We start from the raw sequence: 55,293 nt of genomic DNA, 5'->3' as shown, positions 1-55,293 counted from the left end.
AGGGTCTGACGTGGATTGCTGAAGATCGCTTGATCCCCTTGAAAGCATTGGCTTGGCTCAATTTAACCCGAAGTCAGGAGGCCGGAGCACCTATTCGTCCTGGCGATATTCGCAAACACCTAGACGATGTGGTTAATTTATCCAATCTATTGAGCCCTCAATTGAGGATTAGTTTGGGATATAGAATTTCGGCTGATTTACAGGAGTTCATCGCCAAGGTTAATGTAGATGCGTATCCTGATTTTGCTCAAGTTAAAGGGCGTTTGGTCTTGGCTTATGGTCTTGAGTAGGTTATGTATTATTTTGGTTGCTTGAAATCAATATCAGATCAAGAAACATCTGAACGTTAAAATTTATCTTGAGCCGATATTGATATTTTTACCCTCTATTGCGCAGACTATTGGCTGGAATCTTACTCTTCCCGATCAAGCTCATCTTCTTCAGTCATTAATAAATCAATCTGAGCTTTTAAACGACTTTTATCTGCCTCATGAAATGGTATTGGAATATATAACCATGCCCGCCTTCCACCAGACAATCGTACCGGAATCTTGTCAACATTGATTGGCTCTGAGGACGGCTGAACTGGCTGCTCGGATAAATGGTCGGCAGCTTTTATTTTTACCACCTGCTTTTCAATTGATTCGGCTTGAGGGCCTGATGTTTCAACATCGCTATCAATCGATACATTTTCTAGGATTGGATTGCTCACGCTATCAAAGTACCCAGCAAATTCAACTGATTTACGAAAGACCGTTAACGCTGTTTCTGCTGTGTTGGGAGTAAATCCACGTTGAATGAGTTCAAATTTTAAATTGGCATCCGAAGGTAACCCTGAGCTATAACGCTCTAATAACTCAGCGTATAACTGGGGTCGACGTAAAAACCCAATCAGCAAAGAGTGCTTCATGGCTTCATCTGGCGCAAATTTATATGCCTCAACCTCTTTAGTTACCACTAAGAATCCATCCTTTGGGCGACTGAGTAAACCAAGGTAGCGGAGTGAGGCGAGGAGGGTGAGTGCAGCACCATTATTTGCATTCTTATATCCCAGCGCTTGCGCCACTACATCGGTTGGAGCTGGGTGCAATCTTTCTGCCTCATAAATTTGGAACGCGCGATCTAACGCTTCATTTAGCGCTACTCCTGGTGCACGAGGACTTCTTTTTTTAATATTTGCTTCCATATAGCTAACCTTCAAATGAGCGTTATTTGCACTGATCTATGTACAAGGTATTTAGTATGAATTAACTTATACTAAAAATATATACTATTTAACATTCTACATACAAAAAACTAATTTTACAGCCTAAATATTAGGCTTTATTGAAAATATGGCATCAAGTATTCTGTATTCTTGAATTTAGAACGATTGTCTTTTTTGACTATATTGGGTAGAATTCTAAATTCAAGAATACAGAATACTTAGCTGGAGGTACGAATATGCGCTCTAAACAGCCCTTGCTTAAACCCCAAGATTTGGTAGTTGCATTAAAAATTGCTGCAAACCGAGAGCGTGATTTTACCTTTAATCAATTGGCTTTGGAGTTAACGATGCCAATTTCTGAAATCCACGCTGCTTTTCTTAGGGCCGAAAAGTCTCGTCTTGTTTCAAGATCAAACGGAAAAATGGAGTTTATTGGTTCAGCTTTGCGTGAATTTATAGAGCATGGCGTTAAATATGCGTTTCCAGCGGTCATTGGCGCTGCTGAACGCGGTGTCCCTACTGGAGTCAATGCAGCGCCACTGAGTCAATATTTTGTGGGGAGCAATGAAGCCCCCTTGGTTTGGCCTGCCCATGAAGGATCTGTAAGGGGGCAATCTTTGTTACCCCTGCATCCCTCAGTGACTCAAGCGGTTAAAGTAGATTCTGGGCTATACGAATTACTGGCTCTTGTGGACGCCATTCGTGCTGGCGCAGCTAGGGAGCGTGAAATGGCTATCTCTGAAATTGGAAAACGGTTGTGAACCTAAAAAATGATCCCAATATTGCCAACATTGAGCATATTGCCCAAGCATTAGGCGAACTTCGCAATAGCGTTGTGCTCGTTGGCGGAGCGGTGGTGGGTATTCTCATTACCGATACCAATCGACCGGCGGCACGGCCGACTTTGGATGTTGATTTGGTGACAAAGGTATCTGGCCGGGCAGAGTACTACCGAGTGTGCGAGGTTCTGCGCAAAGCAGGCTTTAAGGAGAATGATCAAGTAATCTGCCGCTGGACAAAAGATGGTGTGTTAGTTGACCTTATGCCGACTGATCCCACCATTCTAGGGTTTAGCAACCGCTGGCACGAGCTTGCCATGCAAACATCCATTCCCATGACGCTTCCTAGCGGTCTGGTTCTGCGACATATTTCGGCGCCACTATTTATTGCAAGCAAGCTTGAATCGTTTCATGATCGTGGCAAGGGCGATTATGCTCATCACGATATTGAAGACATCATTAATTTAGTAGATGGCAAGTCAGATTTGAATAGTGAGTTAGCCCAAGCCTCAGCAGAGGTTCAGTTATTCATCCGCGAAGAAATTGAAGATCTTCTACTAGACCCAGACTTTATGGCGCAAATACCATGGCATTTAAATCCAACAGCAACAGAGCAAGACCGCTCCGCCATTATTATTGAGCGACTAAGAACACTGGCGGGCTTGTAAGGCGGGTAAATCATTGGGCGTAAATATCAATTGAGCGCCCATTACTGCGAGGGCTATTCTCCGCATATTTTGCGGAGAAAGGATCATTAATCACCGCATGAACTAGTCCAGAGTTTAATGTCAGGCCAGTGACATTGGTGCGAGCTCGCATTGTTTAAATTTTTAAAGTGCCGTGTCCACACTCTTTTCGATTGAGTTCACAAAGCTTCTCCAAAAGTAAAGAGAGCGTGTCCACGCCCTCTTTAAAAATTGACATGATCTCCATTCGCCTCTGAATTCAGAAAATACATTCAAAACTTTTCGATTTTTTAAATCGAAAAAATGATTTTTGAGGCCCACCTTTTGTTCTGAAATCGCAAAATTGAGCCAAATCATTTCTCGATCCCGGGCGTTCCAAAGCAAATTCTCAGAAATATCACTGTGTCATGGGTCTATATGGTATATGGCTTAGAGGGCGATAAGCCTGCTAACACCATGTATCGAACTGGAAAAGAGTATTTTTGGAAGCTGATCCTAAAATTGTATTGCTCAATTTAAAAATATACGATACAATTTGTATATACAATTTCATTGGGCTACAAATGAAAAATTTAATAACAAGTCAGTCAGTTTTAGATCATATTTGGGAAAAACATCAACTTAGACGGGTTGATGTTGAGGAGTGCTTTTTCAATCATTTTGAGCCAAAATACATCGAAGATGACAGAACGCAAAATAAAACAAACCCGCCAACCTATTGGTTCATATCTGAAAATCACCAGTCTGTTAGGTTGAAGGTGGTTTGTGTTTTTAAAGATGGGCAGGTGTACTTGAAAACCGCTTATCCACCAAATGAAGTAGAATTGAGTATATACAATAACTCTAAATAATCGCTATATAGTATATTTAATTTATAAAAGAGGAAGCAAATGAACTCCAAACGGCTTGCAAAGGAAATGACAAATACTCCCGATGCATGGGAGAGCGGCGAATTTGGGCAAAGTCTAGAGCATGTAAGAGTAGCCCCAAGCAAATTAGCATCTGAGATTGATGATGCGCTTGGTTTACAGATGATCTCCATTCGCTTGGATAAAGAGTTGATTGATATGTTCAAACTTTTAGGCGGAAAATACCAAATGGGCTATCAGCCTTTAATGCGGGAAGCATTGAAGCGGTTTGTCGATGGCGAACTGAAGATGGTGGCGCTTGAGGCTTTGGAAAAACAAAGCTTAGCGAGATCAAAATCAAAGGATGAGAAAAATCATCCGAAGAAAGAAAAGGTAGCCAAGGCTGCATAAAACAAAAGCCCCATCAGGGGCTTTTTTATTAAGTGGAGGAGTGGTTGTTCTCTCAAGAATTTTGAGAAAGTATAGAAAAAATGTCATCAACTAAATCATTCAAAGAAACTGTCCATTTGAGAATCGAGCGTGATCCTACTTTTAGATTGGCTTTATGCCAAGAGCTGCTTTTAGCCTTTTGGGAGGGAGATATCACTCTTGGAAAAACCTTACTTCGAGACCTACTAAATCACAATTAGCATTAAGATTTAGGCCCGCTATGGGGTATTAGCATTTACATTGCTTTGCGAAATATCCTCTAATTTCAGTGAGAGGGAAATGGGGCTAATTAATCGGATGCATCCATCCCGGCGTTCTAAAGCTCACAATTCTCTTATAGAGCCATACGTAACTGAATATATAAAGGGCAAAAAATCCAATCAAAATAGGGGTTGATTGCCACCAAAGAATTGCCGGAATAATGGCTAGACTGGTTAGCATCCAAAGGTAAGGAGATGTTCTGGCATTTGCTGTAAACCAATCATCTTGTTTTATGCCGCTTTTACCTGAACTAAGAACGCGCCTGAAAATTAATGAATGAAAATGAATGCCATCAGGCTGACCAGGGCTCTTACCTTGGTGAATTTTCCTGCGATAGATTGTAAATAGAGTTTCAAGGATTGGATAGCCATTCACTAGCAAGGCAAACCATGGGGATACGTTGCTATGTCTCGATACCAGCATGATGCTAATCATGGCAATCCAAAAACCGATTAAATAAGCGCCACCATCACCCAGAAAGATAAGGCCTCTGGGGTAATTCCAAACAAAGAAGCCAAGTATGGCGGCCACCATAATAAAGCTTAAAGAAATCATCATTGGATCAGCAAGTGCGTAACTCATGTAACCAAGTGCCATAAGAGTGATCATTCCTACCATGCTGGAAAGACCATTGAAGCCATCAATGATGTTGTAGGCATTTGATAGTCCAGTTACAGCAAATGCAGTAAATACAATTGCAATTGGCGAAAATCCCAAGAGGTAATCGACTCCAGGTATATCAAGCTTGGTGATCTGAATATTTAAAAGATTGATTGCTAGAAGTGCGCCAATAGTCACGAACAAAAGCCTCATGCGTACACTAATTTTTTTGGTGAGATCTTCTGTTAGTCCGATGGCAAAGACTGGAATAGCGCAAATGAGAATTGTTGATTCAATGACAGAAGTGGGTTGTGCTTGAAGCTTCAGAAGTATAGCAATCAAGACACCTATGGCAATGCCAAGTCCGCCAATTCTTGGCACAGCTTTTTTATGAAACTTTTGGGGGCCTGATAAATCAGAATCTGCAGAGATGTGGCTATGTAGATGCTCAAAACGAATAATGAGCAAAGTTGTAATAAAGGATGCAAAAAAAGCGGATAGTAAACCAATCATTGGTTAATTATAAGTTCCAAAATCATTTGTTGAAAATGAAACTCAGTAGCCATCCTGGCCTCCTGCTAGGCCTAAATAAACGGTGGGAAAGCATTTCGATTCATTAGGTGGGTTAGCTATTCTCGAGTTGTCTTGTACCAATCATCCAATTCCGTCAAATCAATGCGTAATTACCTGATAACGAGATCTGTAGCTTGGTTTACCCTAATTCTTTAGGTCATTACTAAAGGGGGTTGGCATGCTGTCTATTAAATATGTGAATAAAAGAGTGCGCCTATTTAGGCTGGAGTTGAGCCCACTGATTTTGGCTGTCATTGGGGTTTTGGTTGTTATTTGGCATCTTTTAAGCTTTTTGCGGATTCTTAAATAGTAGAGCAAGTGCTTATTAGCTCAAGGTAGGGGGGTATTACCCTACTAGCGGTACATTTAGCGGCGCCGGCAATATAAGCTGCATGATTAACCTCATGTCGCCTGAGCAACATGTAAACGCTGGCCAATACGTAGCATTAATTGATCAGAATCTCTGTAATGACACCAGCACCAGCACCACTTCAGGAAGTTCAGTTGGCTCAGATCCATCATGGGTGAATGCTGTGCTGAATGTAACCCAAAATACTGACTCTTCGATTGATGTTATTGGCAGCCTTTTTGTTCAAAAAGATGGCGATGGTCGTAAAAAGATTATTCAGATTCATGGCACTGTGTGGGGCGGCGCAGCGGTCTACGCTCCTTATGGCAAGTGGACAATGAAGTATTGCAGTACTCTAGCCTCTTCAGCGGTCGGTAGCTGCGATGACGGTTCTGGGTATGTTGCGGTAGATACAACGGGTATCACCACTTATCAGGTAAATGCTAGCAATCATCAGGCGGGTACTGTGGTTTATACGTCGCCAACTACTGGCTACGGCATCATTGACGATACGAGCAATAGTCCAAAAGTGAGTGGCAGATTTCGCTTTGGTAATGGTATCTACCTTTGGAACGATACACAGTCAGGTGCACAGTCTTGTTATGACCCAAGCTTAAGTAACCCCAATGTGCAGTACTCAACATGGCAAAATTATTTATACGATCAAAATACTGGTGCTAAGCTTGCTTACACAAACCCAGGATTTTTTATTAGTGAGCATGGCTCAACCAACCAAATTGGTGAAGCAAACTATGATGGTCTGAATTTCTGGTCTCAAGATACGCCTGCTCAGGTCAACGCTACAACTGTAGATGGCCCAGATGGAACTGCGTATACCGTTCATAAGATGCCGGGCACCTTAAGAAAAGTCACAACCAATGTGGGCAATTTTGATCAATTGGATGGCTTGGGTATTAATTTCGGATTCTGGGGTGACCAGGTTAATGGTGTTTATGGAAATATTGCGATCGTTAAGCAGATTTGTAATTTAAGTGCATGCCAGTCTTTAAGTTCTAGTAACAATATTGGCCTTATCGGTACTTGGTCGAAAAGCACGAGTAAATTTACCTTTACAGGATTTGCTGACTGGAATAACAACGGTTCAATTACCAATTTTCCTGCTACCGCGGTTTCTTATTCTGATTTGACTGGCAATACCTACAAAATTCGGGGTGGTGGCGGTTGGATCAATGGCGCAAACACTAATTACAATTTCCAAATGTCGCAATGGAATTGCAGTGGCGGCTCTTGTGGTTATATCGTCTATACACCAGCAACTGCGCCAGTGACAAAGCAGTCTCAGCTTAATATCAAACCATCTCAATTGCCTGCACAAACACTTGCTTGCGTTGGTGGTATGTGCCCTAAATGGACAACAACCTTAAGCGATGTTAGTGACTTTGTTGGTAGCCCAAGTACAAGCAAGCAAGATATTGGATGGGATCCGTCAACTGGCACGCCAACAATTAGCGGTCATGCGATTGATTGGTCTTCAAGTACCTTGAATCCAAATCAGCAATCTCATTACTACAATTTGTATACCGCTGATAATTTATCAGCCATGGCTTGTACAGCAAATGGTGGATCAGCAGGGGCAGCTTATTGTTCTAACCTGATTACTAGCCCGGCGAGTGGGTCGACTACTTATTACACATGGCAGTCTGGTGGTCAATGGGATAGCTATGCATATTTAACTAGTCCTAGTGGTAACTCGCCAACCTTTGATCCACCAATTAATTTGAGCTATACAGTGCCTGCTTTGCCTGGCAATACAGCTTCTTATGTTGGCAGTACTATTAGTTTTCAATCCCCTCAGCCTGGCAATTTATGGGTTCCAGGACATTGCATTGATAGCTCTGGCGCGCAAGCAGCTTGTAATTCCAGCAATCAATGGGTGAGTGATGTAAACATTCCATTTGCGCAAGATGCCACTGGAACAGTGAATAAAACAAACTCTGATGGCTCAGCTACATCAACTAGCTACTACGTTAAGTGGCTGCAACGCGGCGTATATTTCACCACGCTGCCAATTGCACAGTGCAGCGGGTTAGATTTATCTGCTGCTAGTGGCTTGACCTTGCCTGGCACTAGTTTGATTGATCCTGCTGTAGCACAGCAGCCAGTCCCTTCTCAAAGTGTATTCCAGAGTAAGCCAAGTGTAGTGAATGGAGCTGCGCAGTAATGAGCATTACTTGAGGAGCTCTTTACTTGGCTTCTCAGCTTAGTTTGAATGTATGGGTTGTCCTAATATGCGAATATTAGACAACCCATTTTTATTGTCCTGCCAGCGAAAAGGCGTCCCAGAAAGTATTCCCCTTAGTTCTTGTTGAACTGCGGCTGGTTCGCAGGATAGGTGGGCGGCAGAGAAATCTTCGTTCAGACTGATCTCACAGAAATATGGCCTTCCTCTTTGCGCTTGTTGGGCTTCAAAAGCGGCGATGGCTTGATTCAACTGAAATTGGCGTTGCTGACTTTGAATGCGAACCTGAGTTTCCCAGCGCCGATCTTTAGTGTGGGATTCTTCTTGAGTATTGGGACTTGGCATTGCTTTATTGAGCGAAGGGCCCAATAGATTTTGACCGGGATTAGGCCGCATAAAAAAAGGCACTTCTGTGACATTAGAGTTTGTTTCCGGTTTGGCTTCGGAGTTTAGGGACTTAGAGGGAGAGGGATTTTTAGGTTCCGTGCTTTGCGTTTGAATTCGGTCTAGCGCCAATTCTTGTGTTGAGCTATCGCTTGAATTGACTAAGAAGATCTTTAGCCATCCCCGACTCTTGCCGCTGGGTAAAGGTTCATAATCCGGAAGCATTTTCCAGGCTACTAAATGAAGCGCAATGCTCAGTATCAATGCAATGAGTAGGGGAAATTCTAAGAGCCTCAAAAGAAAGTGACTCTTATTAGCCTCTCTGGGATGGAGTGTTATTCCCATACTTTCAGTTTAAGCTGCAATGAGATAGCCCCATGCACTCGATCCCCAATCGTTGGAATGACAAAGACGTTTGCCCCCACCCAATCACCTTCCCAAGTAAGTGCTGGCAGTGCTGCTGCAAACCATCCGCCATTATTGGTTTGTGGGTAGCCATTAAAGCCACCAAATACAGCGCCAATTTTGATGGGGCCAATAGCAATGGGTTGGTAATAAATGCCAGCGTAGTTTGAGTAAGCGCGATCACTGTTATAAAAACGCCCGGCTGTTAATGATGCAACGGTATTGAATCGATACTCCAAACCAGCGCCCCAATTGTCGCCATTAAAGTTCTTGTCTTGCTGAAAGTGATAAGAGGCCATGCCTGGGTTGATCCATAGTTGGTTTCTGGTTTCAGGTTTAATCATCTGAAACACATCATCAGACTCAGTGGCTAAGACGACGCCAGTCTGCATGGCGATCGCAGCAGAGGTAATGACTGGAATTGCTTTATGAAGCCGAGGAAGTAAGTTCGGTCTCATATTAATTTAATTGCTTATTTCTTATTGGAGCCGCTAGCTTTATCGCTCTTATCTTTATTGGTTTTATTGAGCTTGAAGCTGAGCTTCTGTCCTTGATAGAGTAGGGTGGCAGACTCATCACCAATACTTTGTAGGCTTAAGCCTTTGCCAATGGTTTCGCCAACGCTAATCGCGTTAGTTGGTTTGCCATCAATTTCAAAAATAGCAAATCCATTAACTGCTCCATCTGGACTGCCATCAGGATTTTTTGAGGTGATGACAACACCCCGCAAATAGATGTTTTCTGTGGCCAATGGCTTACTACCAAAAAGAGCGTAAGCAGTATTGGCATCCTGATTGGAATACAAAGTCATCCCTTTGGAAATCCCATTGACTGGCTGACTTGGAGTTCCCGGAATTTGGATAATCTTCATGAGCCAGAATGTCGCTGAGAGCGCACAAGCTAGCATCAATCCATAGGTCATTCCCTTGCTGGCCGAAGAAGGCGTTAGCCAACTCAATGGCATGCTCAGAGCTCTCTGAATGCGCTCCTGTTTGCCATGGCTGGATAACGAGTTTAGATCGGTATTTGAACGCGTCAAGGAGCTTTGCTTGAGAGCTTGTTTGGAGCTCTTGAGCCTGTCCTGTATTCGTTTGATAAATTCGCTCAAAGTGACAAAATACCTATAAAATTTGATTTAGTTTAAATCATTGAAAGTGCCACATTTATGTCTTTCTGCAAACATCGTCTGTTTAGTCATAAATCATCACAAAACACCCCTGTTTTGGCTCATTCGGTATTGGCACAAACGCTCAATCGTAAAAGACGTGATGCAGGATTCACACTGATCGAGATTATGGTCGTGATCGCCATTATCGGTATTTTGGCAACCATGATTGTTCCCAAAATTATGGGGCGTCCTGATGAGGCACGTGCCACAGCGGCTAAGCAAGACGTCGGCACCATTGTTCAGGCACTCAAATTGTATCGCTTAGATATTGGCCGTTACCCAACGACAGAGCAAGGTCTCAAAGCCCTGGTAGAGAAACCGGTTTCTGAACCCGTTCCACAAAACTGGAAGGTGGGCGGTTACTTAGAATCATTGCCAAAAGACCCTTGGGGTAACGCCTATCAATACAGCAACCCGGGTACTCATGGCGAAATTGACGTCTATAGTTTTGGTGCTGATGGTAAGCCCGGTGGTACCGCGCTCGATACCGATATTGGCAACTGGCAACCCACGAATTAATTGCTATCTCGCCAATTCACAACAGCGCATTTACGCAATCCTGCTGAAGGTGGCTTTACTTTAGTAGAGATGTTGGTGGCCATTACGATTTTGGCCATCATGATGGCCGTTGCGATACTGGCTATTCCCAATCATGATGATCGATATTGGCGAGACAATCTCGATCAACTCGTCAGTTCACTCAATATGGCGCAGGAAGAAAGCAATCTTTCAGGAACAACCATGTTGGTGCAAGTAGATGAGGTGGGATGGCGCTTTGCTCCTGCTCTTAACAATGCGCCTATCAGCGCGCTGATCAATGCCGCAGGCTCCACAGCAAACCCCGGAGCCAATTCAAGTGGCTTGATGCCCGATGTCTATCGCCCACAGTTGTGGCATAAGCCGGTCGTGATTGAGCCAGTGCAATTTACTTTGGGCGGCGAAGCGATTACCCGGGCCGTACAAGTTCCGATTGCGCAAGAGCAACGCAAAGCCATCTTGTCCCGATCCACTAATGGTCGTTTTAGTTGGGCAGGAGGTGTGCAGTGAAGCGATTACTGCGTCACTCAAATACAGAGGGCTTCGCTTTAATTGAGGTGCTCGTTGGTTTGGCGGTCCTCAGCATTGCCCTGATAGCCGGTTTGCGTGCGATTGCCAATGGCGCTGATACCCAATTAGCAGTATCTCAACGCACCTTAGCGTTGTGGAGTGCAGATAATGTCTTGATGGATTTGCGCATGAGTCGAGCCTTTCCGGAGGTGGGAACGACAACATTTAATTGCCCACAAGCGAATTACGTCTTTGTTTGTCAGCGCAAAATCATGAGTACGCCGAACCCAAGCTTTCGTAGAGTGGAGATGACGGTATATGCCTCTAACCCTGAAAGCACCTCAGTAGCAGCAGGTCCGCGCCTGGCATGGCTGACCACTGTTATCCCTAATCCAGCCAGTGGTGTGATGTGAAGCAAATTGCCAATCAACAACGTGATCAAGGTTTTGCCTTACTAGAAGTCATTGTGGCGATGGCGATTATGGCTATTGTTGGGCTGTTAGCATGGCGTGGAATGGATGCCATGATTCGTGGGCGAGAGGTGATAGAGCGTCGCTCAAACGAAGATTTTTCTTACATGCAATTGGTTCGCCAGTTCGATCGAGATTGCCAAGAAATCGTACGCCGTGATGAGCTCAACATGGCCAATGGCGTTGTGAGCTCCTCTACAACCAATATGAGTAATAGCCTCACTAGCAGTACTCTCCCTTCCATTGCTGCAGGCGCTAAAAATATTTGGTGGCTACGGCACTATCGGGCTGATACACAAGATGCTTGGTTGCTAGTAGGTTATGGCATCGGATCTAACGGCTTACAGCGCTGGACTAGTCAACCGCTCTTGCGTAGGACAGATGCCCTGACCTTGTGGAAAAATATTGCTCGTGATCCAGACTTGGTCTCCAATGACCTATTGGTCAGTTGGCAAACACCCAGTATTGTGCGGCAATCATTTGTAGTGCAGAGTTCTCTAGTGAGCGGTGCAGGCGGAAGCGGAGTAAGCGCAACGGGCACTGGCACTGGCACTCCACCGGCAAGTGCGAATTCGACTGCTACGAATGCAACCCCAAACCCCACTATCAGTTTGATTACTCCAGATCAACAGGGTTTAGTAATGCAGTGGTGGTTAAAAGACATTGCTTTGCCCATTACCCGCTCTTGTTTGATGGGAGGCGCTTTGTAATGTGGTCGCGATTGAGAATATTGAACCTGAGGGAGCCAGTCACGAAGTTAGAGACGAAGTTAGAAACGAAGTTGGAAACTAAGTCAGAAACTGGATCCGGAACCATCACCGCCTTAATTGTGGTGGGTGTTGCTGCTGTGCTCATTACAGGGTTGATGTGGCGTCAGCAAGTACAGATACGCTCTTTAGAAAATGCTCGTGATCGCGTACAAGCGCAGTGGTTGCAACGTACTGCAATTGATTTCGGGCGCTTGGTCTTGGTTGAGGATCAGCGTACCAGTCAATATGATCATTTGGGCGAGGCCTGGGCTTTGCCTTTGGCTGATGGCAAGGTGGCTGATTTCTTAAAAAATACGGATATTCCAGATGAGATCGCTACCGTAACCTTTAATGGTCAGCTCAGTGATGCTCAAGGCTTATTCAATTTGACCAATTTATGGGATCGCAATTTTCAGGCTGTGAATTCGGCTGGCGTTCAGGAATTTGGGCGACTCTTAGATGCCCTGGGTTTAGACCGGGGACTTGCACAACAGACTGCGCAAGCAGCCTTGCAAAGTGATATGCCGATTGATGATGTGGATGGCTTATTAAGATTGCCAAACTACAATTTAGCAATTTTGCAACAATTAAGACCTTTTGTATTCGTTTTGCCGAATTTAACGACAGTTAACGTTAATACTGCTTCTCCCGAAGTGTTGATGGCAGCAATTAATGGGCTTTCAAGGGGTGCTGCTAATAGCTTTGTCCAGCAAAGAGCAATGGCGCCTTTGAAGACGCTTGATGAGGTCACCTCCCTAATCAATAAGGTGGGTTCTGGGGCTGGCTTGGCGATTGACCCTGCTTTGGTGGATGTGAAGTCCCAGTATTGGGTGGGCCGCACAGAAATTCACCTGGGAAGGGGTATATTTATGAGCTCAGCATTGATTCAGCGCTCTCCAACGCCTTTGCCCAATGGTAATTTAACGCAGGTTATCTGGAGCAAAACTGGAAAAATGGCTGCTGATTAATGGAATATTGGATAACAAGAGTCATCAAAGATGGCGTTTTGAAAGATTAATGTGAGCTTGCTCATCATCCGCTGCCCTCTGAAGCCGTTTGCTGCCTCTGTTACTGCTTCTCCCAGTGAGGGGCAAGATGCGTCTTGCGTAGAGCAGTTTGAGTGGTGCCTATTAGAAGATGAAGGTACTCAGTCGATGACCGGTATGGGCAGGACAGAGTCGATGCCTTATGCCGATGAAGCGTTGGTATTGCTCCCGACGATAGATGTGCGCTTGATTGAAGCGAAAGTGCCCTTGGCTAATGCAAAAAAGTTGCAGCAAATTTTGCCAAACCTGATTGAAGATTTTGTACTTGCTGGCGTTGAGTCGATTGCCGCTCAAGCCTTGCCTCCCATTTCTGGCAATCCAGTCTTGCAAAGAACGTTGGCTTTGATGGATCGAGCGTGGTTTGCTTGGATCAATAAACAATTAGAGCATTTGCTCGCTCCCCGCGTGCGCTTGATACCAGAGTGTTTGCTCTTGAGTCTGCCCACTGAAGGCGCTCGACCTGAAGTGGCCTATCAGCGTGTAGAGCAAAATATCATTTTTACCCAGCGTACCGGCATGCAACTCGGTGTGTCGTGGATTGAGCATCAAGCGCCAGGGTCAAAAGAGAGTGAATTGAATTTACCTCAGGCTCTCACTGGCGCTACCTTAAAAGTCATTTCTTGGGACTGGTTGGCAGCTGCGGCTCAGGCCTATTTACAGGCAAATAGCAATAGTCGATCCGCTAACTTTGCCTTAAATTTATTACCTGCAAGTTTTAGACGTGATTCCAAGTCATTTGGCGTGGGAGGCAATAGCGGTTTATCTGCTTTGACGCGTTTATTTTCGAGTAAGGCGCTCAAGCCCTCAGACAATACTTCCGGCTTAACTTGGACCGACCCCTTGGTATGGCGACAGCCCACTCATTGGTTGCGCTACTGCGCGATCAGTTTAGTGTTGGGCTTCGGTGTGTATTTATCGTGGACGGTTTTGGATGATTGGCGCTGGTCTAAGCGACTGGAGTTGCTTGCTGTACAAAACTTAAGCCCTGCCGCAATTGCCGCCCTCAATCAAGGTAAGTCTAGTGATAGCGCACCCGCCGTTTTAAATGCATTTGTCAAACAAGTGACATTAGAGCAACGCCACCATGGCATTGTGGTGGACGCTGACTTTGGTGCAATGGCTACTAAGTTACAACAATTCAAAGTGGCTTTTGGTGCTGAAGCATTACAAAAGCTGGATTACGATGGCTATGCGATTACCTTTGAATTTAAACCAGGCGCATTGACAGTGCCACCTAGTGAGGTTCTTCAGCGCGCGAGGTTACTGGGGATGGCAGTGCAATTTTTGGCGCCAAACCGCTATCGTCTTGAGCCCTATGCGGGACTGGGGAGCAACTGATGAACCAACGCTCGAATAGCTTGATGGAAAAACTCAATGCAGTTGCTGGCAAAGCGAAGGCATTGCTCACTAAAGATTATTCTGTGCAAGATTTGCGTCATTTGCCAAATCTTCTGAGTCAATGGTGGAGCAATGCTGCTGTTGATAAAACACTACATCAGGATGACCAATTGAGTAACGCTGCATGGAAAGCCAACAGGGGCTTTGATGCAAAACAGACTTTGCAAGTCTTACAGCGGATCATTTTTAGACAACGGAAAATAGTCCTCCTGATGGGCATTCTTATTATTTTGGGCTTGCTATATCAGCTGCTGCTAGCTCCTTATAGTCGCAAAGTCCAGGATCAATTGGAGATGCGGCCTGCGCAATGGTCGCAATTACAAAGCTTGATTCGGATGTCGAAAACTACCGCAGCAAGTGCTAATGCAGTGAGTTCAAATACCATGTCTTCAACCGTCTCCCCATTAGATGAGCAAGAGCTACAGAAAATTTTGAATGTCTTCACTGCGCGAGGTTTAAAGCCAAACGTGTTTCGCTTGAGTACCGATAATCCACCGCGTATCGAGTTTCAGGCGAGCGAGGTGATGTTCTCCGTATTCTTAGATGCTTTAGAAGAACTTCGGACAACTTGGCGCTTGTATCCGATACAGCTCAGTGTGCTTGCGAATGGCGGCGCAGGTATGGTGAGTGTCAGCGGTATGTTCAGTCAATATGGCAGCAATGCAACAAATGTAGTCGAGCCTGAGGTGTCGCAATGAAGCTCATACTAGATCTGAGTCATCCAAAATTACCCAAGTTATTTTGGCTTGCCTTAGTGTTAGTCAGCTTATGGACTGTCATTTGGCAGATGCCTGCCAGTTGGGTGGGCGGTATTTTGACTTCCCAAACAGGATGCAGGGTGATGCTGCAACAACCCACAGGTACGATTTGGGATGGAAGTGCTGCATTGGCGTTTTCAGAGACCAATGCGAGCGAAGGAGGGTGTCGAGATCCTCACGCAGTCACTGAACGCTTTCATTGGACCAGTACATGCAGTCTATCCACGCTATCGTGTAGTACTGAAATTCAGTTTGTGGCGCTCGATAAACCCCAATTCATTCGCTGGGGGCTCAAGAAAACCCAGATTGCTGGCAACGAAGTCAAATTACCAGCCAATGTCCTTGAGGGGCTTGGCAATCCCTGGAGTACTTTAAGGCCCAGGGGGCAATTGGGTGTCCGTTGGACGGATCTGGCTTTGGGGGGCATGATGTCTACCTCTGAAAGCCTCAAGAATGCTCGTTCGGGAGTAATTAGAATTATCATCAGTAGCTTGAGTAGCCCAATTAGCCCTATCAAGCCGCTGGGGGCTTATGAGATTTTGGCCAATATTGGTGACGATGGTCTTAATTGGAGTTTATCCACCACCAGTGGACCCCTTTTATTAATGGGTCAGGGCGATACTAAATCAGGATTTCATTTTATGGGGGAAGCTTCGGCCTCTCCAGAAGCACAAGAATCATTGATGGGTCTGTTAGCTTTATTGGGTAAAAAAGAGGGCGGTAGCTATCGCCTCAAGTTTTAAGTCGTAACGAACAAAGAAAAGTATGCAAACAGGTTTAGGTCGAATGTTAGGTAGTTTTCAAAAGCAGCTTGCGCGGCTTGTAATCGTTTGCGTCCTGGGTGAAAGTGTCATTCTGCCGATAGCCTTTGCTCAGAATATGAGTCAGCCTAGTCAGTTAAATTCCGCAATCCCGGATAGCGCTTCTGTAACGCTGTCATTTTCGAATGCGGATATTGAATCTGTTGCTAGCGTTTTAGCCAAGGCAACTGGCCAAACGATTTTGGTTGATCCCAAAGTAAAGGGCACGATCAATCTGATTAGTAATAAGCCGCTCACGAAAGCCAAAGCGATAGATGCTTTTTCTACCGCCTTGCGTACCTCGGGATTTGCTTTGGTAGATGTCAATGGTATTTATCGAGTGGTACCTGAGGCTGATGCTAAGTTAATTAGTAATTCAGTGGTGACGGGCAAAAGTAAGCAGGGCGGTGATCAAATTATTACCCGCGTATTTAAGCTGAACTATGAGTCTGCCAACAACTTGTTGCCAGTGCTACGACCTTTGGTTTCTGCGAACAATACGATTAACGCCTACCCGGGTAATAACACGATCGTCATTACTGATTACGCGAGTAATATCCAGCGGATTGGCGAGTTGATTGAAACTATTGATGCACCTGCATCAACTGATGTGCAAACGATTCAATTACGTTACGCAATTGCGATTGACGTTGCGGCCATGCTCAATAAAGTTCTTGAGAATGGCTTGACTGGGGGCAACGAAAACGGCAATAAAACAGTGGTGATGGCTGATGCCCGTAGTAATTCTTTATTACTGCGTAGCTCAAGCCCAGAGAAGCTTAGACAAATTCGTGCGCTCGTTGCGAAGTTAGATACTCAGGGAAATTCTAATGGCAATATTTGGGTTGTACCATTACGTAACGCAGAAGCCACTAAATTAGCAGTGACCTTGCGGGCGATTGTGGCTGCTGATGCAGCCTTATCTGCCCAGGTAGCGAGCGGTACCGCAACCCAGGCGATGGGTGCGACTGGCAATACAGCCACACCCGCGCAAATGAATAGCGCTCCTGGAGCATCTGGCGGTACGGGTACGGCAGCTGCAACCTCTTCTTTAAGTAGCAGTAGCACCCCCTCTACAGGCGGCATTATTCAAGCAGAGCCGGCAACCAACTCGCTCATCATTACTGCCAATGAGCCGCTTTACCGAAACTTGCGTCATGTGATTGATCAGCTCGATAAACGTCGTGGACAGGTTTATATTGAATCCATCATTGTTGAGGTGAGCTCTACCAATGCGGCAGAGTTAGGCATTCAGTGGCAAGGTCTCGTTGGCTCCGGTAATCAAAATACGGGCTTTGGTGGTACCAACTTTTCAAATGCTGCCGGCACGCCTGGTTCGAATATCGTAAACCTCTCGCAAAACGTCAATACTCTATTAAATCCTTCAAATACCAATGGCATCACGCCAGTACAACCAAACCCTGGTTTGAACTTGGGCTTGCTCACTAAATTCAATGGTGTGTACGGTATGTCAGCTTTGATATCGGCCTTAAGTACTACTACGGGAACCAATATCCTATCGACCCCGAATTTAATTACGCTTGATAACGAAGAGGCCAGAATCGTAGTGGGACAAAACATCCCAATGCTGTCAGGGTCCTATGCGACTACGGGCTCTGCTGCTACTGCTACCCCATTCACAACAGTGTCGCGTCAAGATATTGGTTTGATTTTGCGCGTAAGACCTCAGATCTCTGAAAATGGTCTTGTGAAGATGCAAATCTATCAAGAGGTTTCGAATGTAGCGAGTCAAGTTCCTAATCAAGGTCCTATTCTCAATAAGCGTGATATCGAGACCAATGTGATTGTGGATGATGGCCAGACTTTAGTGTTGGGCGGTTTGATTGAAAATAATTACACCGATAGTACGAGTGGTATTCCATGGCTGAGCCAGATTCCCTTTATTGGCGCCCTCTTTCGTTATGACAATAGCTCGCGTACCAAAACCAATTTGCTAGTCTTTTTGCGTCCTTACGTATTGCGCGATAAGGGGCAAGATCAAGAAATTACTGCAAATCGCATGCAATTTATGGACGCGAAGCGCGAGCAATTTACGCCAGCAACTATGCTATTGCCTAAGCCCGATTTGCCAAAAATGAGTGAGATGACCGCTCCGCTTGTGGCCCCTGGAACACCAGTGCCACGTCCAGACCCCACTATTCCTGGTGGTCCCGCACCAGCGGCTCCAACCTCACCAGCTGGAGCAGCGCAGACTTCTTCCGGTAAGCAGTAAATATGTTGCGCATCCCTTTTGCTTACGCTCGCACGAACCAAGTTCTCTTGCGTAAGAGTGAGGTAGCGGCAAGTGCTGATGGGGAATTTACTGAGCAATCGGAGTTGCCAGTACTCATTCATAGTCCTTTAACTGGCCTAGATGTCTTGCAAGAAATCTGTCGCTTAACCGGGCCTGTCATTCGTATTGAACAATCCTCTGAAGCAGTGCTTGAAGAGCTCAATAAGGCTTATTCACAAGGCGATCTAGATGCAGCACAAGTTGTTGATGAAGTAGAAGAGGCGGTAGATCTGTCACGCCTCCTTCAAGAGATGCCAGTCTCAGAAGATTTGCTGGAAATGAATGATGATGCACCAGTGATTCGGATGATTAATAGTTTGCTTAAGCAAGCCAGTCGGGACGGAGCATCCGATATTCACTTAGAAGCATTTGAACGTAAGTCAGTAGTGCGCTTTCGGGTAGATGGTAATTTGCGTGACGTGGTGGATATGCGTCGTGACTTGCATGCAGCATTGGTTTCCCGCATCAAAATTATGGCCTCATTAGACATTGCTGAAAAGCGGATGCCTCAAGATGGTCGAATCTCATTACGTGTGGGCGGTAGAGCGATTGATGTACGCGTATCAACCTTACCCACTTCACATGGTGAGCGCGTTGTTCTGCGTCTATTGGAGAAGAACTACGATCGCTTAGATCTGCGTGCTTTAGGGATGGCCGAAGACACCTTTAATCAGTTTGACCAACTCATTCATCGTCCGCATGGCATTGTATTAGTGACTGGCCCAACTGGTAGTGGCAAGACGACGACTTTGTATGGTGCGTTATTACGACTGCGTAATAAGATCAACAACATTATGACTGTGGAAGATCCGATTGAGTACAACCTCGATGGTATCGGTCAAACTCAAGTGAACTCCCGAATTGATATGAACTTTGCCAGGGCTTTGCGCGCCATCTTGCGTCAAGATCCGGACATCGTCATGATTGGCGAGATCCGCGACCTAGAGACTGCTCAAATTGCAGTGCAAGCCTCTTTGACAGGCCACTTAGTATTGGCTACCTTGCATACCAATGACGCTCCGTCAGCCGTGACCCGCTTAATTGATATGGGTATTGAACCTTTCCTACTTTCGTCTACCTTATTAGGAGTGTTGGGTCAGCGTCTCATTCGCATGTCTTGCTCAGCTTGTGGAGGTAAAGGCTGCCCATCTTGCGGTGAATCGGGTTACAGCGGTCGCGCAGGTATCTATGAGTTAATGACTACCAATGAAAAGATTCGTGAATTGATTCACCAGCATGCAGCAGAGAGTGATATTCGCAAGCAGGCCTTAATTGGTGGCATGCGCACCTTAGCGGATGATGGCAAACGCTGGGTGGCTGAAGGTAAAACCACTCCAGAAGAAATTCTGCGGGTTACCGGTTCTGTAGAAATCGATTAATGCTATGACTAACGAGCGCCATGCCCCGCTATCGATTTGAAGCCCTAACTTACGCAGGTAAGAGTGAGCGCGGTACCATCGAGGGTGATAGCGTACGTGCTGTTCGTCAAGTATTAATGGCTAAGCAACTGGTACCAGTCACTATCGACTTAGAAGCAGAGTGGGGCAAGCAACCCTTTTGGAATAAATGGCTATCAAACAATAAACCCCTCAGCCGTGCCGATCTCGCAATCATTACAAAGCAAGTAGCTATTCTGGTTCGTTCGGGCGTACAAATTGATGAGGCTCTCTCGATACTCGCAGATGAAACTAGTCAGGTACATGTAAAAACAGTGCTGCAGTCAGTGGTTTCTGAATTGCGAGCAGGCTTGCCTTTATCAAGAGCCATTGCAGGACAACCCCTTTCATTTGATCCGCTATACCAAGGGGTTGTTGGCGCCGCAGAGCAGTCTGGGAAGATGGGGCAAGTATTGACGCAATTAGCCGAGTTTTTGGAAAAGCGTCAGGCACTCAAACAAAAAGCAATGGGCGCATTAGCCTATCCTGCTATGTTGACGGGCGTTGCTTTCATGATTGTGTTGTTTTTGATGACTTATGTCGTGCCGCAAATTGCTCGAGTCTTTCAGAGTTCCAAGCAAGCTCTGCCGTTTTCTACTCGCTTTATTTTGGGACTCTCCGATTTCTTGGTGAATTGGGGTTGGCTGTTGCTGGTGATGATCGTCGCAGCTATTTTTTATAGTCGTCGCGCCTTAGCAAAAGAAGAGATTCGCCTCAAGGTCGATCGCGCCTTACTCAATTTACCTTTGCTTGGACCTTTATTGCTCGGTTTTGAGACAGCGCGCTTTGCAAACACAATGGCAATGTTGGTTTCTGCCAATGTACCCATTTTGACGGCATTGCATAGCGCACGAAACACGCTCAGCAACTCAGTCTTAAAAGCGGCGATTGACTCAACGGAGGGTCGTTTGCGTGAAGGTACCAGCCTATCTAGGGCCTTAGGTAGTCAAGGGGTCTTTTCACCAATCTTGATTCACTTGATTCGCTCTGGTGAGGCATCGGGTAAGTTAGCTGAGATGCTGAAGTACGGGGCAGAGAACGCAGAGCTCGAATCTGAGCAAAAAACCAAAATATTTACCAGCTTGCTCGAACCTTTATTAATATTGGTTATGGGCTTGATGGTTTTAGGAATCGTAATGGCAGTGATGCAACCAATCTTGGAAATGAATTCAGGGGTAAGGTAATACAAATGCAAATATTAATCATGACTGGACCACATAGCAAAGTGAGAGAAATTGCTCTGACAGCACGCCATTTAGTATTCGGTGGAGCGCTCAGCTTGGCATTGCTTGTAGGCGCAAACGTTGCTATTAACGACGTTACCAATGAGACCAAAGATATCTTGCATGCGATGGAGAAAAAAGATCTTTTAGAGAAGCGCTTCATTGCAAACTCAGAAGATGATTACGAGACCAAACTCATGGAGCTCCAAGCTAGACTAGATGAAGCACAACGTAACTTAGCGCAACTAGATGATTTACGGATTCAGTTGGCAAAGACTAATGGTCAAATGAATCTAGCCAGTAATGTAGTGGATCTTGGTAATGCCCAAGGCGGCCCTCTAAGTCCAGCGAATGCCGTGATTAATCTAGGTAATCAAGGTGAGCAATATGGTGCTCGTTTAGATCGTACTGTGCAAGATTCTATTGCGCTGAGCAATCGAGTGCAGGAAGTGCAAAAATCCCTCACGCAAAGTTGGGATGCGTCTAACTCCATTCCAACAGCTTCACCACTCGCATTGATGCCGCAAGCTTCCAGCGGTCTGGGCTATCGCATCGATCCTATTACCCAACAAACGGCTTGGCATGAGGGTACGGACTTTCCTGCGGCCTATGGCACACCCATTTTGGCCACTGCCGAAGGCGTAGTTATTCGTGCGGCGTGGGACCAAGAGTATGGCTATGTGGTCGATATTCAGCACAAGAATTCAGTGGTTACCAGATATGCGCACGCTCAAGAAATCCTAGTAAAGCAGGGTGATTTTGTAAAACAGTCCCAAGCGATTGCCAAAGTAGGCTCAACCGGAAGATCGACCGGCCCCCACTTGCACTATGAGGTCTTAAGGGACGGTGTTACCTTAGGCAAGAACTAATTAGTAGTACTTCGCTTGAATTCCCGGTTAAGGAACCAGGCTTAAGAAGAGATACTCTAAGAAGATGATGATATGAACTACCCCTTGCAATAGGGTGGTTCTACCAATCGCTAGAGTAAGTGCACCAATAAAGAATGACAAATACATCAATGTCATATTGAGATCGCTTATTCCCAGGCTTAGCGGGAGATTAAAGAAGATCGCAATTGCTGCTACCGTCGGAATGGTCAAGCCAATACTGGCTAAAGCCGAACCCAAAGCTAAGTTCAAACTGCTTTGCAAGCGATTAGCCTTAGCCGCTCTAACAGCCGCAAAGCCCTCTGGCATGAGTACCAGCAGCGCAATGGCAATACCCACAATAGTTTTAGGTGCACCAGCTGCGGCAACACCTCTCTCGATGGCTGGACTAAGAAGCTCTGCAAGACCTACTACAGTTATTAAAGAGAGTATGAGTAGCGCTCCACTGACGGCTGTCTTTATGTTGCTGGGCTTGAGCGCATGAAAATTAATATCCGTCTTTTTATCTTCTGTCTTAGGCAGGTAGTAATCACGATGACTGACGGTTTGAAAGAATAAAAACGCAATGTAAAGTGCAAATGAGGCAATACCCGCAAAGGCTAATTGGCTTTTGGTGAAGTCAGGACCAGGTGTGCTGACGGTAACAATTGGCATGACCAAAATAAAAGTAGCCAATGCAGTTAATACCGCCAATGCTGAATTGGTGCCTTCATTGCGAAAGGTCATTTCATGATGGGTGAGGCCACCCATAAAAATGCAGAGACCAATCACACCATTAATCACAATCATCACCGTAGCAAATACCGCATCTCTGGCAATGAACTCAGATCCTTCATGACCAGTGAGCATCATCGAAATGATGAGTGACACTTCAATAATAGTGACGCTAATCGATAACACTAGCGTGCCATACGGCTCACCCGTTTTATGTGCAATCACTTCAGCATGGTGAACGGCTGAAAGAACTGCTCCAATCAGCGTTACGCTCATGAGCGCGATGAACCAAGTTTGGCTGAGTAAATTAGTCATAGGCTGTCTGATCTGATCTTCAAAATAAGGTTAAGCTAGCGGTTAAAGCATATTATTGAGAGTGTATAGCCATCCATGAAAGCCATTATTTTATTTGGGCACGGCGCCCGTGATAGCCGCTGGCGCGAGCCTTTTGATCGCCTAGCTACTCTATGGCAAGAGCAGCATCCTGGTGCCCCTGTGGAGCTGGCTTTCTTGGAAATGATGCAGCCTTCACTGGAGGAAGCGGTAGCTTCTTTGGTTGGCGGTGGCGCAACCCAAATTACCGTAGTGCCGGTTTTCTTTGGGCAGGGCGGCCATTTACGAAATGACTTCCCAGTGTTGCTGGAAGAGTGTCGGGGTAAATTCCCCGGCATTCAATTAGGCGCTACGCCTGCTGTTGGCGAGGATTTGGCTGTCTTGCAGGCGATTGTCGATTTTGGGGGGCGAAATATAGGGTTGTAATTATTAGCCATACTTGTAATACAGGTATGTATTATAATTACATACCTGTATTACAATGAAGTATGACAAAAAAAGTTAGGCCTCAGCTTGAATCCTTAATTGAACGAGAAACATTTAAGTTAAAGGCGGGTAGCGGTGGCGGTGTTTTGAGCTTTGAAGTGTGGGGTTATATCAGTGAGGGTAAAACAGTAGTGACTCGCTATAACCTGGCATATATCAATCGGTTGATTTGCCAAAAAGATAATGGCAGAGTGCTTGGATTTGACAATGCTCATGACTATCACCACAAGCACTACATGGGTAAGGTGACCCCAGTAACTTTTGTAAGCTATGAAAAAACATTAGAACGTTTTGAAAAAGAATGGCAAGAAATTATCAAGGAAGTAAAAAAGGGTAAAAAATGACAAAGATGATAATTCGTACCGATACCGTTGAGGGCTTCTTTGATCGCGCTAAAAAGGCCGCCCAAAAAAGTGATCGTGGAGAGGCGCTCAAGAAATCGGCCACCTTTTCATTTGAAGACCCGCAAGAGATGTTTATGGTGCTATCTGAGGCGCGTAGACGTCTAATGCTGGAGGTGATGAATGAGCCCAAAACTATTACGCAATTAAGTCATAAATTGCACCGTGATCGCTCTGCTATCAATAAAGATATTGGACTGTTAGAAAAGATTGGTCTTTTGGTGTCACAAAAGATTAGTAACCCAGGACATGGTATCGAAAAGATGGTTCAAACAGTTGCACCCAAGATTGAAATGATTGCAACTTTAGGTTAACCCTTCTAACTTGCTTTCTGCAAGCATTCATCCATTTTTTCCTCAGCAGTATCTGAGGCCAATGTGCGAGAGGTTCTGAAAGCCTCACCAATCATGATCAGGGCAGGCGAGCTGCTATCAAACCATTGATCTGCTTTGCCTGCAGCCAACTGTTGTAAGGTGCTCGTCCATAAACGCTCGCGTGCTATGCCCACTGCTTCCAAGATTTGTACCGGCGTGTTTTGAATTTTGCGCAAGAAGCATTTAGTTTGTTTGAGGCAATTAGACCTTAATTAAGACCTTGCTAAATGTAATGATATACATTACAGTGTAATTAAATACATTACAATAAGAGATTGAGTGTTAGAGGTTTTAATGATCCAATCTTTTAGTCATCGAGGTTTAGAACTCTTTTTTTCAAAAGGAAGTTACAAGGCAATCCCAGCGCAGCATGCCGCTCGCCTCATTCGCATACTGGATAGACTGGATGCAGCAATTATTCCTGAGGATATGGATTTGCCGGGTTATCGCTTTCATCAGCTGCAGGGTAAAAGAAAAAAGACTTTTGCTGTACTTGTTTCTGGTAACTGGCGGCTGACATTTAAATTTGATGGTGAAAATGCAGTGTATGTAGATTTGGAGGATTATCACTAATGAAGAAATTAATGAAGAGTTTAAGAAATACAAATCGTAGGCCTACGCATCCCGGAGAAATTCTCCGTGAAGATGTATTGCCGGCTCTTGGCGTTACCCAAGCGGTTCTTGCAAGTCACCTAGGGGTGAGTCGCCTTACTGTTTCAGAGATCCTGCATGAGAAAAGAGGTATTAGCGCAGAAATGGCCGTGCGTATCGCGCGAGTGATTGGCGGAACACCTCAGAGTTGGCTGCACATGCAAGAGGCAGTTGATATTTGGGAGGTGGAGCAAAAATTCCAGCAGCATCCAGAATCGGCACCTACTGCCATTACCTTATTGGCACTCGCGGCGTAAAGAGCTTGTATTAAGCTGCTTTGCTCTTTGGAATAGTTGGAGCCACAAAAGTTAAGGTTGAATCGTTTAGCACCTGTTTATTACTCATGTTGCGCCCTGCAAGTGCCTCTCCAATCATGATGAGGGCAGGCGAGCTGCTATCAAACCATTGATCGGCTTTGCCTGCAGCCAACTCTTTCAAAGTGCTTGTCCATAAGCGCTCACGTGCTGTGCTCACGGCTTCCAAGATTTGTACTGGCGTGCTGGCATGCTGATTGGGACTTTGTTCAATCAATTGCTGCGCAATACGCGCAGCATCTTTGCGACCCATGTAATACACCAGAGTGTCAGCAGTAGGATTGGAAATGGGCTGTCCTGGGGCGACATTCTCGGCGCCCTGAGCTAAGGTGATAAATGCCACGCTACGGGATACTCCACGTAATGTCAGCGACTGTTGAATACTGGCTGCACCAGCAAGCGCGGCAGTAATTCCAGGCACAACCTGAACTTCAATCCCAGCAGCTTTGAGAGTCTGAATTTCTTCATCGGCACGACCAAAGAGCATCGGGTCGCCACCTTTGAGGCGCACAATCACTTGATGCTTTTGTGCGGCATCCACTAGGCGCTTATTAATGAACTGCTGTGCTGAAGATAGCTTGCCGCAACGCTTACCGACTTCGATCTTCTCGGCTTGTGGACATAGTGTTAGCATCTCAGAGTCAACCAAAGCGTCGTAGAAAACAATATCCGCTTGCTCCAATAGTTTGGCGCCACGAACGGTAATCAGATCTACTGCACCAGAACCCGCGCCCACTAAATACACTTCGCCAAGCGGATTGTTGTTATTGGCAAAAGCTTTAGTCATTTTTTCTGTTGCTTACGCGCTTAAGGTGGTGCGTTTATCCCGCCAGCTATTTTGGGTAGTGACTGTATATAGATTGAATTGTTTTAAGGCGACATCCAGTTTTTGATCGGGGCGCAAAGCAAAGCTATCAAAGCCAACACGAGCACCTTGTAGAAGTTGGTCAATCAATACATCACCAATGGCGCGGATCTCCCCCTCCCAAGAAAAGCGATTTCTTAGTAGGGCTGCGGTACTAAAGCTACGACCATCTCTAAAGATGGGGAAGTGTGCTGCCACTAAAGGCCAGACTTGTTTGCCTGCTTCAATCACATCGGCATGTTTCAGAATGTCATCATCAGTAGCAAACCACACGCCAATCTGACCATTCTGGGTTTTACTAATCACATCTGCATCATGATGATGCGAATTTATCTGACTGCGCCACCAAGTAAACGGTACTAATACTTTGTGGGCACCATGGTCCAGATCGGGCAGACCACCCTCATCCTGGCTGCCGCCCCATACTTGCCATTCATTTGGAGCTAGGGTAGGTTTGCCGCCTTTAGGGAAATGCAAAATCTCTTGATGAGAGGTGATATTGAGTTGACTCATGCAACACCCCCTTCAATTGCCTTCTCTTTTTTCTTGGCGTTTTCGTTTTTATCTTTGTAAGCTGCTTCTTTAAATGGGGCTACTCCAATGCGACGATAGGTTTCAATAAATGGCTCATCGCCATTGCGCTCACCTACATAGGTATTGATCACATTAGTGATCACGTCTGGGATTTCATCGGCATAGAAGGAGGGGCCAATCACTTTGCCAATAGAGGCGTTATTGCCTTGCTCGCCCCCTAAAGTGATTTGATACCACTCTTCACCGTCTTTATCGACACCAAGTACGCCGATATTGCCAACGTGGTGATGACCGCAGGAGTTAATGCAGCCAGAGATGTTCAGGCTAATGTCACCTAGGTCAAATAAGTAATCCAAATCATCAAAACGCTCTTGTATCGCTTTGGCAATAGGGAGGGATTTAGCATTGGCCAATGAGCAGAAATCACCGCCAGGACAGGCAGTGATGTCAGTCAGTAAACCAACGTTGGGTAAAGCAACCTTCTGCTTCTTAGCCTCTTGCCAGAGCTCATATAACTTAGCTTGCTCAACATCAGCAAGTACCAAGTTTTGCTCATGGGTAACGCGCAATTCACCAAAACTATATTGATCAGAAAGATCGGCAATGGCAATCATTTGCGCAGTGGTGGCATCACCGGGCGCAACTGTACCGTGTGGCTTGAGCGACAGAATCACGCTCGCATAACCAGGCACTTGGTGCGGTTTAACATTGCGCTCTAACCAACGAGCAAATGCTGCTTGCTCGGTTTGGGCGGCAGTATGAATAATTTCTTCATTGCTTAATGCAGGCAATGTTTTGTACGCAGGCTTTGTGAAATGCTGAGCAACACGATCCCACTCTGCTTGCGTAAAGTTGTCGTCACTATTTTTAATGTGAGCCCATTCGCCTTCAACTTGACGAGCGAATTCTTCTGGGCCTAAGGCTTTTACTAAGATCTTAATGCGAGCCTTATAGAGGTTATCTCTTCTGCCAAAGCGGTTGTAGACACGGAGTAAGGCTGTGAGGTAGCTAGGCAGTACATTCCAAGGGAGTCCTTGCTTAATGAGTGAGCCTAATATTGGCGTACGACCCATGCCGCCGCCGGCATAAATATCAGCAGTCAATTCACCATTATTAATATTAGGGCTTTTCTTAAGTTCGATGCCAACATCATGGCAAAGCAATACGGTGCGATCTTCCTTTGCACCATTGACTGCAAACTTAAACTTACGTGGCAGGTGTGCAAATTCTGGGTGCAGGGTTGACCACTGACGCAAGAGTTCGCAAATCGGACGAGTGTCTACATACTCATCGGCAGCTACACCAGCAAATGCATCACTCGTAATATTGCGAATACAGTTACCCGAAGTTTGGATGGCATGCATTTCTACTTTGGCAAGCTCAGCCAAAATATCGGGAGTATCTTCTAGTGTGACCCAGTTGTATTGAATGTTTTGACGCGTAGTGAAATGACCATAACCCCGGTCATACTTTTCGGAGATGAGTGCCAAAGTGCGCAATTGCTTTGCACTGAATAAACCGTAAGGAATGGCAACGCGCAGCATGTAAGCGTGTCGTTGGTGATACAAACCATTCTGCAGGCGTAGTGGGCGGAATTCTTCTTCTGCAAGGGTGCCGTCTAAGCGCCTCGCAACCTGGTCGCGGAATTGGGCAACCCGTTGATCTACCAGGGTTTGGTCAATGGCATCGTATTTATACATAAGACTGCTATTGTCATATTTGATAGATATTTCTACAAATAATTAAAAATTGATTCTATATATCAAAAATCATATAAAAAGTTCCAAAATTACTTACTTTGTGAAAACTCTGCTTCAATAAATGGCGTGTGGGGACTCACATACACGCATAGAGACCTCTTTCAAGAGCGATTAAGCTTATAAAGATTTTTTGCCCTGGTCTATTCAGTTTTTTATATCCAGATTAATTTTTAAGGACATTATTCGGCCATCAAGTAGAACCGCGATACCATCTTTGGTTACCTCATAGGAATAATAGGCAGCATGGCGAGGTGCAGAAAGGACTTGGGGTTTTAAGATTGCAAAAGTGTCCCCGCTTAGATTTCTAGTAGACCTTGTCAAAAGTCCTGGATGTCCCTCATGATGCAATCTAGCCCCAACGGTTTGGGTGTAGCTATAGTCATTTGGATCCATTAATTGGGGGTTAGACAGCACTTTATCTTTGAGATTAATTAAAGCGGCATCACACCTAACCCAGTAGACCTTGCGCTCAACATATGCTCCTGGTCGATTAAATCCGGCATCACTTAGGAGTCCCGCATACCAATGATGCGCTGATTCATAAATACTGGTTTCAAGTGAATCTGCGCCGTACCAAACCCCAAAAGAGCCATCTGAAAAACGGCTACGCATCCAATGATTAAATGGATACGTAATAGCGTTGTCCCATACAGCATCCTCGAATGGGCGATGTATTGCGGGCACAGGGGATTCAAATGGAGATGGCTTGTGGTCAAGCTCAACCATATGAGCGATCTCCCAGTCTTTTGGGGAATCACTCAAATCATCGAAAAGATTTTCACTCTCAATAAGGGAAATGATGTTTCGAGCTAAGTCTTGATGGGTGTCAACCAGAGTTAAACCATCAAATAGGCTATCCATTAGATGCCTCTTGCTCTATCTAGGTAAGACCGCACCATCAGCAGACCCATAAACCCAAGTTCTTTAACCACCTCTACAGGGGTTCTATTTTCAAAAGCCTTATTCCTAGTTTTCATCCAGCTGTATAAATGCTCTTTATTGCGAGGAAAGAGAAGGCGAAGGTTTTTATGAATTCCCAATAGGTGGCCAACACGCGCATATTGATCAACGTTTTGGCTGATAGGTTCGCCTTGACGATAGCGTCCAAGGGCAGAGCGGTTGCTAGAAGCTAAGCCCAGTAATGCAAGTTGATCTTCGGTAGGAAGATCCCAGTGATCCATTAGCTGCATGACCATTTTGGCCAACGCTCCACGATCAATGATTTGGGGTGTTTCAGCGTGAATGTGCATATTGGGCTGTATTTGTTTTATATAAAACTTTATTTGTTTGAAGTATAACACTTCTTATTTATAAATGACCATGACTGAGGTTCTAAAGCCACAGTAAGCTTGCAGGTGATGATGCAATGAATATATTTAACTAATTGATTTTATTGGGATTTTTATTGTAAGTTATGAGTCGCAATGCAATATCTAAAGAGGGTGATAAATTCCCATGAATTGCCATAAAAAACAATAAATAGTGGAGACAGTATGAGAAAAATGCAGGCAACCAGCCTTATTGCTGGTTTATTAGTGAGTGCAAGTCTATTTGCGGCCGATACATCAAAAGCACCATTGCCCTTAAGCGCCACCCCAGGGCAGGGATTTAGCCAAGAAGGTCTCAAGAGAATCGATGCGTTCTTTGCCGATCAAATTGCCGCCAATAATATGGCCGGTGCCGTTCTAGCGGTCTCTAAAAATGGCAAGCTAACCATTTTTAAACCTTATGGGTATTTAGACAAAGCAAACAATAAGCCGATGACTACGGATGCCATTTTTAATTTGGCATCGATGACCAAAGTGATGTCCTCAGTTAGCGCCTTAACTTTTTATGAAGAGGGTAAGCTTCCCTTAAATGCACCGATCTCCAATTGGTTGCCCCAATTTAAGGATATGAAAGTAGGTCAAGTTGATAGCGATGGAAAACTGAATTTAATCCCAGCTAAAAATCCGATTACTGTCCAAGATCTCATGCGCCATACCAATGGTTTAACGTATGGCGGCCGTGGCGCTACACCAGTGCATAAGACCTACCCGGCTGGCTCTGCACCAGCAGCCGCGCAATACACAGCAGCAGAATTTATTGATAAGTTAGCAAGCAATCCATTGTTATACGAGCCTGGTACTGCTTGGGATTATGGTTTTGGTATAGATGTGCTGGGCATTATTGAAGAAAAAATTGCCAGCAAATCATTGGGTGCGATCATGCAAGAGCGCATTTGGAATAAAGTTGGTATGCCAAATACTACCTTTGATCTTGCCGAGAAAGACCGTCCGCGCTTGGCGCAGCCGCTTCCACTGGATCCATTGACCGGGAAGCCACAGAAGGTCGATATTCATACACAGAAAGTGAAGTTTGATTGCGGTGGTTCCTGCGCCTATTCCACTGCGGGTGATTACATTCGTTTTGGACAAATGCTACTTAATGGCGGCAGCTTAGAAGGCAAGCGCGTGCTTGGTCCGCAGACGGTTGCGTTCATGACTTCAAACCATCTCAATAAAGATATTAAGAACAATGTGAGCGCTACTGAGCCAGGACGTATGGGTTATGGATTCGGTTTGGGTGTAGCGGTTCGCACTGACAGAGGCTTATCAGCCATTAACGGTAACGTTGGCGACTTCACCTGGAACGGCGCTTACGGAACCATTTTCTGGGTTGACCCCAAAGAGCAGATGGTTGTAGTGATGATGGGTGTTGCACCAGGAGAAATTCGTAAGGTGCATCGTGAGCAACTCAATGCAGTCATTTATGGAGCGCTAGAAAAATAATCTACCTAGGCACCATTATTTGAGTATAGTTTTTCTGCTCTTTAAAATAAACGCAGTCACTAAATATGACTGCGTTTTTTTATTCTTTAATTTTTTTGAAGGAGATCGACATGATGTAACTAATGAATAACAGTATGAGGAATTTGTTATGTCGAGAACATTTAGACGCAAAAATCAACAGCATGAATATAGTTAGGTATTAAAAGATTGGGATACCTTTTTCAAGGGCGTGCGCTCTGTTCACCTTTGTCCAAAATCGCCTGCTGGCCGTAAAGCAATTGCGATTTTTCACTCTGATACGCAGATCACTATGGCTAGTTCGGCGCCACGTTGGTATCGAAAGGCATTTGAGCACAGACGCCGCACAAGAAACAATAGGGTAATGAGGCTCTGGCTTAAGGGTTTAGCAGACCCCATTTTTGAGGTTCGCCATAGACATGATGCCAAATGGTCATGGTGGTAATGTTGGTAGTCAGGTAATTTTTAGGGGGTTAAATAGGCTGACATATTGTGCGCAACCACGCATCAATAAAGTCGAATTTTAATTCCCCACTTTCAAACATGCCGATAATCTTGATATGCAATGTCTTAGGCGTGGCTTGGATGCGAAAGCCGTTTAATCGTAAAAAAGTATCCATAACAGCAAATGCAATTCTTTTGTTGCCATCAACAAAAGGGTGGTTAATTGCAAGACTTTCGAACAGCGCAGCTGCTTCACTAATCGCATCCTTGTAATACCCAGATTGCGGGCGATTAAGGGCTGATTCAAGCGCGGCAATATCTCTGATACCTGGTGAACCGCCGAATTGATTTATTAAGACGCCATGTATCAACATGACCTCTTTGGTTGAAAGATAAAGCACTACTTAGCAAGCTCTTTGTAGAGATCTTCGAATTCTTGAAGACTTTGAGCAAAGTGTGACATCGCTATGCGGCTATTGATTGAAAAACCTTTTTTATTGAGGTAATCGCGGAAAGCCTCATCCAGGACAGCATGAAACTTACGGCCCTCGGCATCAGCTATCTGGTGCAGGCCATTCAATACATCTGGACTGGCCTGAGATGAAAATTTGCTTAAATTTAGGTTTCTCATGGGATTATCCTCGCTTATCAAGATTATTCTTGAAATTTCATGAAAAATCAAGGAAATCTAGTTACCAACATTGATTATTTCTAAATTTTGTTTCCCATAGTTTACAAATATACATAAATGTATATAATAAGAAACATTATGACTTTAGCTCCCAATAATCAAACCATACAGAATCTGCCTGTCCTTGTGCGCTTGGGAGGGCAGATTACCGCTAGAAGAAAGGCCTTGAAAATTCGCGCTCAATCATGTGCTGGAGCAGCCGGTATTTCAAGGGTCACATTGCACCGTATTGAGAGGGGTGAGTCAACCGTCAATATGGGTGCCTATCTGCAGGTATGCGAGGTACTGGATTTGCATTTGGGCTTAGTTCCCCTGGGTAATCAAGGGATTGAGGAGTGCGCAAAACAAATTGCAGGCCCTGATACTCCGCACCTTCGAATTAAGGACTATCCGCAATTAAAAGCATTAGCTTGGCAGTTAGATGAGGAGGAGTATTTAACGGATGCTGAGGCAATATCAATTTATGAGCGGAATAAACGTTTTTTAGATTTAGAGCATCTTGAAAATCATGAGAGAGAGTTAATGCAAAGACTGATTATTAATAGAGGTATGGAGCAGTTGTTTGTTTAAGCGTAAACACCATCAAAACATTGAACATGTTTTGACTCAGTTAAATCATCATTTATTAAAAGAGCATTGCTGTTACTTTGGTGGAGGTACTGCAATTGCACTATTACAAGATGAGTATCGTGAGTCCGTAGATATTGATTTTTTAGTTTCTGATGTGAATGGCTATCGAAATCTACGCCAACTTCTAACTGGGCCTGATGGTATTCATGCAATTAGCAGCGATAGTAGCGATTTGATACTGGTCCGCGAGCTTAGGGCTGACCAATATGGAATCCGCACAATCATTCAGTCAGGCGAAAGTAAAATTAAATTTGAGATTGTTTTGGAGGGACGTATTTTATTTGATGACCCCGGCCCCAAAGATCGAATTGGTAATATTTTTACATTATCGAGAGTTGATTTATTGGCAAGCAAGTTGCTAGCTAACTCTGATCGCTGGAATGATGATGCAGTGTTCAGTAGAGATGTAATTGATCTTGTCATGCTTAACCCACGTAAGTCGGAGTTAAATGATGCACTTGAAAAATCTTATGCTGCTTATGGAGATAGTATTCATAGGGATCTCCAGAGGGCTATAGATGCTTTGTTATCTCGTGAGGGTAAGCTGGAGAATTCAATGAAAAAATTACAAATAAATTTACCAAGAGCATCTTTATGGCAAAAGCTCGCCGACTTAAAAACAAATCACAATCAATACTTGAATGATCGGCAAAGCTAATTTGTTAAAATTTAAACTCTCGATAGTGTCTATAGAGGTTAGCAATCGATGCAAAGCCAAGCACCACAATCAGAACGGCAAATAAGTATTCAGTTGTGAGATAAGTAAAGATCTCCAGGTGAATCAAGATCGCTGCACCTATAAAGGCGGCAATCGATCCAAAAGCCACAAGTCTGAAATTGGGAATAAAGGCACCCAAAGTAATGGCGGCAAACACTAGGTAGAGCTCAGATACCAACTGGTCAGCAGTTACAAAAATACTATTGGTGAACTCTGGGTTGATAAATTTCCCCAAGACTGCAATGATCAGAATAGAAGCCAAGATCGCAAAGTTCAATTGCGCTTTAACTAAGACTTCTTTCAATTGGACGCCCATTTTTATGAGGCACTGCCGTTAAATACAAGACTTATCCCAATCCACAGGATGACAAAGGCAACCAAGACAGTGGAGCCGATTTTCTTTAGGAAGTACTCGAGGGTATCCATATAGGCCTCATCGTTTCGGCCAAAGTAATGGTCAAAGCGTTTCCAGAAAAGACGCCCTACGACTAGAGGCAGAAGTATGGCGACGATGCCTAAAATAACGGTAAGGGTGTTATTCATGAGGGATAACTTTCTTTGCTAACAATCCCCATAGCTGGGGGTGTAAAAGGATAAAGAATACCCTTATTTATTTTTTGCCCTGCCGGACTCAGGTTTAGCGAGCAAATTAGTAATATTCGAGCTCAAACTGGGTTTATTGATACAGTAGAGGCTACTTTTGTAATTACTCCAACAGAAAGCATTCATATGGCCGAACTCAACACCGCACAGATTAATGAAATTCGTACCAAAGTATTGGGCGCAGCTGCCAAGGTTCCTGGCGCCTTAATTGGACTCGGAATTTTATTTATCGTGCTCGGAATGATTGGTATCGCAGGTCAGACATTGTTTTCTTTTATCTCAGTAAATATTTTAGGGATCTTCTTATTTGCTGGCGGCATCTTGCAAGGCGCTCATGCTTTGAAATCACAAGGCTGGAAGAGCGTTGGAGTGCAGCTCGTTTTAGCTACCCTTTACATTGTGGCTGCAATCTTTACTTGGGCTTTTCCAATTCCAGCGCTTGAGGCAATTACATTGTGGCTCGCTGCCATCTTTTTTGTGACTGGCGCATTGCGTTTGATCTCGGCATTTCAGCATCGCCACTTCCGCGAATGGTTCTGGCTGGTACTATCTTCAGCAATCTCGATCTTGATGGGCGTACTGATCATGAATGGTTATCCAGAGTCTAGCCTTTGGCTGCCTGGTATGTTGATCGCTATTGAGCTTTTGCTGCAAGGTTGGTCATTGCTCTTCATGGGCTTGGCAGCTCGTTCATTGACTAAGTAATTGAAATTCGTTCACTAGTGTAGAGAGCTGCATCATGACCATGAAAAAAACGGATCTCTATAAGAATCTGGCATTGAAAACTGCGCAGGGAATGAAAAACGCTGCCAAGTCTCCTAAGCTCGGTGTTGCTGAGAAGGCTAAATCCAAAAAAGAACTAGCAAGCGCTAATCCCTTGCTAGCTTCTTTGATGGGTAAGACCAAATCTAAGTAGTGCAGTCCAAAAACCACTTTCTTCTCGTTGATTTTTTAAAGACTTTTGCAGCCTTAACCATCATCCTGCATCATTTCTCGAGTTATGGGCAAATTGCAGAAGATGCACGACTGCTACTCCCGGTGGCAATGACTTGGTTATTTGAGTATGGTCGTTACGCAGTGCAAATCTTTTTAGTGATGGGCGGCTATTTAGCGGCCCAATCATTGACTCGTTCCACTGACCTGAAGAATGTCCGCAATGTGTTGAGGGTAATCTTTAATCGTTACCTGCGATTGTTTGCACCCTATGTAGTAGCACTCATTCTAACGATTTTGTGTGCCTGGATTGCGCGCTTTTGGGTTCAAGATGAATTTGTTGGCGAATCAGAAACCCTAGGACAATTCTTAGCCCATTTATTTTTTCTGCAAGGCATCTTAGGTTTAGATTCGATTTCTGCTGGCGTTTGGTATGTGGCGATTGATTGGCAGCTCTATGCCATTCTGGCAATCATGTTGGGGATGTTTCCCGGCTTACGCTCCCTGATATGGATGCTGTTGGTGCTCTGCGTAGCATCCTTACTATTTTTTAATCGCTCTGGCGCTTATGAAAACTACTTCATTTACTTTATAGGAGCCTATGGACTGGGCGTGCTGGCACAACTTTGCAAGAACTATCCCGACCCTAAAGTAAATCGATTTGCCAGAATTATGTTTGTAGGGGTGGGTGTAGTCATTGTTGTTTCAAGCTTTCACCAAATTTGGCTCAGAAATATATTGGCCTATATGGTCGCGATTGCCCTCATCCTTTGGGGGGACTCGGCTTACAAAGATCAGAAACAAGATCAGAAGCGCCCTCAACATCAGTCCAGAAAACACAAGCTGGTCAATATCATTCTCAGGGGAAGCAGAAGATCGTACTGTGCTTTCTTAATTCATTTCTCGTTTGTCTTACTGGCAAATACGCTATATATAGCTTGGGGGATGAGCGCCTTTCATGACGGCGTCATGGCGCTTGCCTTGATATTGGTTGCTGTGGTAGCTACCTGGGTGACTGCAACTTATCTTTATCGCTGGGTAGAAGTACCAGCTCGTAAGATCAAGCTTTAAAGGCCCATATCTTTAAGAACGCGAAAAATTTCGCGGTAGGCCTTAGGTGGTTTGTTTTGTTCTTTTTCGCGACGCGCATTCCGAATTAAGGTGCGCATATTCTGAATATCCATATCGGGATATTGTTCAATCATCTTAGTGAAGACTTCATCATTCGCAATCAGTCGATCGCGATAGCTTTCTAAAAAATGTAGCTTGGCAGTTTCAGCTTTACTTACACCCTGAATCGCATCCAAGCGCTTCTGGATCGCGTCTAATTCCTCTTCGTCTAAGAAGCGCATGAGTTTTCCAAGATATTGCTTATGACGGCGAATCGCTTCAAAGCTTTTAATTTTATTGGTCTCTGCAACCGCAGCCTTAATGGCCTCATCCATGGGAATCGTTTTTAAGGCATCACTGCTCAAAGCTGCCAAAACTTCAGCCAACTTCTGGCGTTCGGTCATTTGGCGCTTTAGTTCTGACTTGCTGGGCCCATCATCAGGGTCAACTAGCTTGGGAGTGCGATTCTTCTCATTAATATGCATATTGTTATTTTAGACGGGTATTGAACTTTGACTATTCTTTGTTGATTTTCTGCTTTAGTAGTTTCAGATCGGCACAAGAAAATAACTGGCTTCTTCCAATGAATGATGTAGGCTTTAATCTGCCAGCCTGAACGTACCTTCGCAAGGTGGGAAGTGAGATTTCTAAAAATTCTGCTGCCTCTTCTGCTGAGAAAGTCGCGTTTCGGAGGTGTCCAAATACTTGATCATGCGTATAGTCATTCTCCTGAAACGCATTGATGGCAATTAATGAGAAAAATTTAATACGTTCTTTTGAGGGCATTTTTTGCACGTGAGCATATAGATCCTCTGCTGTCATGGATTGAGTCATATGTGGTACTCACTTTCTCTATTGAGGTAGATTGAAGTCGTCATTTGAGTCGAATAGATTTTTTTAACTGGGTATAAAAATTTTCATGAGATCCAATTTGGCAAAACTCAATCCAGGTTATTTTTATTTCATCAGCAAAATGATCAAACTGGTAAGCCATCAAATATTCCTGAGCATTAAAGCGAAACTTGTAAACAAATACCCCCTGCAGATCACCAAGCTTTTGTTGGCCTATCCTCGGGTTATCGCAAACTTCAGCGATCCTCATTTCAATTGTTAACTGCAGAGGCTTGGAGGCCTTTTTTACAAATTGGGCAAAGGATTTTTTATAGGTGGTTCTTATGATCTAATATTAGATCAAATGTGATTCTATAACAAATCAACAAAAATACCAACAAGTACCTGAATTTTTGTATTGGTAAATAATAGGATCAACTTTGTTTCAAGCAGCGAATATATGACTCAAGCAAATACTTACGATTACATCATCATCGGAGCGGGTAGTGCTGGCTGCATGTTGGCTAAGCGTTTAACTGAAAATCCCAACAAGAAGGTCTTGTTGATTGAGGCTGGCAAAAACGATAACTACATCTGGATTCACATTCCAGTTGGGTACTTGTATTGCATCGATAACCCAAGGGCGGATTGGCGTTTTAAAACAGCTGCTGAAAAAGGCTTGAATGGCCGCTCATTGTTGTATCCCCGCGGGCGTGTTTTGGGCGGATGCTCATCTATTAACGGCATGATTTATATGCGCGGCCAAGCGGGCGATTACGAATCTTGGGTGCAAGCAACGGGTGACGATTCTTGGTCTTGGGAAAACGCACTGAGGCGCTACAAATCATTTGAGGATTACCACAGCGCTGCAAATGAGTGGCATGGTAAGGGTGGTGAGTGGACTGTTTCAAGGCAGCGCTTACGTTGGCCCATCATGGATCGCTTCAAAGAGGCCGCAGTTGAAGCAGGTATACCAGCCTCAGAGGACTTCAATTGTGGTGATAACTTTGGCGTGGGTTACTTCGATGTGAGTCAACGTGCTGGTTGGCGCTTAAATACTTCCAAAGCTTTTTTAAGGGACGCAGCAAAGCGATCCAATCTCACGGTGTTAACTCAAGCCATTGTTACTAAGCTCAAAATTGATCTCGCTACTAAAAATTGTCTTGGGGTTGAATACATCAAGGATGGCCAATCTTGCGAAGCCTTATGTGCCATCGAGCAGGGTGGCGAAGTGTTATTGAGTGCAGGCGCGATTGGTAGTGTACAAATACTGGAGCGCTCCGGTATTGGCGCTGCTGCACATTTAAAGCAATTGGGCATCCCTGTGATCGCTGATCTCCCGGGTGTTGGCGAGAACTTACAAGATCACTTACAGTTGCGCATGGTGTACAAGGTCAATGGTATTAAGACCTTGAACACCAAAGCCAATACGCTGTTAGGAAAGATGATGATTGGCTTGGAGTATCTCTTCAAGCGATCTGGCCCAATGTCAATGGCGCCATCACAGCTCGGTGCATTTGCCTATAGTTCACCAGAGCAAAAGCGTGCCAATGTGGAATATCACGTACAACCTTTGTCATTAGAAAAGTTTGGTGAAGACTTGCATTCATTTAATGCCTTTACGGCAAGCGTTTGCAATGTACGCCCTACCTCGAGGGGTTGCGTTCACATCAATTCGATCGACCCCGAAGCGCCACCAGTCATTAGCCCAAATTATTTGTCGACTGATGAAGATCGCAAGGTAGCAGCAGAATCTCTGCGCTTAACTCGTAAGATTGCCCAGCAGGCCGCCCTAGGTCCTTACGCTCCTGAGGAATACAAACCGGGCGTGCAATATCAAACGGATGATGAGCTGGTTAAAGCGGCGGGGGACATTGGTACAACCATCTTCCATCCGGTGGGCACTTGCAAGATGGGTCGCGATAACGATCCGATGGCGGTGCTCGACTCTGAATTACGCGTGAGGGGCATTCATCATCTGCGTGTAGTCGATGCTTCGGCGATGCCTACGATTACCTCAGGCAATACTGCTGCCCCCACCATGATGATCGCTGAGCGCGTGGCGGAATTGCTGACGCGTGCCTAAGACTTCACAGAAAAGCTATTCATTACCCGCTAGTCATCTATTGCTGGCGTTAGCCATTGTGGCAGTGTGGGGCACGAACTTTGTCGTGATTAAATTGTCACTCACAGCTTTTCCACCATTTTTATTTGCCGCACTGAGATATACCTTTGCATTTCTTCCTCTGGTCTTTTTTGTGCCAAGACCTAAAACATCTTGGGTCAATCTTTGTATTTATGGTTTGGCAGTGGGCGTGGGGCAGTTCGGAGTTCTGTACTTTGCGATCAATGGTCGTATCTCCCCGGGCCTCGCTTCTCTGGTGATTCAGACTCAGGTATTTTTTACTATTGGCTTTGCGATGTTTTTTGCCAAAGAGCGTTTACGTACTTATCAAATGCTGGCGGTGCTAGTTGCCATGACTGGCTTGGGAATTATTGCGCTGCACACCGATGCCACAACCACCTTCTTGGGGCTTGCTTTGGTGGTATTTACCGGCTTTTCTTGGGGGGTTGCCAATACGGTTAGCCGCAGGGCAGGCTCTATTAATATGCTGGCCTATGTGGTTTGGGCGAGCGCTTTTGCGATTCCTCCTCTATTTGCGATTTCTTTCCTTTTTGAGGGCGGGTGGGAGCATATGAATACTTCCTTAACCTCAGCTCCAGTAGGGGCATGGGCCGGCGTACTTTGGCAGTCCTGGGGAAATACCATCTTTGGCTATTCGGCTTGGGCCTGGCTCCTTTCTAAGCATCCGGCGGCAGTGGTGGCGCCTGCGCCTTTGCTGGTACCTATTTTTGGCATGGGGGCTGCAGCCTATTTCTTAGGAGAGTCTTTGCCGGCATGGAAAATTTTGGCAGCAGGTCTGGTAATCCTTGGACTGATCATCAACCTTTTTTGGCCAAATATTGAACGTAGCCTTAAGCAGCGATTTTTATAAGCCTCTAGAGCTAATGTAAAACCCTAATACAAAGTCCTTTTTTTGCCTTTGTATTAACAGTAAGATAACTGTTCGTTTTGGTTTTACCTATAAAAAAGTATTTATTAATTAGCAATTTTTAGTCATGGAGACTTTATGAACATTCGTCATCACATTTTTGCAGTAGCCGCTGCTGCAATGCTTACAACCGGCGCTTATGCTGCCGATATCAAACTTGGTGTTGCAGGTCCATTTACTGGTGGTTCATCCTCAATGGGTGTCAGTATGCGTGACGGTGTTCGCCTTGCTGCAAAAGAAATTAATGCTGCTGGTGGTATCAACGGCAACAAAATCGTTTTGGTTGAGCGCGATGATGAAGCGAAAAACGAGCGTGGCGTACAAATTGCACAAGAATTGATTAACAACGAAAAAGTAGTAGCTACTTTGGGTTACATCAACACTGGTGTTGCATTGGCATCACAGCGCTTTTATCAAGAAGCAAAGATCCCAGTAATGAACAACGTAGCTACAGGCACATTGATTACTCATCAGTTCCCTAATGCTGCTGAAAACTATGTTTTCCGCAATGCCGCTCCTGATGTCATTCAGGCTCCTATGATTGCAAAAGAAGCCGTTGAGAAGCGTGGCTTGAAGAAGGTGGCTATTTTGGCTGACTCAACAAACTATGGCCAGTTAGGCCGTGAGGACTTAGAGAAGGCATTGAAAGGTTACGGCGTTACTCCAGTTGCAACTGAAAAGTTCAACATCGGTGACGTTGACATGACTTCACAGTTACTCAAAGCAAAGAATGCTGGAGCCGACGTTGTGTTGACATACGCAATTGGACCTGAGTTGGCACAAATTGCTAACGGTATGGCAAAGTTGGGTTGGAAAAAGCCAATCATTGGTAGCTGGACATTGTCTATGGCTAGCTTCATTGATACAGCCGGCAAGAACGGTAACGGTGCAACCATGCCTGAGACTTTCATTCAGCAGCCTGCAACTACTCCAAAGCGTAAGGTATTCGTAGATACATACCTAAAAGAGTTCAAGCCAAAGAATGGCATCATTGCTTCTCCAGTATCAGCAGCTCAAGGTTACGATTCTGTATACCTATTGGCTGCAGCTATCAAGCAGGCAAACAGCACAGAGGGACCAAAGATTTTGGCGGCATTGCAAGATCTGAAGACTCCAGTTGACGGCGTTGTAATGACTTATAACAAGCCATTTACTGCGACTGACCATGAGGCTATCAAGGCAAAAGACGTGGTGATGGGTGTAGTTGAAAATGGCCGCGTTGAGTTCTTAAATGCTGAGGATGCTACAGCGAAAAAGAAGTAATTTAAGCTCTAAGGCAGGCAATTTAAATAATTATTTTGCACTGCAGCATTAGATAAAGCAAAACGCCGCCTACAAGCGGCGTTTTGCTTACAATGTCGGATTCGTTAATAAAACAGTTTTTAGAATATTTAGGCCAATAACATGGACATGTTTGCACAAATCCTCTCGAGCGGCATAGCGGTGGGGATGATCTACGCGGTTATCGCTTTCGGCTTTCAGCTCACATTTGCCACATCTGGCACCTTGAACTTCGGTCAGGGTGAAGCGCTGATGTTAGGTGCTCTTGTAGGTTTAACTTGCGTAGATACCTTTGGCATGAATTACTGGGTGATGATTCCTGTGGTTTGCTTGTTTGGTATGTTGCAAGGTAGCTTTGTTGAGCTCATCGGCGTACGTCCTGCAATCAAGATTAAATCTGAGTTTGGTTGGATTATGTCCACCATCGCGCTCGGTATTATTTTCAAGAACGTGGCTGAAAATATTTGGGGTCGTGATGCATTGCCATTTCCATCGCCGTTACCAATGGAGCCAATGAGTTTCTTGGGTGCAAATATTCTCCCAATGGAAATTTTAGTAGTCGTTGGCGCATTAGTGATGATGTTGTTGGTAGAGTTCTTTAACCGCAAAACTATTTACGGTAAAGCGGTTGTTGCGACAGCAAACGACCGTGATGCAGCTGGCTTGATGGGTATTAATACCAGCGTAGTCATTACCTTCTCTTATGCACTTTCTTCCTTAACTGCAGCGTTCGCGGGCGTATTGATTGCACCTTTAACCCTGACTGGCGCAACCATGGGCGGCGCTTTAGGCCTGAAGGCTTTCGCAGTTGCGATTATTGGCGGCTTATCTAGCGGCCTCGGCATTATTGTTGGTGGCTTGATTCTTGGTATTGTAGAAACGGCAACTGGTTTTTATATCTCTACTGGTTACAAAGATGTGCCTGGTTTGATTTTGTTATTGCTTGTATTGGCGTACAAACCATCTGGTCTCTTCGGTAAATCTGCGATTAAGAAAGTTTAATGATGAAGAAGTCTCTGTTACCACTATTAATTGCTATTGCCGGATTATTTATTTTTCCGTTGGTAATTCATAACCCTTATTACATTCACTTAGCTGAAACAATTCTGATTTACACCATTTTATTATTTGGTTTGGATATTGTTGTTGGTTATGTTGGTCAGGTTTCATTGGGCCACGCTGGATTATTTGGTATTGGCTCATACACAGCTGGCATTTTGTTCTTCCATCTCGGGCTTCCAATTTGGGCCACTATTCCTGCATCTATTATTGTCACAGCCATTTTTGGCGGCATTTTGGCATTGCCTGCTCTCAAGGTAGTTGGTCCTTATTTGGCCATGGTGACTTTAGCCTTTGGAACCATTGCGCAGATCCTTATTAATGAAATGGATTGGTTAACCGAAGGTCCGTTGGGGATAAAGCTAACGCTCCCAGAGTTAATGGGAACGCCGATGAGTAACGCTGAGTATTTTTGGCTAGTTTCTGCAATCGCAATTTTGGCTTTAATTGTGGTGGATCGTTTTGTGAAGTCACAGATGGGTCGTGCATTTGAGGCTTTACGGGATAGTCCAGTTGCTTGCGACTGTATGGGTGTTTCCGTATACCGCTTTAAGGTGATTGCATTTGTGATTAGCGCTGGCTTTGCTGGTTTAGCTGGTTGTTTATATGCCTATTCTGAGCAATATATTTCACCAAACACCTATAACAATGAGCTGGCTGTTTTGTTTTTGCTCGGGATCATCATGGGCGGACGTAAGTCACGTTTAGGCGCGATTATTGGCGCAGCTATTATTGTGCTGTTGCCAAAATTGTTAGATGACATCAATCTATTCCGTATCGTCGCTTCAATCATTGCAGTCGTGGTGGTAGTGGGTGCTGGCATGGCTCTATCTAAGAAGATAACCACTCCAAAGCGTGTAGCTCTTCCTATTATTGGTGTGGTGGGCTTAGCAGCATTTTCATTCTGGTTAAATAGCATTTCTGACTGGCGTTTGAGTATTTTCGGCTTCATGATTTTGCTAGTGGTGTATTACTTGCAAAGCGGTATCGTTGGTTTCGCGAAAAGCTTCTACCAGGCGATGGTTGGCAAAGCTAAAACTACTCGCGGCGGCGATCACGAAGAGGTGGATGATTCCATTAACTTCATTAGTACTGTTGCCAATCAAAATACGGGTGCTGAGCTCCTGAAAGTGGACTCTGTATTGATGCAGTTCGGCGGCTTAAAGGCATTGAACAATGTTGATCTCAGTATTAAGCGCGGCACTATTCATGGTTTGATCGGCCCTAACGGTTCCGGTAAGAGCACCATGATGAACGTGTTGACTGGTATTTATGTGCCTACAGCCGGTAATGTGTTGTACGCAGGCGAAAGTGTTGTTGGTAAGACTTCTTCCGATATCGCTTTGTCTGGTATCGCACGCACCTTCCAAAACGTTCAGCTCTTCGGCGAGATGACTGCTATCCAAAATATTTTGGTTGGCTTGCATCACACCTTCAAATCCAACATGGTGGAGATTGCTTTACATCTGCCACGTTACAAGAAAGAAGAAGCTGAAGCACATGCACGTGCAATGGCATTGCTTAAATTCGTTGGTCTAGATGATTTAGCCAATGAAGAAGCACGTAACTTGCCATACGGTAAGCAACGTTTGCTGGAGATTGCTCGTGCCTTGGCATTGGATCCTGAGTTGCTCTTGTTAGATGAGCCAGCTGCTGGTTTAACAGCGCCAGACATCAAAGAACTCTTGCGCATTATTCGTAAGATCCGCGATAGCGGTATTACTTTCATCCTGATTGAACATCACATGGATGTGGTGATGTCAGTTTGCGATACCGTTTCTGTATTGGACTTTGGTCAGAAGATTGCAGAAGGTAAGCCAGCTGAAGTTCAGGCAGACGAGAAGGTGATTCATGCCTACTTGGGTACTTAATCACTAGAACATATTGAATCGGTAAATACCATGTTATCTATTAAGAATCTTGAAGCAGGCTACGGCAAAGTAAAAGTCCTCCATGGCATCAATATTGATGTTCCTAAAGGACAGGTGATTACTTTGATAGGCTCAAACGGAGCTGGCAAAACTACCACCATGCGCGCTATTACTGGCATGATTAAGCCAACGGCCGGTGAAGTTACATTGGGTGGCGAAAAAATTGACGGTTACGACTCTCATAAAATCGCCCGCCTAGGTTTGGCTCACAGTCCTGAAGGCCGCCGCGTGTTTACAACAATGTCCGTCACTGACAACTTGTTGCTCGGTGCGTTTCCACGCTTCACAGGTAGCCGCCCAAAAGGTGACATCAAGCATGACTTAGAAAAGTCTCTTGAAATGTTCCCGCGCCTTAAAGAGCGTCGCAATCAATTGGCTGGTACCTTGTCTGGCGGTGAGCAGCAGATGTTAGCAATGGCTCGTGCTGTGATGCTGAACCCGGAGATCATTCTTTTGGATGAGCCATCCATGGGCCTTGCTCCAATCTTGGTTGAGGAAGTATTTAGAATCATTTCTAACCTCAAGTCACAAGGCGTCACCATGTTGCTAGTTGAGCAGTTTGCTGCTGCTGCTTTAAATGTAGCTGATTACGGTTATGTGCTGGAGAACGGCAAGATTGCTACTCACGGACCTGCTGCAAAGCTCAAGGATGATCCTGCTGTGAAAGCGGCTTACCTGGGTGGTGCTGGTAGTCACTAAGTAGCTGTCTAAGCTGAAAGTAATAAAAAAGCCCTTAGTAATAAGGGCTTTTTCTTTAGCTAGATAAGAGCTTTATAGCCTCTCGAATCAGCAAAGCGCGATAGCCCATGTAAAGGGCAACCAAGGTAAAGCCAACCAAGAAGAGCTTTGGAATCAATGCGCCTCCAGCTACTAGTTCACTATTCAGTAAGCCTATAGCTACCGCAAGAAAGAAGGCTGCGCCCAAGCACAATACAACCCAATTTTCATTGCTGGCTACTTGCTGGGTTTGATTGTTATAGGCAAGAACCTGAAAGCTACCACCCTTTGGATATCCCGATACGGTGATCTGATCACCATCGGTAATTTTCATGGGGGATGAAAACTTTGCTTCGACTGCTGTATCGCCCAAATTAAATTTGGAAATAAAAAAGCGTTTGTAATACTGCGAAGAGTGGTCGTGAGTAGGCTTTTCTGGGTTTACGTACTCCAGTAGCTCATTATTGAGATTGCTTACCTTGCCAGAGACGGCGCTAATGGAAGTGGATAGAAAGGTGCTTGGCTTTGTGATGAACATCAGCAGAACTCCTAAAAGGCTAAAGCTGAGTATAAAGAGGAGGGAGGACAGCGGTCTTTTAGGCATCACTAAAAGATGTCATCAATGATTTATTGCCTTGATCATTAAGCTCACGGCAATGATTAATGTAAAGACTGCAAATATTTGCTGAATTCTAGGGCCGCTTATTTTTCGCTCCAATACTTTTCCTAGGAGAAGTCCCAAAAGTGAACCGCAGGCAAAAGGAATTGCAATGGCTGTATTCAGAGTTCCAGAGGCAAGGGAGATAAAGGCGCCCCCAGCAGAAACAATTGCGAGAACACCAAGTGAAGTGGCAACAATTGATTTCATTGGCAGGTCAGTGAATTTATTTAAAGCGGGAACTAGAATAAATCCCCCACCGACACCTAGTAGGCCTGATAAAAATCCAGCAGTGGCGCCAGAGAACATTAGCGCACGAGCACACGGCACTGTCCAAATCAGCTTTCCGATCGATGAGTCTAGTTGGCAGGGCGGACTTTTAATTTGTGGAAGAGGTTTTCCAGAAAGATTTCTGGCTACCTGTAAAAGCATCCGAATAGAAACATACATCAACACCAGGCTAAAGAGTATTAGTAGCGGAGTGTTTGGTACCTTCTGGGCTAGCCATAAGCCAGCCGGGGATAGGACCAAGCCAAAAATCGCCATTAACATGGCTGCTTTATAGCGAAGTGCTTTGGCCTTAAATCCAATTACAGCGCCTGCAAAAGCCGAAACAGTAATTGCTGTTAATGCTATCGGGCCTGCCTCTGACATTGGCAGATGCAGAAGAAACACCAGTAAGGGTACAGATAAGATACCGCCTCCAGCCCCCGTGAGGCCCATTAAGACGCCAACAAATGCTCCAATTGCTAAGGTTAGGTAGGGCAAAAAGTCCATCAATTAATTTTCAAATGGACGCGCTAACCACTCTCTTCCCTTGAGCATCGCATTCCAGTAAAGCCAAGGAAGAACATCTTTCTTCAGAATCCAAGCGAGTCTTGTAGCCTTAAGTGGATTAATGAGCCAAGGAAAAGTGGGCAAGAGTTTTCCACCAAAGCCAAACTCTGCCAAAACAATTTTCCCGTTCTCTACCGTCAGTGGGCATGAGCCATAACCATCATATTTAGTTGGCAGGGGTTTGTTGTGTTTTGCTGCTAGTAAGTTCTCTGCGACGACCACAATCTGTTTTCTGGCTGCTGCAGCAGTTTTAGAGTTTGGCGACGAACAGCAATCACCAAGTCCGAAGATATTCGGGTAGCGAGTATGTTGAAGGGTGAACTGGTCTACATCTACAAAGCCATCAGCATTGGAAACAGGGCTTCCCTTGAGACAGTCTTGAGGGCCTTGTGGGGGTACTACATGCAGCATGTCAAACGATCTTTCAATCTGCGTAACATTTCCATCTGCATCCTTGACTGCAAAAATCGCTTTTTTAGCTGGGCCATCCACGGAAATGAGATTGCTATTGAAATTGAGTTTGGCGTTGTATTTTTTGACATATTCCATAAGCGGCGGAACAAAGTCGGCTACACCAAACAGTGCGGCACCCGCATTGTCTAATTCAACCTCAATATTTTTTAGGCGACCTTGTTTCTGCCATTCATAACAGGATAGATACATTGCCTTCTGAGGTGCTCCAGGGCACTTGATTGGCATAGGAGGTTGAGTAAAAATCGCTTTCCCAGACTTCAGGCTTTGAACAAGTTCCCAGGTATATGGTGAGTACTCATAACTATAGTTAGAGGTCACCCCATTTTTACCAAGCGTTTCCTTTAGCCCGGGTATAGCATCCCAGTTTGTCTTAATGCCTGTTGCAATTGCTAGTTGCTTATATTTAATTGCAGCACCATTACTGACCAGAACTTCATTGGCATCTGGATTGAAGCCCACAATCTTCTCTTTAATCCAGCGCACTCCTGATGGAATGAGATCTTTAGTTTGACGACGACTATTTTTGACGTTAAATGCACCGCCGCCCACTAGCGTCCAAGAGGGTTGGTAATAGTGCTCTTCAGAGGGCTCAATGATTGCAATATTTAGAGAGCGGTCTCTGGATTTCAGGCTAGCAGCTAAGCCTATGCCAGCAGCGCCACCGCCTGCAATTACTACGTCAAATACATTGGAACTCGAGTTTGCTGAAGTCATACTATCTCCACCTCTATGTTTTATTAGATCTAGGTCAATAAAATAGCTTGAATTATAGTGATTGGCTATTAGGGTTTATGATTAGTCTACATTTTTATATAGTATTTATCATAAAATAAATCATTTACAGCAAATTGGATAAATAGATGAAACCGATTGTTAAGGGATTTTTTGACCCAGATACCTGGACCGTAACTTATGTGGTTTATGAGAAACCGGGTTCACCATGTTTAATCATTGATTCAGTGCTTAATTATGACCATAAGTCAGGGCGTACTAAAACGAAATCAGCCGATGAAGTGATTGAGTTCGTCAAGGCCAATCACCTGGCTACAGAATGGATTTTAGAAACCCACGCACATGCAGATCATGTTTCAGCGGCACCGTATCTAAAATCAAAATTAGGCGGCAAGATTGCTATAGGTGATCATATCTCGGTGGTACAGGGGGTATTTAAAAAAGTGTTTAATTTGGAAGAGGCATTTCAAGCGGACGGCTCTCAGTTTGATGCTTTGCTTAAAGATGGGGAAGAAATTCACTTTGGAAATCTAAGCTTTAAGTCCCTCTTTGTTCCCGGTCATACGCCAGCCTGTATGGCTTATCAAGTAGGTGATGCCATTTTTGTAGGCGACACCATGTTTATGCCTGACGTTGGAACTGCCCGATGTGATTTTCCAGGCGGTGATGCACACACGCTTTATCAGTCGATGCAAAGGATTTTAAGTTTTCCTGGTGAGACTAGATTATTTATGTGCCACGACTATCCGCCAAATGGGCGTCCAGTAAATTACGAAACAACAGTAGCTGAACAGAAGAAATCGAATATTCATATGCATGATGGTATTACTGAGGATGAGTTTGTTCAGATGCGTAGTAAGCGTGACGCTACATTAGATATGCCGGTACTTATTTTGCCTTCGATCCAAATTAACATTCGCGCAGGTGATATGCCTCCGAAGGAAAGCAACGGGATTTCATATTTAAAGATTCCTCTTAACGCACTGTAATTTTCATGTTGAACGAAAAAAAACGAATTGCAGAACTTAAGAAGATGCAGTCTTCTGCCACAAAGGCTTGTGAGTTCTTAAAAGTACTTTCAAACCCGAGTCGACTGATGTTGTTGTGTGAAATCGCTGTTGAGGAGCGGTGCGTTGGGGACCTGGAGGAATCAACCGGAATACATCAACCAACCTTATCGCAACAGCTGACAGTACTACGTACTAAAAAGTTGGTTAAGACACGTAGAGACGGTAAGCAAATTTATTATTCCCTTTCCAGTGACATAACGTTATCGGTCATGAACTTGCTCTACAGCCATTATTGTAAAAAATAAATCTGTTTTATCACTCTCACAATTTAGCTAACCATTGTTTTTGGCTTCCTAATGACGGTTAGGTGCAATAAGAAGATGACAGCGAACATTAGCCCCATAATCCAATGGGTGTCAATTGCAGTATCGCGGATTTCCTCTGGCCCGTAATAAAGCATTCCGCCGGTAATGAGAAGTGCAAATAGAAAGCCCAGTTGGCTAAAGCCACTCCACAACTGCTTTCTGGACTTATAGCCCACCTTGATATGAAATGGCATTACTGATCCAAGAGCTAAGGTAGCCAGCATTGCAGCAATGCCATGAGCTGCGAGAATGCTATGTGTGCCAAGAGTGGATCTTTGGATCTGAAATTGATGCCCTAGAAGATACATCAGGCCAGTGATTGAGCAGGCCATCATGCCGCAGATGACAAACGTTCTTTGCCAGCGAGGCATCTTCCCAAGGCGGCTCATGCGACTATCCTTAGTGCTTGCGCTGAGAAATGACTAAAGCAAGGGTGATGCTCATTATTGGATAAGGCTAGAACCTTGGTGAGTGCATCAGCATAAACACACTCTTTTGCAAGAATAGAGAATGACCCAGCAATCTCCACATGAACCTCGGAAAAATTCTGGGCTAGAGGGTTGATGATATGACTCCTCTGACCATCTCTTTTTGCAAAGTAAAGGCTGCTTGTGGCAATAGCTCCATCTTTCAAAGATCCGATATGAATTAACTCCTCAGATCTCTCAGGATGACGAACTTGAATTGGGAGGGAGGTATTCCCAAAAACCCGTAGGTCACCACCAGCATTCACTGAGCCGGATGTGATGCCCTCTGATATTAAGACTCTCACCGCCATATCTACTGCAAACCCTTTGGCGATTCCACCCAGATCAAGGCAGACCGGGCGGCGGGACTGTATCAAGTCAGGCGCTAGGAAGTGAATGTCTTCAACGCCACCAAGATCATGATTGGAGAAGTTGATATGGCGGGGTAATAATCCCGCAGCAACCAGACGATGGCCTATTCCACAATTAAATAGGCCATCGGATTCAAGGTGAACCTCTTTTGCAATTCGGATGACTTGCGCAGTCCATGGATGAATCTCAACTGCTTCCATGTGGGCACTTCGATTGATTTGGCTTAGCTCACTTTCAGGATCATGAAATCCCATGAGGTCATGAATATTTTGAATGGCTGCAAAAGCATTATCAACAGCCGCTTGCCCATCATCTTGATGTATGGAGATCTCTACAAAGGTGCCAAGAAGTGGTTTGCAACGAAGCATTGTTACTTTCCGAGGCTGGGTTTTGAATGGGTGTTCTTCAGGGCTAGGTCATATAAAACCGTTACCCGCTTCACTCCATCAGTAAGGTGTTTGCAAGAAAGTGTTGCGCCACCAATATTCTGAATATCTTGATTAAGCTTGATGGGGTCATTTACGGTCTTACCTACAAACTGTTTACGCCATTGCGCTTCTGCTACTTCATAACCATAAGATTCAATGTATTCCAAAACTTCGATACCAGCGATGCCACCATTTGGGTTGATGGCAACGGCATAAGTAATCATTTCATGTTTTCCTATGACTTCGTCAACCACAAACCAGCTACCATCAGCTGCCCTCCAGATGCGCTCGCCCTGAAAGGGGTAACGAATGCTGGATGCGATACGCATCTTTTCTTGCAAATCATCCGTAATGATGACGGGATTCTTCGTCAGTATTTTGTTAGGGAAAAGAATTTTTAGAGCTTGCTCTGCAGAAACATAAATTTTTGCATGGGCAATGATTGGTGCGCTCATCATTGCTATGCCAATAAGAGCTAAGGGTTTAGGTTTCCAGATCATGGGGTGATATCTAGGTAATGTATTTAGGCAGTAAGTAATTCATTCGCTTCATTACAAAGTGCTTGAATTTCTGGGTTGATGCCTTGGACATTTGAGAGTTTGTCAAACATCATCAACGCTCTTTTCTTGGCTGTTTGACATTGGGTGGCTTGAAACTTCAGCAAATGAGCTAAAGCTGCAACTAATAGATTCTGAATTTCCATAGTTTCTTTCGCTTAATTAAGTGGGAAGCCAACTTTGACAATGAATTCATTTACTGAGTGACTATCCCAGACGCGAGCATCTGAGCATTCGGCCTCTCCACCACCCATGCAGGTGCCGCCTGCAAGTTGATAGCGCCAAGCGCCAGTAACCCACCAGTCTTTGGCTGCGTAATGCATATTGGGACCTACAAAAGTGGCTCTTTGGACTTGATTGCGTAAATTTAGCTCTGAATAATCATTATGAAAACGTGCCTCCACACCAGCCGACCACTTGGGGGCAAAGCGATAGCTCGCGCCCACCAGGAAATCGAGCATCGATTCAGGAACGTTGCCGTTTTCAATAAACTTTAAGCGCTCATTCGCAGCTACAACGTTACCCGCCAAAATTAATCGATCATCAATAAAGTTAGATTGCAGCAAGAGTCTCGCCTCGAGCTCATCTTTATTTCTTCCCCATGTCGGCTCTAAATAAAGCCCTACACCTACAGGCGAAGTCACTGGATTGGTGATGCGATAAATTGCTTCTAGAGAGCCACCTTCAATGCCACTTTTCTTATACGCTGTTGAGGGGTCATGCGAAGAAGGTACTCCGTAACCGCCGGTACAGGTTGGAGTATCTCCACAAGCTTCTGGATTAGTGTAATTTTGATTTGCATTGGTGTAGTAAGAGTTGATATAGCCAGCAACCTGAAAGTCGTTAGTTAAACCATATTCCAGTTCGGTCCTAGCGGTTAATGCATCGTAAGTTCCTGCTGCTTGCTGTTGATTGAGTTGTAGACGCTGCTCAAACTCCAGCTTGCCCTTAGGCTGTAAATCTAAGGTGTAGATCCAGCCAAACACTCCCTCGCCTGCATGGGCTAAGGAGAAGTGAAGTGTGGCAACTAAGAAGAGGCTGAATGCAAGAAGTCTATTGATGGTCAATTTCATGGTCCCTTGAGGTTAGTGGTTAGCAATCTAAATGAGAATGGTTCTCAATATAGCATTAGATGAGAATGATTCTCAACTAATTAAAATAACCATGACCTAAAAAATGGCGAAATCTATGGGCCTATTCTTTTTTGCTTGTAAGATTTCTACAAATGAACGCTGAGTCCTTGGAAAAATTGGTTTTAATGAAGATGCCTTTTGGTAAGCACGCAGGGCGTACATTGGCTGATCTGCCGGGGAATTATTTGGCGTGGTTTGCCCGCGAAGGTTTTCCTAAGGGCGAGCTTGGTGAATTATTGGAATTAATGCATACCCTAGACCACAATGGTCTGCGTGGACTCTTGGCGCCAATCCAGCGGGCGCATGGCCTGCACGCTAAATCTAAATTACTTTGAGCGAATAATCAGTGTGACGCGATTACGTTCGTAAGTCACAGTTGCTGATTCTGGTGGACTGCTTTGAATTAAGCTGGCCTTGAACTTGGCCTGCGATTCAATTTGCGAAGAAATCTGTTTTGCAAGAGTTTCATTGCGGTCATATTGAATCTGAATATTGGCTATCTTGCCCGACTTGATATTGTTGATGACATCATTGAGCTTGCTTGAGGAGTAATCGTCAAAAAATATGGGATACCATCCGCCAACGAGAGCCCTTTGCCCCTTGATGTCATGGGTCTGCGCCGACGTATTGTTCGTACTGTCGCCTTCACCTACGGGTAAGTGAAAGTCAATTCCTGTCTTTTGTATCAACTGTGGATAAGAGATGGGGGCAGTCATAGATGCTTCATTGGTGTTTTCGATCCAATATGCCCAAGCAATATTTTTATTGGAGTCATACACCAACTTATATAAATGGCTAGGAATCGTCACTCGGCTTCTGCCAATACTGCCGCTATTGCCAATGGAGCCTGTGTAAACGTAGATGTCGCCTGAAGATCTTTTGACATAAGCTCTAGTCGGCTCCTCGACATTCTTAGCCCAGATTCCCTGATTGTTTTGCCTGGCTTGGGGCATCATATTGGCCAATGAGAAAGATTGAGCCATAGAGCGTTCATTACTCATGTCACCTGCTGGGGCATTATGCCCCCTATCAAAGCCGCTTCCGCGGTAATCCGAGAGCAGGGCCCGTTCGGAGAAGGGTAGTCTGGCTTCTTCGTAAAACTGGTTGCTTCTTCGCGGGTGCGGGGCAGATAGCTGCTCCCGATTAAGCTTTTCAACGGCATAGATTGGCTTTTTATCCTGAGGAGAGTAGTAGATGGCAAAGCTATCAAAGCAAAGGTCGCGCCCCACTTGTGGACTCATGGGTATTTGCTGAGCTGGGAATAGATCTTTACAGTCTTCAAAAGCCGCAAGGGCGTTTAATGAGGCGGCAATTGCTACAAGGGCAAGAAGGTGACGAAGGAATTTCATGGGCTCTTAGTGTATGACCTCCACTTCAGGCGCACGCATCTTTTAATCTTGGGCTAGCTCCAGAGCTAATAAGCAACAGAACTCTGTTGATATTTTTCTGTATATCAAAGTGCATGTTTTCTTGAAGAAGGCTTGAAAATACTGCCTTGCAATAACATCTGCCTTGCTACTACCCCTAGAAAATTACAGGCATGAAAGCACTAGATATATGATTTTTTGGGTTGAATTTTTGGCCAAAAACACAAAAAAGTCCCATTTAAGCGATTTTTTTATAGAGTGAAATTAGTACTCCCTAACCTACATAAGCTATTGATTTTATTGATTTATATATGTTTGTAGCTACCTATATGCGGGATCTCCCGGATTCCTAGATCAATAAGTTATTGATTTCTACTTCTTTATTCTTGACTTGATATAAGAAACTTCTTAGGATGACCCATGTTTTTTAGATATTGCAATGCAGCATAAAACGGTAGTCTAGTTTTTTGAGGTCTTGTAAACAATGAATGAGTAAATGTTTAGCTAACAATTTGAGCGATATGCAGAATCCTCAGTCAAACACTTTGACTGCTAATGAGCTGCTAGCGCATGCCATGGCTCCGATCTATCGGGTCATTAATGGCCTACTCGTTTTAACTGTGTTCATGGTGGTTGGGTTTTGGCTTTCAGGCAATGGTACTAATGCCGGCGCTTTTGACCTTGCACGTATCCTTGTTCCTGAAGAAGCGCGCCACATGGTTTGGAATAACGGCTTTGGCATGCTCAATCAATATAAAGAGTCCAATGAAGTATCAGCCGCCCAGACCACTGATACTGAGATCGCCGCTGTGATCCATGGCAAGTCTAAGATTCCTGCTTCAACTGGTTTGACTGGTGCCAAGCAGCAGACCGTAGCTTTGCTAATGCCCTCTGTGGCGCAAATGCAGGTGAAATCGATTTCCCATCTGTCTGATCGCATCCCAACTTCAAAGATGGACCCCCAGGCTTTGGATAGCAACTTAATGGGTTCGATTCAGAATCAACGTGCTGTAGCTGACTTCTTTGAGAAGAAATACAGTCTCGATCGTTTGAAGATTGAAGAGTATGTTTCAAACACGATTTTGATTGCAAAAGAAGTCAACATTGACCCAGTGCTTTTATTGGCAGTAATCTCGGTGGAATCCAACTTCAACCCAAATACTAAGAGTCACGCCGGTGCTGAAGGCCTCATGCAAGTGATGACTTCAGTGCATAAAGACAAGTATGCAATCTTTGGCGGGACTTCTGAAGCTGCTAAGCCTGAAGTCAATATTCGTGTTGGTGCCTATATTTTGAAATACCTGATCGCTACAGCTGGTTCATTGCGCAATGGTCTGAAGTACTACGTTGGTGCTGCGAATGCCGAGGATGATGGCGGCTATGCAGATAAAGTGATGGCCGAAAGAAATCGCCTGATTGGTTTATGTCAAAACCGTTCGTCTAATCGCTTGACGCTGAACGGCAAGGATCTGCGCTCTTAAGTTTTTAGATCTTAAGTAGATCAAAGTATTTAAAAAGCCACCCGAGTGAACTGACCCCCAAAAGTTGGACGCTATGTCCAACCAAGGGGGTTTTGTTTTATGAGCAAGTACAGCAAGCAGTTCAAGCTAAAGGTAGTTAAAGAGTTTCTAAAGTCAGGCGGTCTTAAGCGGGT

At 44.7% G+C, this 55,293-nt stretch carries 67 protein-coding genes (1 of these 67 only partly in view); 39 read left to right on the top strand and 28 right to left on the bottom strand.

The window, feature by feature from the left end:
• Positions 1-290, top strand: the 3' end of a protein-coding gene (locus VC188_RS08870; protein ID WP_323483697.1) for a hypothetical protein. The gene continues 430 nt to the left of window position 1, outside the view; the window shows 290 of its 720 coding nt (coding positions 431-720); the start codon falls outside the window, past its left edge; its stop codon occupies positions 288-290.
• A 122-nt stretch (positions 291-412) separates the two neighbouring features.
• Here the strand turns inward: VC188_RS08870 and VC188_RS08865 are convergent, their stop codons facing one another.
• The gene (locus VC188_RS08865; protein ID WP_323483696.1) at positions 413-1,186 is read right to left on the bottom strand and encodes a hypothetical protein; all 774 of its coding nucleotides are present in this window, start codon (positions 1,184-1,186) and stop codon (positions 413-415) included.
• Positions 1,187-1,443: 257 nt separating this feature from the next.
• Here VC188_RS08865 and VC188_RS08860 point away from each other — a divergent pair, with 257 nt between their 5' ends.
• The 4 genes from VC188_RS08860 (at position 1,444) to VC188_RS08845 (ending at position 3,931) form a co-directional block, all read left to right on the top strand.
• On the top strand, positions 1,444-1,968 hold the full coding sequence (locus VC188_RS08860; protein ID WP_323483695.1) for a hypothetical protein: 525 nt from the start codon (positions 1,444-1,446) through the stop codon (positions 1,966-1,968).
• Positions 1,965-2,654, top strand: a complete 690-nt coding sequence (locus VC188_RS08855) for a hypothetical protein (protein WP_323483694.1) — start codon at positions 1,965-1,967, stop codon at positions 2,652-2,654. The genes VC188_RS08860 and VC188_RS08855 overlap by 4 nt, the downstream gene beginning before the upstream one ends.
• A gap of 500 nt (positions 2,655-3,154) precedes the next feature.
• On the top strand, positions 3,155-3,523 hold the full coding sequence (locus VC188_RS08850; RefSeq protein WP_323483693.1) for an ADP-ribosyl-(dinitrogen reductase) hydrolase: 369 nt from the start codon (positions 3,155-3,157) through the stop codon (positions 3,521-3,523).
• A gap of 39 nt (positions 3,524-3,562) precedes the next feature.
• Entirely contained in the window at positions 3,563-3,931 is a 369-nt protein-coding gene (locus VC188_RS08845) for a hypothetical protein (protein ID WP_323483692.1), read from the top strand.
• Positions 3,932-4,255: 324 nt separating this feature from the next.
• Here the strand turns inward: VC188_RS08845 and VC188_RS08840 are convergent, their stop codons facing one another.
• Positions 4,256-5,344, bottom strand: coding sequence for a glycosyltransferase (locus VC188_RS08840; RefSeq protein ID WP_323483691.1), 1,089 nt, complete (start codon positions 5,342-5,344; stop codon positions 4,256-4,258).
• Positions 5,345-5,796: 452 nt separating this feature from the next.
• On the opposite strand from VC188_RS08840, the gene VC188_RS08835 reads away from it, so the two are divergent.
• Positions 5,797-7,935: a hypothetical protein gene (locus tag VC188_RS08835; RefSeq protein ID WP_323483690.1), complete on the top strand. Its 2,139-nt coding sequence runs from the start codon at positions 5,797-5,799 to the stop codon at positions 7,933-7,935.
• 39 nt (positions 7,936-7,974) lie between these two features.
• On the opposite strand, the gene VC188_RS08830 is transcribed toward VC188_RS08835, so the two are convergent.
• From VC188_RS08830 to VC188_RS08820, 3 genes are all read right to left on the bottom strand, one after another.
• A complete protein-coding gene (locus VC188_RS08830; RefSeq protein ID WP_323483689.1) occupies positions 7,975-8,562 on the bottom strand; it encodes a hypothetical protein in 588 nt (195 codons plus the stop codon).
• A gap of 110 nt (positions 8,563-8,672) precedes the next feature.
• Positions 8,673-9,200 (bottom strand): hypothetical protein, encoded by a 528-nt coding sequence (locus VC188_RS08825; RefSeq protein WP_255538618.1) that lies wholly within the window; start codon positions 9,198-9,200, stop codon positions 8,673-8,675.
• A gap of 14 nt (positions 9,201-9,214) precedes the next feature.
• Entirely contained in the window at positions 9,215-9,706 is a 492-nt protein-coding gene (locus VC188_RS08820; protein ID WP_323483688.1) for a hypothetical protein, read from the bottom strand.
• A 201-nt stretch (positions 9,707-9,907) separates the two neighbouring features.
• Between VC188_RS08820 and gspG the strand changes: the two genes are divergently transcribed.
• The 12 genes from gspG to VC188_RS08760 are packed head-to-tail and all read left to right on the top strand — an operon-like array spanning position 9,908 to position 21,999.
• The gene (gene gspG, locus VC188_RS08815) at positions 9,908-10,429 is read left to right on the top strand and encodes a type II secretion system major pseudopilin GspG (protein WP_323483687.1); all 522 of its coding nucleotides are present in this window, start codon (positions 9,908-9,910) and stop codon (positions 10,427-10,429) included.
• A complete protein-coding gene (locus tag VC188_RS08810; protein WP_323483686.1) occupies positions 10,430-10,957 on the top strand; it encodes a pilus assembly FimT family protein in 528 nt (175 codons plus the stop codon).
• Positions 10,954-11,370 (top strand): type II secretion system minor pseudopilin GspI, encoded by a 417-nt coding sequence (gene gspI, locus VC188_RS08805; protein WP_323483685.1) that lies wholly within the window; start codon positions 10,954-10,956, stop codon positions 11,368-11,370. The genes VC188_RS08810 and gspI overlap by 4 nt, the downstream gene beginning before the upstream one ends.
• Positions 11,367-12,137, top strand: coding sequence for a PulJ/GspJ family protein (locus tag VC188_RS08800; protein ID WP_323483684.1), 771 nt, complete (start codon positions 11,367-11,369; stop codon positions 12,135-12,137). The genes gspI and VC188_RS08800 overlap by 4 nt, the downstream gene beginning before the upstream one ends.
• Positions 12,137-13,144 (top strand): type II secretion system minor pseudopilin GspK, encoded by a 1,008-nt coding sequence (gspK, locus tag VC188_RS08795; RefSeq protein WP_323483683.1) that lies wholly within the window; start codon positions 12,137-12,139, stop codon positions 13,142-13,144. Before VC188_RS08800 ends, gspK begins: the two co-directional genes overlap by 1 nt.
• A gap of 51 nt (positions 13,145-13,195) precedes the next feature.
• Positions 13,196-14,560 carry a type II secretion system protein GspL gene (locus VC188_RS08790; RefSeq protein ID WP_323483682.1) on the top strand — a complete coding sequence of 455 codons (1,365 nt, stop codon included), beginning with the start codon at positions 13,196-13,198 and terminating at the stop codon, positions 14,558-14,560.
• A complete protein-coding gene (gene gspM, locus VC188_RS08785; RefSeq protein ID WP_323483681.1) occupies positions 14,560-15,318 on the top strand; it encodes a type II secretion system protein GspM in 759 nt (252 codons plus the stop codon). Before VC188_RS08790 ends, gspM begins: the two co-directional genes overlap by 1 nt.
• Positions 15,315-16,121, top strand: a complete 807-nt coding sequence (gene gspN / locus VC188_RS08780) for a type II secretion system protein N (RefSeq protein ID WP_323483680.1) — start codon at positions 15,315-15,317, stop codon at positions 16,119-16,121. The genes gspM and gspN overlap by 4 nt, the downstream gene beginning before the upstream one ends.
• Before the next feature lie 22 nt (positions 16,122-16,143).
• Positions 16,144-18,411: a type II secretion system secretin GspD gene (gene gspD / locus VC188_RS08775; RefSeq protein ID WP_323483679.1), complete on the top strand. Its 2,268-nt coding sequence runs from the start codon at positions 16,144-16,146 to the stop codon at positions 18,409-18,411.
• A gap of 2 nt (positions 18,412-18,413) precedes the next feature.
• The gene (locus VC188_RS08770) at positions 18,414-19,850 is read left to right on the top strand and encodes a GspE/PulE family protein (protein WP_323483678.1); all 1,437 of its coding nucleotides are present in this window, start codon (positions 18,414-18,416) and stop codon (positions 19,848-19,850) included.
• Positions 19,851-19,870: 20 nt separating this feature from the next.
• Positions 19,871-21,091: a type II secretion system inner membrane protein GspF gene (gene gspF / locus VC188_RS08765; protein WP_216122037.1), complete on the top strand. Its 1,221-nt coding sequence runs from the start codon at positions 19,871-19,873 to the stop codon at positions 21,089-21,091.
• A 5-nt stretch (positions 21,092-21,096) separates the two neighbouring features.
• Positions 21,097-21,999 (top strand): M23 family metallopeptidase, encoded by a 903-nt coding sequence (locus tag VC188_RS08760; protein ID WP_323483677.1) that lies wholly within the window; start codon positions 21,097-21,099, stop codon positions 21,997-21,999.
• Positions 22,000-22,026: 27 nt separating this feature from the next.
• Here VC188_RS08760 and VC188_RS08755 read toward each other — a convergent pair whose 3' ends face one another.
• Complete coding sequence (locus VC188_RS08755) at positions 22,027-23,046, bottom strand: ionic transporter y4hA (protein WP_323483676.1); 1,020 nt, start codon at positions 23,044-23,046, stop codon at positions 22,027-22,029.
• A gap of 75 nt (positions 23,047-23,121) precedes the next feature.
• On the opposite strand from VC188_RS08755, the gene VC188_RS08750 reads away from it, so the two are divergent.
• From VC188_RS08750 to VC188_RS08740, 3 genes are all read left to right on the top strand, one after another.
• Positions 23,122-23,490, top strand: a complete 369-nt coding sequence (locus tag VC188_RS08750) for a CbiX/SirB N-terminal domain-containing protein (protein WP_323483675.1) — start codon at positions 23,122-23,124, stop codon at positions 23,488-23,490.
• Positions 23,491-23,552: 62 nt separating this feature from the next.
• Complete coding sequence (locus tag VC188_RS08745; protein WP_323483674.1) at positions 23,553-23,894, top strand: toxin-antitoxin system TumE family protein; 342 nt, start codon at positions 23,553-23,555, stop codon at positions 23,892-23,894.
• On the top strand, positions 23,891-24,265 hold the full coding sequence (locus tag VC188_RS08740; protein WP_323483673.1) for a hypothetical protein: 375 nt from the start codon (positions 23,891-23,893) through the stop codon (positions 24,263-24,265). The genes VC188_RS08745 and VC188_RS08740 overlap by 4 nt, the downstream gene beginning before the upstream one ends.
• A gap of 5 nt (positions 24,266-24,270) precedes the next feature.
• On the opposite strand, the gene VC188_RS08735 is transcribed toward VC188_RS08740, so the two are convergent.
• The gene (locus VC188_RS08735; protein ID WP_323483672.1) at positions 24,271-24,501 is read right to left on the bottom strand and encodes a hypothetical protein; all 231 of its coding nucleotides are present in this window, start codon (positions 24,499-24,501) and stop codon (positions 24,271-24,273) included.
• Positions 24,502-24,619: 118 nt separating this feature from the next.
• Here VC188_RS08735 and VC188_RS08730 point away from each other — a divergent pair, with 118 nt between their 5' ends.
• Together VC188_RS08730 and VC188_RS08725 are read left to right on the top strand one after the other, a co-directional pair.
• Positions 24,620-24,898 (top strand): type II toxin-antitoxin system RelE/ParE family toxin, encoded by a 279-nt coding sequence (locus tag VC188_RS08730; RefSeq protein ID WP_216190862.1) that lies wholly within the window; start codon positions 24,620-24,622, stop codon positions 24,896-24,898.
• Positions 24,899-24,909: 11 nt separating this feature from the next.
• Positions 24,910-25,233 (top strand): HigA family addiction module antitoxin, encoded by a 324-nt coding sequence (locus VC188_RS08725; RefSeq protein ID WP_215322255.1) that lies wholly within the window; start codon positions 24,910-24,912, stop codon positions 25,231-25,233.
• A 10-nt stretch (positions 25,234-25,243) separates the two neighbouring features.
• On the opposite strand, the gene cobA is transcribed toward VC188_RS08725, so the two are convergent.
• The 5 genes from cobA to VC188_RS08700 all read right to left on the bottom strand — a co-directional run bounded on the left by cobA (position 25,244) and on the right by VC188_RS08700 (position 29,699).
• Entirely contained in the window at positions 25,244-26,077 is an 834-nt protein-coding gene (gene cobA / locus VC188_RS08720) for a uroporphyrinogen-III C-methyltransferase (RefSeq protein WP_323483671.1), read from the bottom strand.
• A gap of 12 nt (positions 26,078-26,089) precedes the next feature.
• A complete protein-coding gene (locus VC188_RS08715; protein WP_323483670.1) occupies positions 26,090-26,668 on the bottom strand; it encodes a DUF934 domain-containing protein in 579 nt (192 codons plus the stop codon).
• Positions 26,665-28,389, bottom strand: coding sequence for a nitrite/sulfite reductase (locus VC188_RS08710; protein ID WP_323483669.1), 1,725 nt, complete (start codon positions 28,387-28,389; stop codon positions 26,665-26,667). Before VC188_RS08710 ends, VC188_RS08715 begins: the two co-directional genes overlap by 4 nt.
• Before the next feature lie 204 nt (positions 28,390-28,593).
• Entirely contained in the window at positions 28,594-29,310 is a 717-nt protein-coding gene (locus VC188_RS08705) for an RES family NAD+ phosphorylase (protein WP_215321526.1), read from the bottom strand.
• Positions 29,310-29,699, bottom strand: a complete 390-nt coding sequence (locus tag VC188_RS08700) for an MbcA/ParS/Xre antitoxin family protein (protein WP_323483668.1) — start codon at positions 29,697-29,699, stop codon at positions 29,310-29,312. Before VC188_RS08700 ends, VC188_RS08705 begins: the two co-directional genes overlap by 1 nt.
• A gap of 243 nt (positions 29,700-29,942) precedes the next feature.
• On the opposite strand from VC188_RS08700, the gene VC188_RS08695 reads away from it, so the two are divergent.
• A complete protein-coding gene (locus VC188_RS08695) occupies positions 29,943-31,220 on the top strand; it encodes a serine hydrolase domain-containing protein (protein ID WP_323483667.1) in 1,278 nt (425 codons plus the stop codon).
• Positions 31,221-31,711: 491 nt separating this feature from the next.
• Here VC188_RS08695 and VC188_RS08690 read toward each other — a convergent pair whose 3' ends face one another.
• Positions 31,712-32,083 (bottom strand): type II toxin-antitoxin system death-on-curing family toxin, encoded by a 372-nt coding sequence (locus VC188_RS08690; protein WP_323483666.1) that lies wholly within the window; start codon positions 32,081-32,083, stop codon positions 31,712-31,714.
• Positions 32,083-32,313, bottom strand: coding sequence for a hypothetical protein (locus VC188_RS08685; RefSeq protein ID WP_323483665.1), 231 nt, complete (start codon positions 32,311-32,313; stop codon positions 32,083-32,085). Before VC188_RS08685 ends, VC188_RS08690 begins: the two co-directional genes overlap by 1 nt.
• Positions 32,314-32,451: 138 nt before the next feature.
• On the opposite strand from VC188_RS08685, the gene VC188_RS08680 reads away from it, so the two are divergent.
• Both VC188_RS08680 and VC188_RS08675 read left to right on the top strand, forming a co-directional pair.
• Entirely contained in the window at positions 32,452-32,943 is a 492-nt protein-coding gene (locus VC188_RS08680; RefSeq protein ID WP_215321532.1) for a helix-turn-helix domain-containing protein, read from the top strand.
• Positions 32,936-33,661 (top strand): nucleotidyl transferase AbiEii/AbiGii toxin family protein, encoded by a 726-nt coding sequence (locus VC188_RS08675; protein WP_323483664.1) that lies wholly within the window; start codon positions 32,936-32,938, stop codon positions 33,659-33,661. Before VC188_RS08680 ends, VC188_RS08675 begins: the two co-directional genes overlap by 8 nt.
• A 4-nt stretch (positions 33,662-33,665) precedes the next feature.
• On the opposite strand, the gene VC188_RS08670 is transcribed toward VC188_RS08675, so the two are convergent.
• Together VC188_RS08670 and VC188_RS08665 are read right to left on the bottom strand one after the other, a co-directional pair.
• The gene (locus tag VC188_RS08670; protein WP_255538523.1) at positions 33,666-34,025 is read right to left on the bottom strand and encodes a hypothetical protein; all 360 of its coding nucleotides are present in this window, start codon (positions 34,023-34,025) and stop codon (positions 33,666-33,668) included.
• Positions 34,026-34,039: 14 nt separating this feature from the next.
• Positions 34,040-34,264, bottom strand: a complete 225-nt coding sequence (locus VC188_RS08665; RefSeq protein WP_215321535.1) for a hypothetical protein — start codon at positions 34,262-34,264, stop codon at positions 34,040-34,042.
• A 186-nt stretch (positions 34,265-34,450) separates the two neighbouring features.
• On the opposite strand from VC188_RS08665, the gene VC188_RS08660 reads away from it, so the two are divergent.
• Genes VC188_RS08660 through VC188_RS08650 form a run of 3 tightly spaced genes read left to right on the top strand, consistent with a single transcriptional unit; the run spans position 34,451 to position 36,328 of the window.
• Complete coding sequence (locus VC188_RS08660; RefSeq protein WP_215321536.1) at positions 34,451-35,029, top strand: HdeD family acid-resistance protein; 579 nt, start codon at positions 34,451-34,453, stop codon at positions 35,027-35,029.
• Positions 35,030-35,063: 34 nt separating this feature from the next.
• On the top strand, positions 35,064-35,240 hold the full coding sequence (locus VC188_RS08655) for a hypothetical protein (protein WP_215321537.1): 177 nt from the start codon (positions 35,064-35,066) through the stop codon (positions 35,238-35,240).
• A complete protein-coding gene (locus VC188_RS08650; protein WP_323483663.1) occupies positions 35,240-36,328 on the top strand; it encodes an acyltransferase in 1,089 nt (362 codons plus the stop codon). The genes VC188_RS08655 and VC188_RS08650 overlap by 1 nt, the downstream gene beginning before the upstream one ends.
• Here the strand turns inward: VC188_RS08650 and yjgA are convergent.
• Genes yjgA through VC188_RS08635 form a run of 3 tightly spaced genes read right to left on the bottom strand, consistent with a single transcriptional unit; the run spans position 36,325 to position 37,544 of the window.
• Complete coding sequence (gene yjgA / locus VC188_RS08645; RefSeq protein WP_215321539.1) at positions 36,325-36,852, bottom strand: ribosome biogenesis factor YjgA; 528 nt, start codon at positions 36,850-36,852, stop codon at positions 36,325-36,327. The genes VC188_RS08650 and yjgA overlap by 4 nt on opposite strands.
• 31 nt (positions 36,853-36,883) lie before the next feature.
• Positions 36,884-37,201 carry a helix-turn-helix domain-containing protein gene (locus tag VC188_RS08640; RefSeq protein WP_323483662.1) on the bottom strand — a complete coding sequence of 106 codons (318 nt, stop codon included), beginning with the start codon at positions 37,199-37,201 and terminating at the stop codon, positions 36,884-36,886.
• A 40-nt stretch (positions 37,202-37,241) separates the two neighbouring features.
• Entirely contained in the window at positions 37,242-37,544 is a 303-nt protein-coding gene (locus VC188_RS08635) for a type II toxin-antitoxin system RelE/ParE family toxin (RefSeq protein WP_323483701.1), read from the bottom strand.
• A 114-nt stretch (positions 37,545-37,658) separates the two neighbouring features.
• On the opposite strand from VC188_RS08635, the gene VC188_RS08630 reads away from it, so the two are divergent.
• The 6 genes from VC188_RS08630 to VC188_RS08605 all read left to right on the top strand — a co-directional run bounded on the left by VC188_RS08630 (position 37,659) and on the right by VC188_RS08605 (position 45,221).
• Positions 37,659-39,284, top strand: a complete 1,626-nt coding sequence (locus tag VC188_RS08630) for a GMC family oxidoreductase (protein ID WP_323483661.1) — start codon at positions 37,659-37,661, stop codon at positions 39,282-39,284.
• On the top strand, positions 39,277-40,194 hold the full coding sequence (locus tag VC188_RS08625) for an EamA family transporter (protein WP_323483660.1): 918 nt from the start codon (positions 39,277-39,279) through the stop codon (positions 40,192-40,194). Before VC188_RS08630 ends, VC188_RS08625 begins: the two co-directional genes overlap by 8 nt.
• Before the next feature lie 135 nt (positions 40,195-40,329).
• Positions 40,330-41,514 (top strand): ABC transporter substrate-binding protein, encoded by a 1,185-nt coding sequence (locus tag VC188_RS08620; protein ID WP_216157620.1) that lies wholly within the window; start codon positions 40,330-40,332, stop codon positions 41,512-41,514.
• Between the two features lie 141 nt (positions 41,515-41,655).
• The gene (locus VC188_RS08615) at positions 41,656-42,534 is read left to right on the top strand and encodes a branched-chain amino acid ABC transporter permease (RefSeq protein ID WP_072583996.1); all 879 of its coding nucleotides are present in this window, start codon (positions 41,656-41,658) and stop codon (positions 42,532-42,534) included.
• Positions 42,534-44,462, top strand: a complete 1,929-nt coding sequence (locus tag VC188_RS08610) for an ABC transporter permease subunit (RefSeq protein ID WP_215321545.1) — start codon at positions 42,534-42,536, stop codon at positions 44,460-44,462. Before VC188_RS08615 ends, VC188_RS08610 begins: the two co-directional genes overlap by 1 nt.
• Before the next feature lie 30 nt (positions 44,463-44,492).
• Positions 44,493-45,221 (top strand): ABC transporter ATP-binding protein, encoded by a 729-nt coding sequence (locus VC188_RS08605; RefSeq protein WP_215321546.1) that lies wholly within the window; start codon positions 44,493-44,495, stop codon positions 45,219-45,221.
• 55 nt (positions 45,222-45,276) lie between these two features.
• On the opposite strand, the gene VC188_RS08600 is transcribed toward VC188_RS08605, so the two are convergent.
• From VC188_RS08600 to VC188_RS08590, 3 genes are all read right to left on the bottom strand, one after another.
• Complete coding sequence (locus VC188_RS08600) at positions 45,277-45,777, bottom strand: hypothetical protein (RefSeq protein WP_323483659.1); 501 nt, start codon at positions 45,775-45,777, stop codon at positions 45,277-45,279.
• An 81-nt stretch (positions 45,778-45,858) separates the two neighbouring features.
• Positions 45,859-46,674 (bottom strand): sulfite exporter TauE/SafE family protein, encoded by an 816-nt coding sequence (locus VC188_RS08595; protein ID WP_323483658.1) that lies wholly within the window; start codon positions 46,672-46,674, stop codon positions 45,859-45,861.
• Positions 46,675-46,677: 3 nt separating this feature from the next.
• Positions 46,678-47,922 carry an FAD/NAD(P)-binding oxidoreductase gene (locus VC188_RS08590; RefSeq protein ID WP_323483657.1) on the bottom strand — a complete coding sequence of 415 codons (1,245 nt, stop codon included), beginning with the start codon at positions 47,920-47,922 and terminating at the stop codon, positions 46,678-46,680.
• Between the two features lie 146 nt (positions 47,923-48,068).
• On the opposite strand from VC188_RS08590, the gene VC188_RS08585 reads away from it, so the two are divergent.
• On the top strand, positions 48,069-48,929 hold the full coding sequence (locus tag VC188_RS08585; RefSeq protein ID WP_215321550.1) for an MBL fold metallo-hydrolase: 861 nt from the start codon (positions 48,069-48,071) through the stop codon (positions 48,927-48,929).
• 5 nt (positions 48,930-48,934) lie between these two features.
• A complete protein-coding gene (locus tag VC188_RS08580) occupies positions 48,935-49,255 on the top strand; it encodes an ArsR/SmtB family transcription factor (protein WP_215321551.1) in 321 nt (106 codons plus the stop codon).
• Positions 49,256-49,278: 23 nt separating this feature from the next.
• On the opposite strand, the gene VC188_RS08575 is transcribed toward VC188_RS08580, so the two are convergent.
• The 5 genes from VC188_RS08575 to VC188_RS08555 are packed head-to-tail and all read right to left on the bottom strand — an operon-like array spanning position 49,279 to position 52,212.
• Complete coding sequence (locus tag VC188_RS08575) at positions 49,279-49,704, bottom strand: hypothetical protein (protein WP_215321552.1); 426 nt, start codon at positions 49,702-49,704, stop codon at positions 49,279-49,281.
• Positions 49,701-50,522 (bottom strand): FAD:protein FMN transferase, encoded by an 822-nt coding sequence (locus VC188_RS08570; RefSeq protein WP_216157601.1) that lies wholly within the window; start codon positions 50,520-50,522, stop codon positions 49,701-49,703. Before VC188_RS08570 ends, VC188_RS08575 begins: the two co-directional genes overlap by 4 nt.
• 2 nt (positions 50,523-50,524) lie before the next feature.
• On the bottom strand, positions 50,525-51,082 hold the full coding sequence (locus VC188_RS08565; RefSeq protein ID WP_323483656.1) for an FMN-binding protein: 558 nt from the start codon (positions 51,080-51,082) through the stop codon (positions 50,525-50,527).
• Positions 51,083-51,105: 23 nt separating this feature from the next.
• Positions 51,106-51,285 carry a hypothetical protein gene (locus VC188_RS08560; protein WP_215321555.1) on the bottom strand — a complete coding sequence of 60 codons (180 nt, stop codon included), beginning with the start codon at positions 51,283-51,285 and terminating at the stop codon, positions 51,106-51,108.
• Positions 51,286-51,297: 12 nt separating this feature from the next.
• Entirely contained in the window at positions 51,298-52,212 is a 915-nt protein-coding gene (locus VC188_RS08555; protein ID WP_215321556.1) for a DUF6662 family protein, read from the bottom strand.
• A gap of 152 nt (positions 52,213-52,364) precedes the next feature.
• Between VC188_RS08555 and VC188_RS08550 the strand changes: the two genes are divergently transcribed.
• A complete protein-coding gene (locus VC188_RS08550) occupies positions 52,365-52,607 on the top strand; it encodes a DUF3820 family protein (RefSeq protein ID WP_215321557.1) in 243 nt (80 codons plus the stop codon).
• On the opposite strand, the gene VC188_RS08545 is transcribed toward VC188_RS08550, so the two are convergent.
• The gene (locus VC188_RS08545; protein WP_215321558.1) at positions 52,599-53,621 is read right to left on the bottom strand and encodes a DNA/RNA non-specific endonuclease; all 1,023 of its coding nucleotides are present in this window, start codon (positions 53,619-53,621) and stop codon (positions 52,599-52,601) included. The genes VC188_RS08550 and VC188_RS08545 overlap by 9 nt on opposite strands.
• Before the next feature lie 539 nt (positions 53,622-54,160).
• Here VC188_RS08545 and VC188_RS08540 point away from each other — a divergent pair.
• Positions 54,161-55,120: a lytic transglycosylase domain-containing protein gene (locus VC188_RS08540; RefSeq protein WP_323483700.1), complete on the top strand. Its 960-nt coding sequence runs from the start codon at positions 54,161-54,163 to the stop codon at positions 55,118-55,120.
• Positions 55,121-55,293: the final 173 nt, after the last annotated feature.

Origin of the sequence: Polynucleobacter sp. MG-28-Ekke-A2 (assembly GCF_035012985.1) — a bacterium.
Lineage (GTDB): Bacteria > Pseudomonadota > Gammaproteobacteria > Burkholderiales > Burkholderiaceae > Polynucleobacter.
Note: the sequence above shows the minus strand (reverse complement) of the source record. Positions and strands in the feature narration are given on the sequence as shown.

Coding starts and splice junctions, on each gene's coding strand:
- VC188_RS08540 (WP_323483700.1), top strand. CDS start 54,161: ATGCAGAATCCTCAGTCAAACACTTTGACTGCTAATGAGCTGCTAGCG.
- VC188_RS08700 (WP_323483668.1), bottom strand. CDS start 29,699: ATGCACATTCACGCTGAAACACCCCAAATCATTGATCGTGGAGCGTTG.
- gspM (WP_323483681.1), top strand. CDS start 14,560: ATGAACCAACGCTCGAATAGCTTGATGGAAAAACTCAATGCAGTTGCT.
- VC188_RS08575 (WP_215321552.1), bottom strand. CDS start 49,704: ATGAGCCGCCTTGGGAAGATGCCTCGCTGGCAAAGAACGTTTGTCATC.
- VC188_RS08655 (WP_215321537.1), top strand. CDS start 35,064: ATGACCATGAAAAAAACGGATCTCTATAAGAATCTGGCATTGAAAACT.
- VC188_RS08550 (WP_215321557.1), top strand. CDS start 52,365: ATGAACGCTGAGTCCTTGGAAAAATTGGTTTTAATGAAGATGCCTTTT.
- VC188_RS08695 (WP_323483667.1), top strand. CDS start 29,943: ATGAGAAAAATGCAGGCAACCAGCCTTATTGCTGGTTTATTAGTGAGT.
- VC188_RS08605 (WP_215321546.1), top strand. CDS start 44,493: ATGTTATCTATTAAGAATCTTGAAGCAGGCTACGGCAAAGTAAAAGTC.
- VC188_RS08620 (WP_216157620.1), top strand. CDS start 40,330: ATGAACATTCGTCATCACATTTTTGCAGTAGCCGCTGCTGCAATGCTT.
- VC188_RS08570 (WP_216157601.1), bottom strand. CDS start 50,522: ATGCTTCGTTGCAAACCACTTCTTGGCACCTTTGTAGAGATCTCCATA.
- VC188_RS08640 (WP_323483662.1), bottom strand. CDS start 37,201: ATGACTCAATCCATGACAGCAGAGGATCTATATGCTCACGTGCAAAAA.
- VC188_RS08600 (WP_323483659.1), bottom strand. CDS start 45,777: ATGTTCATCACAAAGCCAAGCACCTTTCTATCCACTTCCATTAGCGCC.
- VC188_RS08820 (WP_323483688.1), bottom strand. CDS start 9,706: ATGCCATTGAGTTGGCTAACGCCTTCTTCGGCCAGCAAGGGAATGACC.
- VC188_RS08835 (WP_323483690.1), top strand. CDS start 5,797: ATGATTAACCTCATGTCGCCTGAGCAACATGTAAACGCTGGCCAATAC.
- VC188_RS08615 (WP_072583996.1), top strand. CDS start 41,656: ATGGACATGTTTGCACAAATCCTCTCGAGCGGCATAGCGGTGGGGATG.
- VC188_RS08860 (WP_323483695.1), top strand. CDS start 1,444: ATGCGCTCTAAACAGCCCTTGCTTAAACCCCAAGATTTGGTAGTTGCA.
- VC188_RS08595 (WP_323483658.1), bottom strand. CDS start 46,674: ATGGACTTTTTGCCCTACCTAACCTTAGCAATTGGAGCATTTGTTGGC.
- gspG (WP_323483687.1), top strand. CDS start 9,908: ATGTCTTTCTGCAAACATCGTCTGTTTAGTCATAAATCATCACAAAAC.
- VC188_RS08830 (WP_323483689.1), bottom strand. CDS start 8,562: ATGCTTCCGGATTATGAACCTTTACCCAGCGGCAAGAGTCGGGGATGG.
- VC188_RS08730 (WP_216190862.1), top strand. CDS start 24,620: ATGATCCAATCTTTTAGTCATCGAGGTTTAGAACTCTTTTTTTCAAAA.
- VC188_RS08745 (WP_323483674.1), top strand. CDS start 23,553: ATGACAAAAAAAGTTAGGCCTCAGCTTGAATCCTTAATTGAACGAGAA.
- gspF (WP_216122037.1), top strand. CDS start 19,871: ATGCCCCGCTATCGATTTGAAGCCCTAACTTACGCAGGTAAGAGTGAG.
- VC188_RS08705 (WP_215321526.1), bottom strand. CDS start 29,310: ATGGATAGCCTATTTGATGGTTTAACTCTGGTTGACACCCATCAAGAC.
- VC188_RS08865 (WP_323483696.1), bottom strand. CDS start 1,186: ATGGAAGCAAATATTAAAAAAAGAAGTCCTCGTGCACCAGGAGTAGCG.
- VC188_RS08545 (WP_215321558.1), bottom strand. CDS start 53,621: ATGAAATTCCTTCGTCACCTTCTTGCCCTTGTAGCAATTGCCGCCTCA.
- VC188_RS08750 (WP_323483675.1), top strand. CDS start 23,122: ATGAAAGCCATTATTTTATTTGGGCACGGCGCCCGTGATAGCCGCTGG.
- VC188_RS08770 (WP_323483678.1), top strand. CDS start 18,414: ATGTTGCGCATCCCTTTTGCTTACGCTCGCACGAACCAAGTTCTCTTG.
- VC188_RS08560 (WP_215321555.1), bottom strand. CDS start 51,285: ATGGAAATTCAGAATCTATTAGTTGCAGCTTTAGCTCATTTGCTGAAG.
- VC188_RS08565 (WP_323483656.1), bottom strand. CDS start 51,082: ATGATCTGGAAACCTAAACCCTTAGCTCTTATTGGCATAGCAATGATG.
- VC188_RS08680 (WP_215321532.1), top strand. CDS start 32,452: ATGACTTTAGCTCCCAATAATCAAACCATACAGAATCTGCCTGTCCTT.
- gspK (WP_323483683.1), top strand. CDS start 12,137: ATGTGGTCGCGATTGAGAATATTGAACCTGAGGGAGCCAGTCACGAAG.
- VC188_RS08660 (WP_215321536.1), top strand. CDS start 34,451: ATGGCCGAACTCAACACCGCACAGATTAATGAAATTCGTACCAAAGTA.
- VC188_RS08755 (WP_323483676.1), bottom strand. CDS start 23,046: ATGACTAATTTACTCAGCCAAACTTGGTTCATCGCGCTCATGAGCGTA.
- VC188_RS08715 (WP_323483670.1), bottom strand. CDS start 26,668: ATGAGTCAACTCAATATCACCTCTCATCAAGAGATTTTGCATTTCCCT.
- VC188_RS08740 (WP_323483673.1), top strand. CDS start 23,891: ATGACAAAGATGATAATTCGTACCGATACCGTTGAGGGCTTCTTTGAT.
- VC188_RS08710 (WP_323483669.1), bottom strand. CDS start 28,389: ATGTATAAATACGATGCCATTGACCAAACCCTGGTAGATCAACGGGTT.
- yjgA (WP_215321539.1), bottom strand. CDS start 36,852: ATGCATATTAATGAGAAGAATCGCACTCCCAAGCTAGTTGACCCTGAT.
- VC188_RS08665 (WP_215321535.1), bottom strand. CDS start 34,264: ATGAATAACACCCTTACCGTTATTTTAGGCATCGTCGCCATACTTCTG.
- cobA (WP_323483671.1), bottom strand. CDS start 26,077: ATGACTAAAGCTTTTGCCAATAACAACAATCCGCTTGGCGAAGTGTAT.
- VC188_RS08580 (WP_215321551.1), top strand. CDS start 48,935: ATGTTGAACGAAAAAAAACGAATTGCAGAACTTAAGAAGATGCAGTCT.
- VC188_RS08685 (WP_323483665.1), bottom strand. CDS start 32,313: ATGAGAAACCTAAATTTAAGCAAATTTTCATCTCAGGCCAGTCCAGAT.
- VC188_RS08760 (WP_323483677.1), top strand. CDS start 21,097: ATGCAAATATTAATCATGACTGGACCACATAGCAAAGTGAGAGAAATT.
- VC188_RS08590 (WP_323483657.1), bottom strand. CDS start 47,922: ATGACTTCAGCAAACTCGAGTTCCAATGTATTTGACGTAGTAATTGCA.
- VC188_RS08840 (WP_323483691.1), bottom strand. CDS start 5,344: ATGATTGGTTTACTATCCGCTTTTTTTGCATCCTTTATTACAACTTTG.
- VC188_RS08630 (WP_323483661.1), top strand. CDS start 37,659: ATGACTCAAGCAAATACTTACGATTACATCATCATCGGAGCGGGTAGT.
- gspD (WP_323483679.1), top strand. CDS start 16,144: ATGCAAACAGGTTTAGGTCGAATGTTAGGTAGTTTTCAAAAGCAGCTT.
- VC188_RS08845 (WP_323483692.1), top strand. CDS start 3,563: ATGAACTCCAAACGGCTTGCAAAGGAAATGACAAATACTCCCGATGCA.
- VC188_RS08555 (WP_215321556.1), bottom strand. CDS start 52,212: ATGAAATTGACCATCAATAGACTTCTTGCATTCAGCCTCTTCTTAGTT.
- VC188_RS08610 (WP_215321545.1), top strand. CDS start 42,534: ATGATGAAGAAGTCTCTGTTACCACTATTAATTGCTATTGCCGGATTA.
- VC188_RS08825 (WP_255538618.1), bottom strand. CDS start 9,200: ATGAGACCGAACTTACTTCCTCGGCTTCATAAAGCAATTCCAGTCATT.
- VC188_RS08585 (WP_215321550.1), top strand. CDS start 48,069: ATGAAACCGATTGTTAAGGGATTTTTTGACCCAGATACCTGGACCGTA.
- gspN (WP_323483680.1), top strand. CDS start 15,315: ATGAAGCTCATACTAGATCTGAGTCATCCAAAATTACCCAAGTTATTT.
- VC188_RS08725 (WP_215322255.1), top strand. CDS start 24,910: ATGAAGAGTTTAAGAAATACAAATCGTAGGCCTACGCATCCCGGAGAA.